This is a genomic window from Neorhizobium sp. 05N33, assembly GCF_056397445.1.
Window position 1 is genome coordinate 568,223 of the sequence record NZ_JBFTNK010000001.1, and the last position, 57,421, is coordinate 625,643.

Here is a 57,421-nt window from a genome sequence, read left to right on the forward strand (position 1 = left end):
GCAACACCATCGGTGCGAAGGTCGGGTTCAGCATGAAGTGGTAGCGAGACCGGTGCCTGTCGACCGGGACGCCGCGATATCTACTCCGTCTTTCCGGCGGAAAGCCCAAAAAACTCTTTTCTGTACCCCGCCGACAGCGGTCGCAGCTTCGTCAAATTTTTGAGAATCCGGACAGGTTGCCTGAGAACGTTCCTGTTCAGGAAATACATATGGATCAGGCTGGGCGCCTTGCTGTGTGATCCCTTGTGGCCGACACGATAAACTGCACCTCGGAATGGCAGGGCATTCAAGGGCGTTCCGCGTTCGGCCAAAACCGATTCTATGCGGACATGGCTGCCAAGCATGTCCTTGACCCATTGCAGTGAAACGTCTTCCGCCTTGGATGGCAGTCCGTAGAGGTCCGAGCGGATGATCAGCGAGGTTCCGCAATAGTGGTTGAACTGGTCGCGGCACAGCAGAATGCTGCCGCCGTCGTCCCAGATATAGCCCTTGTCGATCGTCCAGCCGTTCTCGTTCTGGTGCCGGGCGGCGTATTCGGTAATTCGGGCGCTGACGAAATCGTCGTCGTCGACGATCATGAAGAAGCGACAATCGCGGGCCGTGAGCATGCCCGCAAGCACGCGGCGGCCTTTGTCGGCGCGGAATGAATCGAGAAAATCCTCTTCCGTAGCATCGCCGCGCTCGTGGATGTCGTTCGGCGGAAAGTCCACCCATGCCACCGAGAACTTGTCCGGCAGGACCGGAAGATCGGCGCCCCTGTTGGCGACGATCACGCCCCGCCAGTCAGGATTGGTCTGGTTGGCGATGGATGCCACGGTCTGCGTCAGATTTCGCTTCAGGATGCTCCAGTCACGTGCGTTGTCCTGGTGCCTGACGGGAATGATGAAGGTGATAACACTCATGACAGCCTCCGGTCGTTGATCTCAGGCGCGATCATGCCGCGACACCTGCCTGTTCTCTTGCCCATCTGATGCCATCGTCGAGCGACGTCGCCTTGTAGGAAAGATCGGTACCTCCCGAAAAGGCATTCATGAATCGGCGGATTTTCCCGTAATTGTTGTCGAGCACCGCATGGCGGCGGCCGATGAGAAGCGAGCAGATATGCACATGCAGGCGGTCGGTCACGATGGCCCCGCCACGGGAAATCTGCCGTATGCCGCGCTGGAAGCGGTTGTTGGCCGCGGCGTCCAGCTTGCGCAGCCGCATTTCGGAAGGGGTGAAATGCAGCAATGCCGAGGCTGCTCCAAGCGCTTTCGCAACGCGCACCTTCGACCGGCTCTCGGTAATCCAATCCTCCTTGGGGATGTCCGGATAGGCGGAAAAGTCGACGGTTCCGACCTGCTCCTTGTCCTGGCGGAGCATCGCGAGCACGGGAAATTCCGGCGCGGCGGGCTCTATGCTGCCGATGCAGAAGGCCATGTCCGGGCACAGATAGACCTGGCAATCAAAATTTTCCTTGGCGAACTGAAACGATTCCTCGTCGCGCACCAGCAGCGCGAAGTTCTTGTGCTTGCCGATCGCGCGCTTGCTTTGCTCCAGCCGCTCCGGAGACTTGTAGTGAATCGACTGCGGAAACTGGACGATCTGGCGATCGGGAAACAGCTCCATCACGCGCTCCCGGAAATCCTGATGAAACACCCATATATCACCGAAATTGCCGCCCCCATGGATGAAGATCGGACCGTTCGGGGCAGAGCTTTTGAGCTCATCCGGTGAGAAATCGTCGGTCGTGCAGACGTAGGAAGGCCGCTTTGTGTAGCGCTGCTGCAAATAGGCCATTTCTCCCAGCCAGATCGCGGAATCTCCGCAATTCCTGATGTCGGGAAAGTCCAGTATCGCTATCGGTTCATCAGGGCGGATGAACTCTTTAAGGCAATCGTGGGTCCTGTCCTGAAGCTTGGTGATCAGTTCGGATTGCTGAACGGGTGACATTATGCCTCTCTTTCAAAAGTTAGAACAACAAGTCCCGCGATCAGGCGTGACTGACTTTGGACAACACCTTGGAAGCGATCTTTCTGACTTCAGTCTCCGGACCATTTGGACGATCCATAACCAGCCAGAGAAAGAGGCTGGAACCGCAATAGAGAACGCCTCCAAGGCAAATAAGGGCGGCAAGTTGTAGAACAAGTCCGGTATGCGTGGTCTCAATTCCCATGTAGCGATCAGCGAGCGACACGCCGGCAGCCATGACCGCCGAGCTGGCAAGCGCTCTGAAATTTGCCCATAGCTGGGCGGTGACCGAGACATTTATGAAGCGCTTCACGATCACCATGTTCACAAACGCGCTGAAGAGGCCGGTGAGCACCCGGCTGAAGATCAGTCCCGGAAGCCCCCAGAACACCAGGCCGATCGTGATCACCGGGATCCGGACAAGAAGCATCTGCGCGTCGCGGATGAACAGGTTCCGGGTTTGCCCCAGCGCCATGCCGAGAGGCTGATTGAGAGATCCCAGTGTCTGCAGCGCATAAACAGAGGCCAGCGCCTGAATGATGAAAATCACCGGAAGCCATTTTTCACCAAGCACCAGCCTGACCAGGGGATCTGCGATGACCGCCATCCCTATGCCGGCGGGTAACGCGACCGCCGTCAGCAAGGCCTGCGTTCGCTGATAGGCTGCGGCGAGACGGGCAGGATCATGGCGGACATTGGCAAAAGCGGGGTAGATGGTGGCGGTCAGAGGCGCCGTCGCTTCGCGCGTGGGCGTCATCGCGAGCTGCCCGCCAAGCGAATAATATCCAAGGGCCGAACCCGTCAGCAGCTTGCCGATCAGCAGGTAATCGAAACGCCAATTGAGGGTGTTGACGATCTGCCCGGCGGTAATCCAGATCGAGAACGAAAAGAATTCGCGCATATGGGAAAAGGTGACCCGGGGGCGGAACGGCAGGATAAAATAGGATGCCACAACGTTGGTGACCTGCATCACCAGCGTGCCGACCACAAGCGCCCAATAGGTCTGATAGATGACGGCGATGGCGACGGTCGCCACAAATCCGGCAATCTTCTGGGCAACGTTCAGCACGAATTCCTGCCAGAAAATCAGCTCCCGCTGGAGCATGATCCGTCGCGGATTGGCGAACCCGTTTATGAGGAGGCTAAGGCTCAAAACAAGAAGGACGCCGAAAAGGCGCGGTTCGTCGTAGATGAGGGAAGCCGGATAGGCGAAGGCGGCGAATAGGACGCACAATATCAGACCGCGCGTTGCAGCCAGTGTCCATGCGGCGCTGAAATGGGATTCCCCGGGAGCCTCGTGGCGGATGAGCGCCTCGTTCAAGGAAAGCTCGGTTATCGTCGTCACGATGGCGAGCATCGTCGTCGCAAGCGCAACCAAGCCGAAATCCGACGGCAAGAGATACCATGCCAGGACGATGGTGCTGAGGGTCGACAACCCGTTGACGATGATCCTCGAGAGGGAGACCCAGAGACTTCCCGTTACCAGGCGATCAGCAATGCTCATGGCCGACCTCTTCGCAACAAATACCGATCGTATGTGAGCGACATCATTCCATAGCTACCCTTTTTCGTGGAGTTTCGGCCCCTTTTCAAGCCGCGAGAAGGCTGTGCCGTCTTGCCGCAAGCGCGGGTTTCGCGCACATGATGCGTGAGATCTCCTTGCCGCATTCGAAGGGCGGGCTATCTGCTGGATACTTCGGTCATCGAGTTCTCCATGCAATTTTTCCCTTGTCGTTTACCTCGTTCAACGGCGCGATCCGGAAGCCCATTGCCAGGCTTAAGACCGCTGACGATCTAGTTGGCGGGAAATGATGTTGGTTTTGTGGTGCCCTTCGCAAGTGCGAAAGAACCTGCGCGCACGGCCGCCATCCAAGGCGGCATCACCTGCGATTTGTGCGCATCCGGGCTTTGAATCCAAGCTCAGGATATATTCGCTCCGCCGCCTTCATAACGAAGCGGCGGAGCAGAAAAGACAGTTTTCGATTCCGTCAGCTGACGACGACGGCGATGACGACCACACAGTCGCCGGCCTTGACCAATCCCGGAAAATGCCGGGCGCACAGGATGCCGCCCATCTTCGCGCGGATTTCACGGGGATCTGCACCGGTCCGTCCGGTTGGGTAGATGCGGGCCACAATGGCGCCTTCGCCAACCTCCTCTCCAAGATCGAAGACGGGCTCGATCAGTCCGTCTTCCTCGGCGAAGGAAAAGCAATTGCCGTCCGGCATGTCGAGCCAGGTCGTCGGCGTGACATCGGCGCTGCCCGCGACGATGCCCGCACGGCGCAGCACGTTGATGACGCCGCGCTTGGCGATCCCTGCGCTTTTCGCCGTCGCCGTGCCGCCGCCGCCAAGCTCCGTGGTGATGAAGACCTTGCCCATCTCCTCGGCGGCCGTGTCGTACATGCCGACCGCGTCGATCTCGAGCATCTTCATCGAATAGGGCGCCGAAAACGCCTTGACCAGCTCGAAGGCGCGGGCCTCCTGTTCCTTGTCGGGCAGGATATGGGCAGCACAGAAGGGCAGGAAATCGAGTGTCCTGCCGCCGGAGTGAAAGTCGAGGACGACGTCGGCGCGGGGCAGCAAATCTCGCTGGAAATAATCGGCGATCTTCTGCGTTACCGTGCCGTCCGGGCGACCGGGAAAGCTGCGGTTCAGGTTGCCCTTGTCGATCGGCGACGTTCGCGTTCCGGCCAGGAATGCCGGGTAGTTCATCGCCGGAACGATGATCACCGTGCCGCTGACATCCTCCGGTTTGAGGCTGCGGGCCAGATCGAAGAGCGCAATCGGCCCTTCGTATTCGTCGCCGTGATTGCCGCCGGTCAGGAGCGCCACGGGCCCTTTGCCGTTGCGGATAACCGTAAGCGGGATCATCACCGATCCCCAGGCGGAATCGTCGCGGCTATAGGGCAGCCGCAGGAAACCGTGCTGCACGCCATCGGCGTCGAAGTCCACCGTCGAGCTGATCGGCGACGGTCGCAAGGCGTTCTCGCTCATCGCAGTCTCAATCCTTGACCATCAGCTTGCGCGGTACGTTGGCGAAGCATTCGACCCCGGTATCGGTAATGAGGATACTCTCGGTTGTCTCGAACCCCATGTCCTCGAGCCAGAGGCCGGTCATGAAATGGAAGGTCATGCCAGGCTTCAGCTCGGTGCGGTCGCCGGGGCGCAGGCTCATGGTGCGCTCGCCCCAGTCCGGCGGATAGGACAGGCCGATCGGGTAGCCGGTGCGGTTGTCCTTGACGATCCCGTATTTCTTGAGCACGACGAAGAAGGCATTGGCGATGTCCTCGCAGGTATTGCCGGGCTTGGCCACCGCAAGGCCGGCCTCCATGCCCTCTAGCGTCGCCTTTTCCGCGTCGAGGAAGGCCTGCGTCGGCTTACCGAGGAAGACCGTGCGCGACAGCGGCACGTGATAGCGGTTATAGCAGCCCGCGATCTCGAAGAAGGTGCCCTCGCCCCTCTTCATCGGCCGGTCGTCCCAGGTCAGGTGCGGCGCGGAGGCTTCGACACCTGACGGCAAGAGCGGCACGATCGCCGGATAGTCGCCGCCGATGCCGTCGACGCCGCGGGTGCCTGCGTCGTAGATTTCGGCGACCAGATCGCATTTGCGCATGCCGACCTCGATCTTGTCGAAGATACGGGCATGCATTGCCTCGACGATCCGCGCGGCGTTGCGCATATATTTGATCTCGGTTTCGCTTTTCACCGCACGCTGCCAGTTCACCAGCGCGGTCGCATCCACGAAACGGGCGTTCGGCAGATGTTTCTGCAGCGAAGCGAAGGCGGCCGCGGAGAACCAGTAATTGTCCATCTCGACGCCGATCGTCAGCGTGCCGAAGCCGCGATCCGTCAGGATACCGGAGAGATAATCCATCGGGTGTCGCTCGGTCGACTGCACGTAATGATCGGGATAGCCGACGATATTTTCCTGGCTGAGATAGGAAGTCAGCTTGGCACCGTTGGCGTCCTGGCCGCGGCCGAACCAGACCGGTTCGCCGGACGGCGGCACGATGACGGCCTGATGCACATAAAACGACCAGCCGTCATAACCCGTCAGCCAGGCCATGTTTGATGGATCGCTGACGATCAGGAGGTCGACCCCCTTCGCATCCATGGCATGCCGGGTCTTTTCCAGCCGCGCGGCATATTCCCCACGCGAGAATTTGAGATTGGGCTGGGTCATGTTTCTTCCCTTCTTATCCGGCGCAAGGCCAGCTCAGCTTTCGAATGCGGTGCCCGCGCCGGCGGCATCTGCCCGCGCGAAGGCGAGCGTGGCGATGGCGGTATCCTGGATGCCGGTCCCGGTGAGGTCGGCGAGTGTGATCTGTCCTGCGTTTTCGCGTCCGGGGCGGATGCCGGCGATGACTTGCCCAAGCTCGGAAAATTCGGCATCCGGTGAAATGAGCCCGGCCTTGACGGCATGATGCAGTTCCCCGAGCCGGCGCGTCTGTTTCAGGCTGTCGGCGACGTAGACATCGACCTTGGCGATGGCTGCCGGGTCGATCTCGTTCTTGTGTTCGGCATCCGAACCCATGGCGGTCACATGCTGGCCGGGCTGGAGCCATTCCGCCTTCAGGATCGGGATTTCAGATGGGGTCGTCGTGACAACGATATCGGCACCGGCGACGGCGATCTCAGGATCGGCCTCGGCCCTTACTGTGATCCCAAGCCTGGCCGTCAATTCCGCGGCAACGGTTTTGGCTTTCCCGAGGTCGCGCGCCCAGATGTGCGCCTCACGAATCGGCCGGACCAGCGCCAAAGCCTCCAGTTGCAACCGCGCCTGCATGCCTGCGCCAAAAATCGCCGCAACGGCCGAGTCCGGACGCGAAAGATGTTTTGCCGCAACTGCGCCCGCCGCAGCCGTCCGGACATCAGTCAGATACCCGTTGTCGAGCAACAGCGCCTGCACGAGACCCGTGCGGCTGGACAGCAGGACCATCATGCCGTTCGTGCTCGGCAGGCCGATCTTCGGATTGTCGAAGAAGCCGGGGCTGATCTTGATGGCGAAACCTTCGAGACCCGGCACATAGGCCGTCTTCACATCCACTTCCCCACGATGTTCGGGAATATCGAGGCGCAGGATCGGCGGCATGGCGACCGGCTTGGTGGCGAGCGCATGGAAAGCGTCCTCGACGCAGCCGACTGCTTCGCCGTCGAGCGGAACAAGCTTGCGCAGATCCTTTTCGGTGAGAATGACGATCCGGCTCATGCGGCGTCCTTTCCATGGATGGCGTCACCGTTGATCACCCGCCGGTGCTGCTCCATGTCGATATTGCGGCCGGAAAGGAGTGCGACGATGGGCCCAAGGCATTTGACTTTTCCGGCAAGCAGCGCCCCGATGCCGACAGCGGCGGCGCCTTCGACCACCTCGCGCTCGAGCGAATAGGCATGTGCGATACCGGCGGCAATTTCCGCTTCGGAAAGCAGAACGACATCGTCGAGAAGATCCCGGCACATCGCAAAGGTCACGCGGTTATCAAGCCCGATGCCGCCCCCGAGCGAATCCGCAAGGCTCGGCACTTCCTCGACCAAAACCGGCCTGCCCGCATCCAGGCTCGCCTTCATTGCCGCGCCGCGCTCCATCGTCAGGCCGATGACCCGCGCCTGCGGCCTCAGTCCCTTCACCGCGGCTGCGATGCCGGCGGCAAGCCCGCCGCCGGACAGCGGCACGAGAACCGTCCCGATCTCCGGAACTTGTTCGACGATCTCAAGACCGAGAGTACCTTGCCCCGCCACGATGGCCGGATGATCGAAAGGCGGCACCATGACCAGCCCCTCTTCTGCCACCAGCCTGTCGACCTCTTCCTGCGCTTCGTCCTGCGAATGTCCGATGATGCGCACGCGCGCACCGAGGCGGCGGATTTCCGCGACTTTGTTTTCCGGGACGAGCGACGACATGCAGATGGTTGCGACGGCACCTTCCGCTCTCGCCGCAAAGGCGAGCGCCCGCCCATGATTGCCTGTGGAGGCCGCCACCACACCGCGCGTCCGCTCCTCGCGCGTCAGCGAAAGGATGGCGTTCGTCGCACCGCGCAGCTTGAAGCTGCCGGTGGTCTGATGGTGTTCGAGCTTCAGATGGACCGGTACGCCCGTCCGCTCGCTCAGGACGACCGATGCCGCCATCGGCGTCCGGCACACGCGGCCATCGATGCGGACTGCAGCGGCGCGGATATCGTCAAGTTGAACCGGCAAGGTCTTCCCGCTCATGGTCTCAGCCTTCCGGATAGGGCTTGGTCATCAGCGTGCCCAGTTCAGGACGCGATGCCATTTCCCCGCAAAGCCGCAGGCAGGCCCAGCTGGTGGCAAGGTTGCTGCTGACGACAGGCCTGCCAATCTCGGCTTCGATACGGGCCGCGACTTGTGCAGCCCGGACCGCGGTGCAGGAGATGAAAAGCGCCTGCGAAACCGGTGCGATTGCATCGCGGGCGAGCGAAACGATCTCGTCCGGTGCAATGCGCGCCATTTCGCGGTCGTCGTCGAAACCCAGGCAGGTAAACCTGTCGATCGTGAAGCCGAGGCCGGCGAAATAATCGGCCATCGGCCGGCTCGTCTCCACGGTATAGGGCGTCAGGATCGAAATTTGGCTTGCACCGATAGTCCGCAGGCCTTTTACGGCCGCAGCCGTCGGCGTCACCACGCGAACGCCGGGTTTGGCGGCGCGGATCGCCTCCTCGATGCGGGCATCGCCGATGACCACGGAGGCGGACGTGCAGGAATACATGACCGCATCCAGCGTCTCGCCCGGCAAGATCAACGAGGCGCCCTCGGTCAGCACCGGCTGCATCCTGAGGAGATTTTCAGGCGTCGTCGGATTGGCATACGGGATGCGGTTGACATAAACGCCGATGCGGTCGCTCGCGACCATGCGCTGGAAGTCGACCTCCGTCGTATGGTCGGTGGCCAGGATCACCAGACCGATGCGTTTCTGAAGCGGGCGATCGTCCAGTCGCGGCTTTCGGCCGGCGAGGCTTATCTCAACGGAAGTCATCTCAGTCGTCCATCCTGGCATAACGTTCCTCCAGCCAGCGCAGCCCCAGGACCGAGATCAGGCTGACCACGAGGAAGAAGACGCCGACGAGCGTCATCGGCTCGATATAGCGATAGTTGCTGTTGGCGATGCTCTTTGCCTGGTTCATCAGCTCCAGCACGGTGATGGCCGAAAGCAGCGGCGTTTCCTTGAACATCGCGATGAAATAGTTGGCGAGCGCCGGGATCATCGGCGGCACCGCCTGGGGCAGGATGACGTGGATCCAGGCCTGCCTTGTCGTGAGATTGGCCGCCTTTGCCGCTTCCCACTGTCCACGCGGCACGTTCTCGATGCCGGCGCGATAGACCTCGGCGGTATAGGTGGCATAGTGGACGCCGATGCCGATGACGCCGGCGACCAGCGGCGAGAGGCGGATGCCGATATCCGGCAGCACGTAGAAAATGAAATAGAGCTGCACGAGAAGCGGCGTGCCGCGGATGAATTCCGAAACGAAGCCGACCGTGCGCGAGACAGCGGTGATCGGCGAGCGGCGCACGATGGCGAGACCGAGACCGACCACCGCCGCCACGGCCGCACCGAGGACGGTCGCCAGGAGAGTGATCTTGAACCCTTCGAGAAGGGTCGGCATGATCTGCCAGACGAAATCCCAATCCCACTCCATGGTCAGGTCCTCACGCCGTCGAGGCTGCGCGTCACCCGCCGCTCCAGCCAGCGCATTACCGTGGAAATCGCCCAGGCCATGACGAAGTAGAGAAAGAGGATCGTCGCGAAGGGAATGAGCGTATTGCCGGTCTGGGCACGGACGACCTGCGCCTGGAAGGTGAGGTCCGTCAGCGAGATCAGCGAGACTACGGCCGTGCCCTTCAAAAGCTCGATGGCGTTGTTGCAGAAGGTGGGCAGCATCAGCGGCAGCGCCTGCGGCAGGATGACATGGCGCATCCGCTGAAAGCGGGAGAGATTGAGGGCGATGCAGGCCTCGGTCTGTTCTCGCCCGACCGCCTTCACGGCACCGCGCACAACTTCTGCCCCGTAAGCCCCGACATTCAGCCCCAAAGCCAGAACGCCCGCCTGAAGCGGCGTGAGGGTGAGGCCCGCGAAGGGAAGGACGAAATAGACCCAGAAGAGCTGGACGAAGATCGAGGTGCCCCGGAAGAACTCGATATAGGTCGTCGCAAGCGCCCGCACGGCAAAGAAGCGCGAAAGCCGCCCGAGGCCGGCCAGGAAAGCCATCACCAGCGCCAGAGCCGAACCCATAACGGTCAGCTGCAGCGTTACCAGCGCCCCCTCGAGGATCAGCGTCAAATAGCCGGACCAGACCGACATCAGCGGAAACTTCCCATTATCGCAGACAGTGCAGAGACGGCCCAAGGCCATCGCGATCGGTGGCGGAACGGCACATGAGCCGCTCCGTCCACCTCAGTTCGGCCGTTTACTGGGCGGCAGTGCATTGCTTGTCGCGAGTGGTCGACATGGCTGCCTTGGCGGAGAAACCATAGGGTTCGATAAGCTTGGCAAACTCACCCGATTCCTTCAGCTTCTTGAGCTCCCCATCAAACGCATCGCGGAGGGCGACGTCCTGCTTTCGGAAGGCCGCGCCATCGCAATACACCGGCGCGCCGACCACCGGTGCGACGACTTCGAGATTCGGATCCTTCGCTTTGTCCAGAAGATCGTGGATCGAAAGGACCGGAAGAGAATAGACGTCGATGCGGCCATCCTGGAGCATCTTGATGCCGCTCTGCCCATCCGGCACGACGATGACGCGCTCACGCGGCACGCCAGCCTGCAGGGCCAGCTTCTCCTCGGTGCCGCCACCCGGGGCGCCGATCTTGGCATTCGTATTGTTGGCAATGTCCTTGTAGCTCGTCAGCTTCAGCGGGTTGCCTTTCCTGAGGGCGAATGCTTCCGCATCGCAAAGGATCGGCTCGGAATAGGCCACCGCGTTGCAGCGTTCCGGCTTCATGAACAGGCCTGCGGTAATCGCATCGTGGCGGCCGGCCTGCAGGCCTGGGATCATCGCACCATATTCGGAGATCGAAGCCACCACCTCCTTGATGCCGAGACGCTCGAAGATGACGCGGGCAACGTCGGGAGCGGCACCCGAAACCTTGCCGTCGGCGCCGACCGCCGTATAGGGCGGCTCATTGGCGATGGCGATACGGGCAAAGCCCTGTTCCTTCAACTGCTTCAGGTCCGCTGCGGATGCAGAAATACCGCCCGCGATGGCGGTGAGGATTGAAATGCTGACGGCCGATGCTAAAATTCTCGTTTTCATTGTTCCCTACTCCTCTGGTTTTTTCCCGATGTCTTCGGGCTGTATCGCTGCCTTTGGCGGTCAGACGCGGTGCCCGGCCGCTATGATCTTGCGCAGGAAAGTCTGGGTGCGCTCCTGCTTCGGGTTCCGGAAAATCTCATCCGGTCCGCCCTCCTCGACGATCTTGCCGCGATCGAAAAACAACACGCGGTCCGCGAAATCATGCGCAAAGCCCATCTCGTGCGTCACCAGCAGCATGGTCATGTCGGTCTCGGCCGCGAGCCGCCTCATGACATTCAGCACCTCCTCGACGAGTTCCGGATCGAGTGCGGATGTCACTTCGTCGAACAGCATGATCTTCGGAGAGAGCGCGAGCGCCCGGGCGATTGCGACCCGCTGTTTCTGGCCGCCGGAAAGCTGTGCCGGCACCGCCTTCGCCTTGTCCGCCATGCCGACCATGTCCAGCAGATCCATGGCCCGTTTTTCGGCATCGGCACGTGTCGCACCCTGGGTGAGCATCGGCGCGAGCGTGACATTGTCGAGGACGCATTTGTGCGGAAACAGATTGAAGTGCTGGAAGACCATGCCGATCTTCTTGCGCATGCGATGCAGATGGCGCTCGTCTGCGGCAACCAGATCGGCGCCCGTCTTCATGTGATAAAGCTGCTCGCCGTCGACCTCGATATGGCCGCCGCTGATCGATTCCAGCGTCATCAGAATACGCAGGATCGTCGTCTTGCCCGAGCCGGAAGGGCCGATCAGCGCCAGCTTCTCGCCCGGCATCACATTCATCGACAAACCATCGAGAACGGTCAGTGGGCCGTATCTCTTGACGATGCTGTCGATGCGGATGATGGGCGATGGCATTCATGTCTCTCCCTGTTGAGACAAGCAATGCGTCAACGATGACCGCCTCACGAAATCATGTCAATTCGGAAAATAATATCATGACAATATTTCTCCGCCTGCACAAACGGCAGGCGCTTACATCAAATCGCAAGCAGCAGCTCTTCGGGGTTTCCCTGCGCCAGCGACGCGACGATTGCGAGCCCGGTGCGCAACTCGCTTTCCGTTGTCGACCCCAGCGAGATGCGCAGGGCCGGCGTCCATCCGTGATCCGTCGTATGGAACGACTTGCCCGGCGCAATGCCGACGCCGCGTAGCCGCGCCTGGGCCACGAAGGCATCTTCGGTGTGACTGCCGGAAAGCGGCAGCCAAACGTGCAGGCTCTGTGGATGCGCTCGATAGGACAGACCCGCCAGCGTCTCGGCGGCGATGGCATGACGGCTGACGAGGGCGCGACGCTGCCAGTTGACGAGTTCCATGGCGGTGCCGTCGCTGACCCAGCGGGTGGCGATCTCGGCCATTGCGGGCGTTGCCATCCAGTTGGAGACCAGATGCCGGTTGGCAACCGCCGCGACATAACGGTCCGGCGCGACGAGATAACCGATGCGCAGGCCCGGAACGGTGATTTTCGTGAAGCTTGTCACGTAGAGCGTCCGTTCCGGAGCGAAGGCGGCCATCGGCGGCGCACGGCCCTCCACCATGGGCCCGAGGACGTCGTTCTCGATGATCGCTATGTCATGCTTGGCGGCCACGGCTGCAAGCGCCTCGCGGCGACCGGCGCTCATCAGAGCCGCCATGGGATTGATGACGGATGGCTGCAGGAAGATCGCCCGGATCGGACCTTTGCGGCAGGCCTCGTCGAGCGCCTCGGGGATCATGCCCTCCTCGTCGATCGCCAGCCCTTCCAGATGCAGGCCGAGATAGGTGGAAAGCGGAACGAGGGTATGATGGCTGACCACTTCCGTGGCGATGGTCGAGCCGGGCGGTGCGACGCTCATCAGGGCCACCGTCATTCCCGATGTTGCGCCGTTGGTCACGCTGACATTCAGCGGCGAAACATCCAGGCCGCAGCGTGCCAGCCATTCGGTCGCGATAGCCCGGTGGCGGGGGAACACCATATTCGGCCGAAACGACAGGGCGGAACTCGCCGGCAGGTTTTCAGAAAGCCAGGCGAAGGCCTGCCGGAATTTTTCGACATGGATCTGCTCGCAGACCGGCTTCAGGATCGACAGGTCGATGACCTCACCCAGCCGTTCGGGCAGGTAAGGCGGTTCGGGCTCGCGCGCCTGCGTCTGCACGAAGCTGCCTCGCCCGATTTCGCCGGAAATCAGCCCCCGGCGGATAAGGTCGTCATAGGCGCGACTGACCGTCTGGACCGACAGGCCGAGATCGTCCGCCATGCGGCGGTGGGTCGGCAGCTTGGTCCCGTTGACGAGCTTTCCTTCCTGGACGGCGCGGGCAATCTGCTCGGCGAGCGAAAGATAGGCCGGTCGGCGGAGCTGGGAGGGATCGGGGCGCCAATTTGTCATGATTTTACTGTGCTTAAAATCAGTTCAATTGACAATGGCAAAACGAATTTTCATTGTCTTCCGCAACAACCGCACGACAGGAAACCAAATGAAACTCGACGCCATCGATCTGCGCATTCTCGAGGCGGTCCAAGGTGATGGCCGGATCACCAAGCTAGCCCTCGCCGAAAAGGTCGGCCTTTCGCCGACGCCCTGCTGGATGCGTCTTCGGAAGCTGGAAAAGGCGGGCATCATCGCCGGCTATCATGCCCGGCTCGTGCCAAGGAAGATCGCGCCGATCGCCAGCGTCATGGTGGAGATCACGCTCGCCAACCATCGCCAGGGCGATTTCGATCGTTTCGAACGGGTGATCGCTGCTATCCCTGAGATCACCGCCTGCTGGTCGGTCGGCGGCGGCGTCGATTATATCGCCAAGATCGTGGCCCTCGACATCGACGCCTATCAACGCCTGATCGACGACCTGCTCGATCGCGAACTCGGTATCGAACGTTATTTCACCTATATCGTCACCAAAACGGTGAAGGAGGAAACGGGCGTGCCCGTTACCGCCCTGTTCGAGCCGGATATCGACCAGCGGTCGTAGACAATCTCTCCGCAAGGCCCGGCCAGTTTAGACCATCTCTCTCTTTTTCCCCTCGCGAATGGACAATCTCTCGCATCGGCAAGGCGATACTTGCGCCACGACCGAACGAGGATCTGGCCATGACTGCAATTTTTGCACGCCCCGCCTATCACGAGGCCCTGACGCGGCTCGCCGACCGCCACCTGCTGCGCGACCTTGCCTATGTGGATGGGCGCTGGGTTGCCGGCGCCAACGGCCAAAGCTTCCAGGTCACCGACCCCGCTTCCTCCGCAACCCTCGCGTGGGTCGCGAGTCTTAGCGCTGAGGAAACCGATGCAGCGATCGATGCTGCCGCGACCGCCTTTCCCGTCTGGCGGGCCAAGTTGCCGCAGGAGCGGGCCGCAATCCTGAAGGAATGGCATCGGCTGATGCTCGAAGCCAGGGAGGATCTGGCTCTCTTGATGACGCTGGAGCAGGGCAAGCCGCTTGCCGAGTCCCGCGGGGAGATCGACTACGCCGCCTCCTTCATCGAATGGTATGCCGAGGAAGGCAAACGGGTTAACGCCGAGAGCGTCACCAGCCATCTTCCGGGCGCCGAAATGATCGTGCGGCGGGAGGCGCTCGGCGTTGCCGGCATCGTCACGCCCTGGAATTTTCCCTCCGCCATGGTCACCCGCAAGGCGGCTGCGGCACTTGCCGCCGGCTGTACGGTCGTCGCGCACCCCTCTTGCGAAACGCCGCTTTCGGCGCTGGCGCTGGCCGAGCTCGGCGAACGGGCGGGAATGCCAGCGGGCGTGTTCAACGTCGTGACCGGCAATGCCGCCAGCATCGTCGGCCGGCTCTGCCAAGATGCGCGGGTGCGGGCGATGAGCTTTACCGGCTCCACCGAGATCGGTCGCCTGATCGCCGCGCAATGTGCGCCGACGATGAAGCGGCTGGTGATGGAACTCGGCGGCCATGCGCCGCTGATCGTCTTCGACGACGCCGACATCGATCGCGCCGCCGATATCGCAGTCGCCGCCAAATTCGCGACCTCCGGCCAGGACTGCCTCGCAGCCAACCGGATTTTCGTCCAGCGGCCCATCCTCGAAGCTTTCAACGCGGCTTTTGCCAAACGGATTGCCGCCCTGACGGTCGGCAACGGATTGGCGGAGGGCGTGGACATCGGACCGCTGATGCACGAACGAGCCGTGATGAAGGTCGAGGCACAGGTGAAGGATGCGCTCGACAAGGGCGCCAGGCTACTTGCCGGCGGCAAGCGCTATAAGGCCGGTCCGCTTTTCTTCGAGCCGACACTCATCACCAACGTACCGGACGATGCGGTCATCATGCGCGAGGAGACCTTCGGCCCGATTGCCGCCGTCACCGTCTTCGACACGGAAGACGAGGTCGTCGCCCGCGCCAACGACACCGAATACGGGCTTGTCGCCTACGTGGTCACCGCAAACGGCGCCCGGCAGATGCGCCTCGGGCGGGCGCTCGAATATGGAATGGTGGCGATCAACCGCGTGAAGATCACCGGCGGGCCTGTTCCTTTCGGCGGCTGGAAACAATCCGGTCTCGGACGCGAGGGCTCCCGCCACGGCATCGAGGCTTTCACAGAGCTCAAATATCTTTGCATCGACACCGCCTGCTGACCGATCCCATAATCTTGAAGGAAAAGCCAATGCTCGAAAGAAACAACGAACTCACCGCCTGGGACCGTGATCATTTCTTCCATCCGTCGACCCATATGGGCATGCATGCGCGTGGCGAAACGCCGACGCGGGTGATCGGCAGCGGCGAAGGCGTCTACATCACTGACCGCGACGGCCGCACCAGCCTCGATGCCTTTGCTGGTCTCTATTGCGTCAATGTCGGCTACGGCCGACAGAAAATCGCCGATGCAATCGCCGAACAGGCCCGGAACCTGGCCTATTACCATGCCTATGTCGGGCACGGCACGGAAGCGTCGATCACGCTTTCGAAGATGATCATCGACCGGGCCCCGGAAGGCATGTCGAGGGTCTATTTCGGTCTTTCCGGCTCCGATGCCAACGAGACCAACATCAAGCTGATCTGGTACTACAACAACGTCCGCGGGCGGCCGGAAAAGAAGAAGATCATCTCGCGCTGGCGCGGCTATCACGGCTCCGGCGTCATGACCGGCAGTCTCACCGGCCTCGAACTCTTCCACAAGGCCTTCGACCTGCCGCGCGTGCCGATCCTGCATACCGAAGCGCCCTATTACTTCCGCCGCCCGGACCGCTCGATGAGCGAGGAACAGTTCTCGCAATATTGTGCCGACAAGCTGGAGGAGATGATCCTTTCGGAGGGCCCGGAGACAATCGCAGCCTTCATCGGAGAGCCCATCCTCGGTACCGGCGGCATCGTGCCGCCGCCCAGGGGCTATTGGGACAAGATCCAGGCCGTGCTTCAGAAATACGACATCCTGCTCGTCGCCGACGAGGTGGTGACCGGTTTCGGCCGCCTCGGCACGATGTTCGGCTCCGACCATTACGGCATGAAACCGGATCTCATCACCATCGCCAAAGGCCTGACCTCCGCCTATGCGCCGCTGTCCGGCACGATCGTCTCCGACCGTTTCTGGCAGGTCCTGGTGCAGGGTTCGGACCAGCTCGGCGCGATCGGCCACGGCTGGACCTATTCCTCGCACCCGATCTGCGCGGCGGCCGGCATCGCCAACCTCGAACTGATCGACGAGATGGGATTGGTGCAGAATGCTGCCGAGACCGGAGCCTATTTCCGCTCCGAACTGGCCAAGGCCGTTGCCGGCCACAAGCATGTCGGCGACGTCCGGGGCGATGGGCTCATGGCCGCGGTGGAATTCGTGGAGGACGAGGACGATCGCATGTTCTTCGATCCTTCCCAGAAGATCGGTCCACAAATCGCAGCAGCGCTTCTGGAGCGCGGCGTCATCGGCCGCGCCATGCCCCAGGGCGACATTCTCGGTTTTGCGCCACCGCTTTGCCTCACCCGCGAGGAAGCGGATATCGTCGTCAAGGTGACGGCCGAGGCGATCGACAGTGTATTCGCCAATCGCTGACGGGAGAAGACACATGGCCTCTATCCCCGAAACGATGGCAGCCGTCCTCCTGACCGGCCATGGTGGGCTCGACAAGCTCGTCTATAGCCGAGACGTCCCGGTGCCCAGACCTGCCGCCGGCGAGGTCCTCATCCGCGTGGCGGCCTGCGGCATGAACAATACCGATGTCTGGGTGCGCCAGGGCGCCTACGGTACGGAGGAGGATCCCGGCGCCGTTTCCACATGGAGACGGCAGGGCAACACGCTCACCTTTCCGCGCATCCAGGGCGCCGATACCGTCGGTCACGTGGTTGCCGTCGGAGAGGGTGTCGATCCGACACGGATCGGCAAGCGGGTGATGGTCGATTTCTCCATCTACAACCGCGAGGACGATAGCCTTGCCGACATCGACTACATGGGCCACGGACGCGACGGCGGTTATGCCGAATACATGGCGCTGCCGGCAGAAAACGCCCACGTGATCAACACCACCATGACCGACATCGAGCTTGCGACTTTCTGCTGCGCCTATCTGACCGGCGAGCGAATGCTGGAAAGAGCCAGGCTTTCCGTCGGGGAACGGGTACTCGTCACCGGCGCCTCGGGCGGCGTCGGCTCGGCAATCGTTCAGCTCGCGCGGGCGCGCGGCGCTATCCCGATCGCCGTCGCAGGCCCTAGCAAGGAAACCGCCATACTCGAGATCGGCGCCGAGGCCGTGGTGACGCGCGGGAAAGGCGACCTCGCCGAGGCGGTGACCGAAGCAACGGGCGGGGCGCCGATCGACGTGGTCGCGGATCTCGTGGCCGGCCCGATGTTCAACGATCTTCTGAAAATCCTGCGCCCCGAGGGCCGTTACACGACCGCGGGGGCAATCGCAGGTCCGGTCGTCCAGCTCGATCTCAGGACGATGTATCTGAAGCAGCTGGAGCTGCACGGTTCCAGCCAGGGAAGCCGCGCCGATTTTCGCCGCCTCGTCGGCTATATCGAAAGCGGAAAGGTCCGACCGCTCGTCGGCGGCGTCTATCCGTTGTCGAAATTCCACAACGCCCAAACGGACTTCATGGCCAAAAATTTCGTCGGCAAACTGGTCGTGGTTCCCGATTGACGGTAGTTCGGAACCTGTGTTGGCGATGTCGGGTTGGCTGGGTCCGACTTCTCAAGCCGACTATAAGCTGCCGAGCCGCTGAAGCATGTTCGTCAGGCGAGCATTCTCGGTCCGAAGTTTGTCGGCCAGCAGCTTTTTGAGCCGCCTGTTCTCGGCATCGAGCGCCGCCAGATCGTCATCCGAAACCACGTCCGGCAGATGGACACTCCGTCGCTGAGGATGGTCCTTTTCGGACGGCGTGACAATTTCGATGGTCTGAACGTTTACGTGCGGCTTCTCGGCGCTCGACAACGGTACGTGATCTCTTACTACCGCTACCATTTCGGGGGATGGCTGAGCATCAATTGCCGCCGGCAATTCGATTTGAGGCGGCGGCGATGAACCGGCTTCGCCGTCCAATGAAAGGAGTGTTCCTGGATCGTCGGCGCGATGGCCGTTTTCAATGCTCGGCTCCAGCTTCACTCGTTCGAACGCGACCGCAGCATTGTCGGAGGTTCGCGGGCGCTCCTCAATCGGCGGGATGCGATGTGGCAGCGACGTGTCGCTTTCCACCGCCCGGGCCAGGGCCCTCAGATCCGTATCACCCCAAATCGAGTTTGCTTGGGTCTTCGGCTGTCGTCGATTGGTTTTATACTCGACAACAAAGTTGCGCCGCGTGGTCTTCATCTGTCTCTCAGCGTGGATATGTCAATTGCCGAGTCCTGCGCTATCGAGCAGGTCCCACAAGCCTTTTGTCTTTATCGGCTAGCCAATGAATCCTGTAGTCAAATCGGGCACATGACGCGAGATTCCGGCGTCGGCTTCACTCAAGACCGAGTCGTCTGCGCAGTTCTGCATTCTCGGTGCGCAACTTTTCCGCCAACAGCTTGCGAAGCCGTTGGTTCTCCTCTTCGAGCTGGGTGAACTCGGCAAGATCGTCGGTAACGGGAACAGAAACAGGCGCTTTCCGAACGGCGCCCTCGGACTTTGCGGCCTTCTTCCATTGGTAATATGTTTGGTCCGAAATACCGACGGTCTTGACTGCGTCCTTGAGCGTTACCCCGTTTGCCAGCTGGGCGTCGATCTGTCCCAGCTTTTCAAGCTTGCCTTCGTCCGTATGCCTTTTAGACCTCGTTGATGAAGCCGCCTTCGATGTGGCGCGAACAGGTTCGACCGAAGCTTTTTTTCGTCGAGAGGCCGCCTTCTTGGCAACGGACGGCGCCGGCGCGGATTCAGCCGTCGCAGACACGGTAGAAAGCTCGATGTTTTCTTCGTCGGCCATGAATGTTCCCTCTCTTTATCGCCGTCTTTGTCAGCCGAGTTGATCAATTAGTCAACAGAGCTCCCTCAAGGAACAATGGCCCGCTGAAAGGACGAAAGTCCGTCTATCATTCGATCGCCCAAATGCTTTTGGCATTCCCGCAATGGAGCGTTTATATGTTTGCCAAAGCGAAGTCGTGGACCACCGAAGATCAGAAGGTTGGCGGCCTGAAAAATCCGCAAGACGAAATAAGATACATCAGGAAGACGCAATGAGTGGATGCTGTTCAGGATCAAGGCGGGAGACGGAGCAGGCAATATCTGTCGCACCGGCAAACACGGTCTCTGCCGGCATCCGAGGGGAAGCGATTGCCATCAAGGGGGGCGAGACATTCGTTGGAACCCATGACCCGGTAATCTCCGCCGATGGCGAGGGGCCGGAGCGCAGGATTTCGTTGCAGGATTTTCACCTCGAGGTCGAGACGGTCACCATCCGTCGGTTTGCCCAGTTCGTCGAGGCGACCGGCCATGTAACGGAATCGGAGCGGTTCGGCTCGTCGGCCGTGTTCGCATCGCTGCTCGGTGACAGCAGTCTTGCGACGGGTGGTGTCGTGGGAACCCCGTGGTGGACGCGCGTCGACGGGGCCACCTGGCGGCAACCGGAAGGCCGCGGCAGTTCGATCGACGATCGGCTTGACCATCCGGTCACCCACGTCTCCTGGAACGATGCGCTCGCATTCGCGCGATGGGTCGGCGGCCGTCTGCCGACAGAAGCGGAATGGGAGCATGCGGCGCGTGGCGGCAACCGCCGCCGGCGGTATCCCTGGGGCGAGGAAGAGCCGACCGACGAAGCGATCTTCTGCAATATCTGGCAGGGCCGCTTTCCCGACACCAACACGCTGCAGGACGGATATTTCGGCACCGCGCCGGCGCGCAGCTTCGCCCCGAATGAGGCCGGTTTCTACAATCTCGCCGGCAATGTCTGGGAATGGACCGCCGACCCTTTCAAGGTGCGCTCACTCTCGAAACAGGCGAAGACGCGAAACGAGCATGCCAAGCGCTTTTCCGACAAGGTGCTGAAGGGCGGCTCGTTCCTCTGCCACAAAAGCTACTGCTATCGGTACCGCATCGCGGCGCGGATGGGCCTCTCCCCGGATAGCGCCTCGAGCAATACAGGCTTTCGGGTTGCCTATGATGTCGTAGCTGGAAAGGACAATGGTCCTTGATCGCAGATGGCGCCTCGTCGATCGCTGAGCCCCACATCTCCTTCATCCGGCATGCATTCCGAGCCGATCAATATCGCGCGTCAAACGCCCCCGCAAAAGGGTCGATCGGGCTCCTCCGGTTCCAGGGCCTCCGCCCCATCAGCGCCTCCACCACAGCGGTCTGCATCGCCTCATGGGTGGAATAGGCATTGATATAGGTCGGCACCCGGGGTGCATCGTAGAGATAATAGGGAAAGCCGAAGGAGATCATCACCGTCGGCAGGCTCGTCCACGGCCGTTTCATGGCGGCCCTGAAGTCCCCATGAAGTGCCCGCCAATCCAGAAAAATACGCCCGCGCGTCAGAAGCGTCTCTTCGCCGAACAGATAGAGGACGAGGTCGTGCCCGTCTGCATCGAGCGGGGTGCCATAGGGATTGAGGGTCACCTCGAAGCCCTCGGCGGCCAGCATTTCCGGCAGCTTGAAATCCAGCCTCGCATTCTGCATCGGCTCGACGATCCCGCCGGAAACGACGAGGATGCGGCGGTGCTTTTCGGGATCGAGCGGCAGCGTACCGTTCCTGTCCTTCACCAATGTGGGCGCGCGAGCAAAAGCCTCGTTGGCCATTTCCTGGGCAGACGGTTCTCTCACATGGGCCGGCATCTCGACGCTGCGATGCAGGCCGAGCGACGCCTTGAGGGCGAGGACGCGTGTGACGGCATCGTAGAAACGCTCCGCTGGAATGCGCCCGGAATGGGCGGCGTCACGCACCGCAGCGATTTCCACCTCCGGTTTGGAGGAGAAAAGAACCATGTCGCAGCCGCTCGCGATGATCTCGATCTTTGCATCATGCGCCGGCATCACGCCCGAAAGGCCTGCCATCTCACTGGCGTCGGAGACGATCAGGCCGTTGAAGCCGAACTCGCCCCGCAGGAGCGCGGTATTGAGCGGCGCAGAGACCGAAGCCGGCAGATAGGCTTCTTCGCCCGCATCGGGATCGCGTTCCAGGACATAGGCCGGCAGCGCGATATGCGCCGACATGACCGACTTGACCCCCTGATCGATGGCCGCCCTGTAGAGCACACCGAAAGTGGCTCGCCATTCTTCCATCGACAGCGGATTGATCGTTGTGACCAGGTGCTGGTCGCGTTCGTCATACCCCTCGCCCGGCCAATGTTTCACGGTCGCAGCAAGGCCAAGGCGCTGGAAGACGCGCATCTGCGCCAGCGCATGACGTTCGATCAGCGCCGGATCCGAGCCGTATCCCCGGGTTGCGACGATCGGGCTGCGAAAGGCTGCGTTGATATCCAGCACCGGTGTGAAGGACCAGTTGATCCCGACGGAACGGGCTTCGCGCGCCATCAGGTCGGAGATCGCCTCGGTCAGTTCGACATCGTCGACGGCGGCCAGGGCCAGCGGGTTGGGAACGGCCGTACCGAAGGAGAGGCTCATGCGTGAGCCTTCGAGATCGGCGGAAACGAGCAGAGGAACCCTGGCCCCGGCCTGGACCGTTGCCATATGCTCGCGTTCCCTCGTACCATCCGCGCCGAAATAACGGGTGATGCCGCCAGGCTGCAGCTCGCCGAGGCGGACGATCTCCGCCTCGCGGTCGTCACCGCGCGAATTGAGATTAAAAAGCTGGGCTGCGCGGGCGGTGTCGTCCAGGGCCTGGAACGTCCGGGTTACCCAGTCGAGGGCTTCACGATCGAGGTTGAAGGGCGATTTCGTCAGATGATCCAGTGTCGATGGCATCGATCTCTCCGTTCAAACCTGTTCGGTGAGCGCGCGCTCAAGCGCCTCGAGCTTTTCCAGGTCCAGTTCCTGCCAAACCGTTGCTGCCTGCACCAGCGTCTTTGCGGCGAGTGGCGCGGGCAGCGGCTTGGACGCAAGACGAGGAACCTCCGCAATCAAGATGCGGCGCGTCGTTTCGTCGGCCATAAGCTTCGCGATGGGGATGTTCGCCACCCGAGCCCCTTGTGGAAAATCGCTTGCCCGCGCCACGCTGCGCTGGCCGGAAACGACCTGCTCCCATTGTTTTTCGATGAGCAGGTGTTCGCCGCGCACCGGTCCCGTCTCGGGAAGGCCGAGCCGTTCGAACTGATCGGAGGGTGCATCGGAGGCACGCATCAGATCGACGAGCAGCTCGGCCATCCGCAATTCAATTCTATCATCTCTGAGCGGATTTTTCTGCTCGGGATCCGTCTCAAGATCGTAGAGCAGGGTCCCGAAAACCCAGGGCCCCCGGATCGTCCATCCCGGCATGCGCAGGACGGGGGCTCCCTTGGTGAAAGAGAAAGGCGGCGCGAGCTCCGCCTTCGACAGTTCGTCCGGGGAGAAGCGGGCACGCATGTGGGTCGGCATCAGCGTATATTCATGGAGCGGCGCGTTGTCTTCGGTGGCGCAGCATCGCATGTAGACGTAACGGCCGTCGGTGACACACACGTGCCCCCCGAAATTCCCGAACAGTCCCGCCGTGCGGACCGGAGCATCGTTCCTGACCGTCTCGAGAAGCGGCTTTCCCTGCATATCGTGCGTCGGTCGGAGGCCGAACAGGTCGAGGAGCGTCGGCGCTATGTCTATGGTCTGAACGAGCGCGGAACGTCTTTCGCCGGCAACCCTGGCCCGCGGATCCCAGACGAAGAAGGGCGTGTGGATCGTCTCGTCGTACCACGGCATGACGGATTTGCCCCACCAGCCCCTTTCGCCGAGCATATAGCCATGGTCCGTGCAGACGATCAGCATCGTATCGTCCCACATGTTCTTCTCGTCCATCATGTCAAGCAGCCGGCCGAGATTTCGATCGCACATCGAAAGCAGCGCCAGATATCGATGCCGCGCCTGGAGAACCCGTTCTTCCGCCTCGGTCACGCGGTCATAGGGCGGCCAATCGAAATCCTCGCCGGTATCGGGGTAGAGGGCGTGATATTCGGCATAGCTGAAAAACGGCTCATGCGGATCGAAGGTCTCGATCTGCAGCATCCAGTCGTCCTGGCCGGCATTGGTTTCGATGAATTGCAGGCCGGCATCGAATGTCCGCGTTTGCGGGTGGTCTCGCTCGTCTGCGAGATAGGTCCTGTTAATGGGGTCCTGCCGCTTCATCTGGTAGAGGAAGTCGACGAGACGTGTGCGATCCACACCTTCGACAATGCCTTTCCAGAGGTCGCCTTCCTGGCCGCGAAAGAACTCGTGCGAAGAAAAGCGCGTGTGGTAGGTTGCACCCCCGTCCTCCCAATAATGCTGATGGTCGGTGACCAGGTGCGTGTAGACACCGGCGTTTCTCAGCAATTCCGGCACGCTGTCGTCGAACGGCTCGATCGGTGACCAGGACCGGTGGAGAAAGTTATACCTGCCGGTATGCATTTCGCGCCGGGCCGGCATGCAGGGCATGGAACCGGCATAACAGCGGTCGAACGTGGCCGTCTTTTCCGCAAGCCGCCCGAAATTCGGGGCATGGGCCGTCCTGTCGCCATAGGGCGGCAGAAGGCGGCGGTTGAGGCTGTCGAACATCAGGACGATGGCGCGCATGGTTTAAGCCGTCATTGCGAGGGCGCGGAACGCCGCGCGCCGTTCCGCCTGCCTTGCGGGATCGGCGACGGGCGCGGCGAGAAGCAGGCGCTTGGTGTAGTCGTGAGCGGGGCGCGCCGTCACCTGATCGCATTCTCCGAATTCGACGATCTCGCCGAAACGCATGACCGCAACACGATGCGAGATGTGACGCACCGCCGCCAGATCGTGGGAAACGAAAAGATAGGCGACGCCCGTCCGCTCCTGGATCTCGATGAACAGGTCCATGACCCGGGACTGAGTGGAAAGATCAAGCGCGGAGACCGGTTCATCGCAAACGATGAGGCGCGGAGACAGCGCCAGCGCCCGGGCAATGGCAATCCGCTGGCGCTGGCCGCCGGAAAACTCGCGGGCAAACCGGTCCGCCGCGTCGCTTGGCAGGGCGACCTGATCGAGCAGCTTGCGAACCTGTCGAGAGGCATCGGCGCGCGAGGCGAGCCGGCGCGCAACAATCGGTTCCGTCAGGATGTCCTCGATCGTCATCGACGGGTTGAGCGAACTGTAGGGATCCTGGAAGACCGCCTGGATGGCGGCCTGGCCTTTGCGGGCGCGGGGCGGAACTCCGGCGATATTCTCGCCGTCGAACACTATCTCGCCGGAGCTGACCGGGCCAATGCCGAGAATGGCGCGTCCGAGCGTCGTCTTGCCCGATCCGCTCTCGCCCACCAGCCCTACGGTTTCACCGGGGCGGATGGTCAGATTGACGTGCTTCAGGACATGGTGGGCGCCGAAATGGACGTTGACGTTGCGGCAATCGACAAGGATCTGATCGTTCATGCCCGCATTCCTTCCGACGTCGGTGGTCGATATGTGCGCGTCCTGCCATCTTCGAGGACGGATCCGAGAAGCATGCGGGTGTAGTCGTGCGCCGGCGCGGCGAAGAGGTCAGCAACGGTGTTGATTTCCACGATCCTGCCGTCCTTCATGACGGCTACCCGGTCACAACTATCCGCCACGACACCGAAATTGTGGGTCACCAGCATGACCGCCATGTTGAACTCCTTTTGCAGGTCGCGCAGAAGGTCGAGCACTTCCGCCTGCACGGTTACGTCGAGCGCGGTCGTCGGTTCGTCGGCGATCAGAAGGTCGGGACTGCAGGCGACAGCGCCGGCGATGAGGACGCGCTGGGCCATGCCGCCCGAGATTTCGTGCGGATAGGCCCGAAACACCCGTTCCGGGTCCGGCAGCTTCACGCGGGCAAGCAGTTTCAGCGCCCGCTGCGTCGCTTCCGCCCGCGAAATCCCGAGCACTGTCATCATCGGCTCGACGAGCTGGAATCCGATCCGGAAGGCTGGATCGAGATTGGCCATCGGCTCCTGGGGGACATAGGCGATGCGCTTGCCGCGAAGGGTACGCAGCTCATCTTCGGAAGACTTCCCCAGTTCGATACCGTCGAACTGGATGGAACCGGAAAGCACACGGCCCCCGGGCGACAAAAGTCCGAGGATGGAAAACGCCGTCTGGCTCTTGCCTGATCCGCTTTCGCCGACAAGTCCCAGAACTTCGCCGCGCCTGAGGCTGAGGCTCACGCCCTTGACGACTTCGCGCCAGCCGTCGTTCGCGGGATAGGCTACAACCAAATCCCTGACATCGAGGAGCACGTCGGGTGCGGCGCGTGGCAGCGGTTCGCTCACCGTCCGGGGAAGGACCTTCGGCGCTCTGACTTGAACACCGCCCTGCTGCATGCGGTCGCGGATGGCGTTCGCAAGCAGCACCAGCGAAGCGACCGTTGCCGTGATTGCAAGCCCCGGCCAGAGGATCGCCTGCGGGGAGACATAGATGTTGGAGAATGCATCCTGCAGCATTCCGCCCCAGGTCGGCGTGCTGGGGTCACCCAGCCCGAGGAATTCGAGACCGGACTGGACGACGATGGCAATCCCGGCGACGATTGAGGTCTGGATCACCACCGGTGCCCGTACCGAAAGCAGGATGTGCTTCGTGATGATCCTGAGATCGCTGAGGCCCGAGACGCGCGCGGCGTCGATATAGAGCTCGTGTTTGACCCCGTTGACGAGATTGCGCGTAAGCCGGAAGAAACCCGGTGACAGCATCACTCCGAAAACCGCCATCGACAGGTAGATCGAGGCCCCAAGCGCCTGATAGAAGGCGAGCAATACGATCAGCGCCGGCAGTGCCATGATTCCGTCGGAAATCCAGCGGGCGACGAGATCGAGTTTCCTGCCGTAAAAGCCGGCGAAGAGCCCCGCTGTCACCCCGATGGATGCGGCGATGACCACCGTGATCAGCGCGCCGAGGAATGTGTTGCGGCCACCATGGAGGAGACGGCTCCATATGTCGCGTCCCGAACCGTCTCCGCCGAGGAGATAACCGTCGCCGGCGACGGCATTGACCTTGAATATCTGGACGGCGGACGGATCGTTGGGGGCAAGCAGAGGCGCGAAGATCGCCGATGCGATGACGATCAGCAGCGCCAGCGCAGCGACAAGGCCTGTCGGATTGGTGAGCACCGAACGGACGAAATGACGGCGCTGCGAAGCGGCGGGGATTGGCGGCTGGGCGGTGTTGATATCGCTCATGACATCCTGACCTTCGGATTTGCCCATGCGTTGAGGAAGTCGACCAGAATGTTCACCAGAACGACCACGATGATGAGGGTCACGACCACTCCCATGAGCACGGGAACATCGCCGATCAGCGCAGCCGAAACCGTCAACGAGCCCATACCGGGAATAGCGAATACGCGCTCGATGACGGCGGCACCACCGAGAAGGGCGATGAACTGAACCGATAGGACGGTCAGCGCCGCCGGCATCGCATTGCGCAGCGCATGGCGGTAGAGCACCGAACGGGGGCTGACGCCGCGGGAGCGGAGTGTGCGCACGTAATCCTGCTTGAGCGCATCGATGACCGCGCCCCGGATCTGCTGGGAGGCCGAGGCTATCCCCGAAAGCACCAGCGCCGTTACGGGAAGCACCAGGGAAGCCGCCCACGCGGACGGCGAGGCACTGAACGAAACATAACCCGTCGCCGGCAGCCAGCCGAACTTGACCGAGAAGGTGAGGACCAGCAGCAGGCCGAGCCAGAAATTCGGCATGGCGAAACCTGCGACGCTGACGATCTGGATCGCCCGATCGGCCCAGCCGCCGCGAACAGCCGCGGCGATGCCGAGCATCGCCGAAAGGAGCGCCATCAGCGCCACGGCGATGGTCACCATTGACAGGGTGACGGGCAGCCGGCTCGCAAGTGCCGACGCCACGCTCTCGCTCATCGTCCATGACGGGCCGAGGTCGCCGCGAACGGCATGGCTCACCCAATCCCCGAATTGGACCATCAGCGGTCGGTCGAGCCCCAGCCGACTGTTCAGCGCTTTCAGCTGGTCGACCGTCGCGTTCTCACCGAGGATGTTGCGGGCGACGTTGCCCGTGGCGCCGAAAACCATCATGAAGGTTACGGTCGAGACCAGGCAAAGCAGCGCGATGCCGGAAGCCACCCGTCTCAGAAGATAACGTACCATCGGCGTCCGAGCTCACTTTGCGGGCGCATAATTGCGCGGCCAAGGCACGATGTTCTGCGCCTGCATCTGGACCTTCACCTCAGCGTTGGAAATGTAGATGCTGTCGATGCGGAACCACGGCGCAAAGAAGGCATTCTCGACCATATATCGATTGGCAGCCTGCATCGCGGCATTCTGCTCCTTGCCTGGAGGCGTATACTGGGCTGTCTTCAGGAGAGCCTCCAGTTTTTCGTCCTTTGCCTTGGAGGTGTTCCAGGGGGAGTTTGCGAAGGCGAATTTGTTGAAGTCGGCCCAAGGCGACTGGCTCCCCAGACGAAAAAGGAACATCGGGTATTTGCCCGACAGCAACTCGGCGATCGTGACGTTCGGCGGAACTTTCACCCAGCTGACGGTGACGCCGATATCCTTGAGCTGCTGGGTGATGATCGGCGTATAGGCAGCAAGCGTGCCGATATCCGGCATCGTGACGCTGAAGCCGTTGGGATAACCCGCTTCGGCAAGCAGGGCACGGGCCGCCTTCGGGTCATAGTGATAGGTCCCGTCGAGCGATGGATCAAAAGCTTCGCTTGGCGGAACGAAAGGTTGATCCGTGACTTCGCCATAACCCCTGGCGACGAACTTCAGGATCGCTTTTTCATCGAATGCCATATTGAGCGCGCGCCGGACGCGGACGTCGGACAGCGCCTTTACCATTTTGCCGTCGCGGTCGGAGAGAAACAGACCCAGCCAGTCCACCGGCAATCTGGAGACCGTCAGTTTGCTCGCCTCGGCCTCGGGGACGACCTGTCCTTCACCCGCGGCGGCATCCACCTGACCGGATTTCAGCGCATTCATCCGCGCGCTGAGATCGTTGATCGGCGTGATCGTCATGGTTTCGAACGGAAAGGCGCCGGCATTCCAATAATCCGGATTGCGCTTGTAGACGTATTGCCGCCCGGTCACCGAGCGCGCCGTGTCGTAGATGTAAGGCCCGGAGCCGATCGGGAGCATCTTGGAATCAGCCTTGCCGAGCGTCGCGGGGCTCGCCATCGCGCCGCCCACGGTCGCCAGGTTGAAGAGCATGCCCGGATCTGGTTCCTTGAGGTGCAGCTTCAGCTCTGCCGGGCCTACGATCTCGACATTCTGGACGGCGCCAGCCATCCAGGTGTTCTGCCCGACGCCATCGCGCAGATATTCGAGGTTTGCCTTCACCGCCTCGGCGTTGAAGGGTGTTCCGTCGGTGAATTTGACGCCTTCGCGCAGCTTGAGCGTCAGTTCCGTACCATCGCCGTTAAAGTGCCATTCCGTGGCCAGGTTTGGCATCGTCTTGCCGTCCGGTGCGGTATAGAGCAGCGTGTCGAAGACCGGCATCCAGTACTGGGCGCGATGGCCGATGGAAAGGCCGGCACGGTCGAAGGTGTCGTTATCCAGAATGCCGGCGAGCGCAAGCGTCTCGGGGTTGTTCCCGACTTCTGCTTTGGCGACTGGCGGCACGGATAAAAAAGCCGCCGTCAAGGCGGACAAAATCAATCGGTTTCGCATGCTCTCCTCCCCGAGAGCCTGACTTGCCCGCTCCCCGGCCAGACAGGCTGCATGTAGCGAATAAGATCCTGCCAAATACGCATTCTTGGCATTCCGAATGCCATAGCAGTTGAGGCAATGCAGGAAAAATGCAATTAACGGCGTGACCGATAAACGAAGCTTATCACTGCCATGCTGGATCAGATCACCCACCTCTTCCGTCTCCAGGCGATCGTGGAGGAAGGCAGTCTCCGTCGTGCCGCCGAACGGCTGAACCTCACGCAGCCCGCTTTGTCTCGATCTCTCGCCCAGTTGGAGGCCCATTTCGGACGGCCGCTTCTGGAGCGGCACGCACGCGGTGTCCGTCCGACGCTGTTCGGCGAGAGGGTCTTGTCGGAATCGCTGCGGATGATGCGTCACTGGGAAGTGGCCGAGCAGGAACTCATGTCCGACAGGGCAATAGGCAAGGCCTATCTGCGGATCGGCGCCGGACCGATGTGGCGCCCCGCAATCCTGCCGGAGTTGCTCGTCGACATGCAGCGACGGTTCCCCAAGATCGTGTTCGAGCTCAGGAACAGCCGTTATGCGACCTCGATCACCGATCTCCTGGAGGGGCGCCTCGATATGCTGTTCACGGGAATGACGGTCGATGATCCGCAAGACTTCCGCCTCGTTGCGCTTCCGCTGACGAAGGTGATCAACAATGTCATGGCGCGCGAGGATCATCCGATCTTCGCCGCCCGTGATGCGGCAGGAGCGGTTCCGCCGGAGCGCCTGCTCGATTATCCCTGGCTCGTTCATTCCGAGCTTCCGATCTATCAGGCCACTACGCAGCACGGCCTTTTCGAGCGGCTGGGGCGGGAGCCCGAGATCCGGTTGAGCTGCGAGAGCCTGCATTCGACATTGTCCATCCTTCAGCGGAGCGATTGCCTCTGCCTGCTGCCCGACGCGGCCGTTCTTGCGACCTCCTGCCCACGCATCGTCCCGGTGCCGGTCAACCTCAATTACAGGCATACGCGGACGGGGGTGATCTATCGCGAAGAACTCGGTGACTGGGCTCCGGTGCGCCAGCTGATCGCACTCTGCAAGGAGCGGTTTCATCTCGAGAAGTCACCGGAGACCGGGCGAAGCGGTCAGCAGTGATCAGTTTTTCGCATCGCTTGCTTCTGAAATTGCATTATTTGCGCATGACCTGACGCTGTATCCTTGACCAAGGCGGACGGGCTCGATGGTTGCGATCATACGTATTCCTGCCGCGTGCGAGGGAGGAATACTTGCGACCGAATATCCTTTTCATCATGTCGGATGACCATGCCGCGCGGGCAATCTCGGCCTATGGCGCAGGTCTCAACCACACCCCCAATATCGATCGGCTGGCGAAGGAGGGTGTGAGACATGACGCGACCTATGTCACGAACTCGATCTGCACGCCGTCGAGGGCCGCGATCCTGACCGGCACGCATAACCACGTCAATGGCGTCACGACGCTCGTGACGCACATGAACAATCGCATCCCCAACGTGGCCAAACTTTTGAAAGCGGCAGGATACCGTACCGGCATCTTCGGCAAATGGCATCTCGGCGAAGGGCCTCTCCACGAGCCGAAGGGGTTCGATGACTGGGCCGTCGTTCCAGGGCAGGGTGATTATTGGGACCCGGCCTTCATCGATCGTGATGGCCGGCGCCGAATTCCGGGCTATGTCACCGATATCATTACCGACAAATCGATCGATTTCATCGAACAAGGCGACGACCGGCCCTTCTTTCTGATGTGCCACCACAAGGCGCCCCATCGTAATTTCGTGCCCGACCACAAACACAATCATCTCTGGGCGGAAGAGGATCTTCCGCTGCCGTCGACGTTCAACGACGATTATTCCGGCCGTGCGGCAGCGGCCGCCGCCGCCCGCATGCGCGTTCGTTCCGATCTCAACTGGGAGGATCTCGGGCTCGTGCAGCCGGAGGGGCCTGCCACCGTCACGGGAGAACTGATGCTGGATCAGATCCCGATTCGCCGCGTGCCGGAACTTAAAAGTGGCGAAAGCATCACTGTGGTATGCGCTTCGACCGGCCGGAATTACACCTTCACCGATCCACAGGCTTTCGCAGAATTCAAATATCAACGCTACATGAAGCGCTACCTCCGGACGGTTCAATCGATCGACGACAATGTCGGCCGCCTGCTCGACTACCTCGACGAAAAAGGCCTGACTGAGAACACGCTGGTGATCTACACCTCCGACCAGGGCTTCTTCCTTGGTGAGCACGGCTGGTTCGACAAGCGTTTCATGTATGAGGAAAGTCTGCAGATGCCGTTTTTGGCGCGTTATCCGGCGGCGATTCCGGGTGGCACGACCAGTCGTGATCTCGCCTGCAACGTCGATTTTGCGCCCACCTTCCTGGACTATGCAAGGGTGCGGACGCCTTCCTTCATGCAAGGGCGGTCGATGCGACCTGTGCTGGAGGGGCGGACCCCGGGCGACTGGCAGCAATTGGTGTACCATCGCTATTGGATGCACAACGATGCCATCCACGGCGCCTGGGCGCATTACGGGGTGCGCGACGCCCGCTACAAGCTCATCTACTGGTACAACGATGATCTGGGACAGCCAGGCGCCAGACCGAATGGCGCCCCCCCGGAATGGGAATTATTCGATTGCGTGGAAGATCCGCACGAATTGAGAAACGTCGCGGACGATCCGGCCTATGCGGGAATTTTCCGCGAGATGCTCGACAAGCTCGACACTTATATGGCCGAGATCGGCGACATCGCCGAGCATCCCAGGGACCTGATTTAGGCAACCAGTTTAAGGATTGTCCCTTTTGAAGATCCAGTCGTGGTCCGGGTGGTTCTTGAACCGCCATTTGCGGATCGGGCCGGCCATGACGTTCAGATAATACATCTCGTAACCATAGGGCGCGCCGCAGGGATGATGGCCCTTCGGCACCAGCACGAGATCGTGGTCCGAAACGGCCATGGTCTCGTCAAGCGAGCCGTCCTCGGTGAAGACCCGCTGGAAGCCGAATCCCTGCGCCGGGTTCAGCCGGTGGTAATAGGTCTCTTCCAGATAGGTCATGTCGGGGAAATTATCCTCGTCATGCCGGTGCGGAGGATAGGAGGACCAATTGCCGGCTGGCGTGAACACCTCGGTGACCAGAAGGCTGTCGGCAACGTCCCTTTCCTCCATGGCGATCGGAAAGATGTAACGGGTATTGGCATCCCTGCCGCGGGTATTGAGGGAAAGCCCTTCCGGCCCGATCACTGCCGCTTCGCGTCCGGGCTTGGCCGGCGCGGTGCAGACAGCGAGCGTGCATTCGGTGGTCGCTTTGGCACTCCAGTCGGAACCAGCGGGCACATAGACGCAGTGCGGTGGCTTGCGCTCGAAGACATTCATCCGGTCGCCGAGCTCGCCGAAAGCCTTGCCGCCTCCGGAGATATCCGCCTTGCCCTCGACCAGCACGAGGATGACTTCCGTCTCGCCGGTCTTTTCGGCAGCGCTTTCGCCCGGCTTCAGGCGGTAGAGGCCAAAGCCGACATAACCCCAGCCGGCATCCTTCGGCGTGACGTCATGCACCTTGCCGGATGCGTCTTTCGGCTTGCGCAGCAGGTTCGTCATGCGTTGCCCCTCCCCTTGTCGAGGCCGGCTGCCTGCGCCATCGCCTTCAGCGAGGAAAGACCCATGCTCTGGTATTCGAAGGGATTGCGCACGTCCGGGTCCTGCTCGGCCTCGATCACCAGCCAGCCTTCATAACCATGGTCGGCGGCGACCTTCAGCACCGGGGGGAAACTCACGCCGCCTTCCTTGTCGCCCGGGACGGTGAAGACGCCACGGCGCACGCCTTCGAGAAAAGAAAGGCCTTCGTTCCGCACCTGCGCGGCGACGTCTGGGCGGACGTTCTTGGCATGGATATGGCCGACGCGGGCCATGTGATTGCTTGCGGCGCGCTCCGGGTTACCGCCGCCGAACAGGCAATGGCCGGTATCGAGCAGGAGTTTTGCATGCGGGCCGGTATTTGCCATCAGCCTGTCGATCTCGGCTTCGCTCTCGATGATCGTGCCCATGTGGTGGTGATAGACGAGGCTGATGCCCTGCTCGGCCGCAAACTCCGCCAGCGCCTCGACGCCGGCGCCGAAGGATTTCCACTCGCTGTCGGGGAGTTTCGGACGGTCGTTGACGGCCTTGCCGTCATCGCCATGGATGGCATTCGACGTCTCGCAGACGATGATGACTTTCGAACCCATCGCCTTGAGGAGATCGAGCGCCGGCTGCATCGCTCGTTTCTCGTCCTCGACGGAGTTGACGAGCAGGTTCAGCGAATGCCAGCCGGAAACATAGCGCAGCCCGCGCGGCTCCAGCACGGCCTTGAGCGCCGCCGGCTCCTGCGGAAACTTGTGGCCCTTCTCGATGCCGTCAAAACCGATCTTGGCGGTCTCGTCCAGGCACTGGTCGAGGCTGATATGGGCGCCAAGCGAACGGTCGTCGTCGTTCGACCAGGCGATGGGATTGGTACCGTAGAGGATCATGTCAGCGTCTTTCCTTAAGTGCGGCTTCGTAGGCGGCGCGAGCTTGCGTGACTTCAGCGCGGGTCGAGACCTCCGGCACCGCGACGTCCCACCAGTATCCCCCGCCTTCAGGCGTCGGATAAGGATCGGTGTCGATGACAATAACGGTTGCGACCTTCGCTTCCCGCGCACCGTTCAATGCCGCTTCCAGATCGGCGATCGAGGAGACCTTGCGGGCATCGGCGCCCATTGCGGCAGCATGGGCGGCGAAATCGATCTGCATCGGATTCGCCTGGTTGGTGTGCGCGTAGAGATTGTTGAACTGCTCACCGCCGGTCGCCATCTGCAGCCGGTTGATGCAGCCGTAACCGCGGTTGTCGGTGATCACGACGGTGATCTTGACGCCCATCGCAACGGCCGTCGCAAGCTCGGAGTTCATCATCATGTAGGAGCCGTCGCCGATCATGACGATCACGTCGCGATCCGGCTCCGCCATCTTGATGCCGAGCCCGCCGGCGATCTCGTAGCCCATGCAGGAGAAGCCGTATTCCATATGGTAGGAGAGCGGCTTGCCTGCCTTCCAGAGCTGATGAAGCTCGCCCGGCATGGTGCCGGCGGCGCACATGACGACCGTATTGTCGCGCGAGGCGCGCTGGACTGCGCCGATCACCTGCATGTCGGTCGGCAGCAGATTGCCATCCTCGGGGGCAGCGGTGATGGCATCCGCCTTGGCGAACCAGTCCTCCTTGAGGCCGGCATCCACTCCTCGGAAACGATGATCGCCGAGCGCCGCACTCACCAGCTCCAGCCCGACCTTCGCGTCCGAGACGAGCGGGATCGCTTCGTGCTTGGCGCTGTCATAGGGCTGGACATTGAGCGACAGGATACGGCGCGTCGGATTCTTGAAGAGCGCCCAGGAGCCGGTGGTGAAATCCTGGAACCGGGTGCCGACGCCAATCACCAGATCGGCATTTTCGCAAACGGCATTGGCGCTCGAAGCACCCGTCACGCCGACCGGGCCGAAATTCGAAACATGGTCCCAGGGCAGCGCCGACTTACCCGCCTGCGTCTCAACGACCGGGATATTGTGCCGGCTCGCAAATGCCGCGAGCGTCCCGGTCGCGCCGGAAAAATGCACGCCGCCGCCGGCGACGATGACTGGATTTTTTGCGCCCCGGATCGCCTCGATGGCACGCTCAAGCTCGTTCTCATCCGGCCGCGGCCGGCGCCAATGCCAGGTCTTCGACTCGAAGAAACTTTCCGGATAATCATAGGCCTCGGCCTGGGTGTCCTGGCAGAAAGCCAATGTCACTGGGCCGCAATCGGCAGTATCCGTCAGGGTTCGCATGGCGCGCGGCAGCGCGGTCAGAAGGTGTTCCGGCCGACTGATGCGGTCGAAATAACGGCTGACCGGCCGGAAGCAGTCGTTGACGCTTGCAAGGCCGTCGCCGAAATTCTCGATCTGCTGCAGGACGGGATCGGGCCCGCGATTGGCGAAGACATCGCCTGGGATGAAGAGCACCGGCAGGCGGTTCACATGCGCAAGTGCTGCCGCCGTGACCATGTTGAGCGCGCCCGGTCCGATCGAAGAGGTCACCGCCATCGCTCGGCTGCGGCGAAGCTGTTTAGAATAGGCGATCGCCGCATGGGCCATCGACTGCTCGTTCTGGCCGCGATAGGTGGGCAGGTCCGGCCGGATGCCCGCCAACGCCTCGCCCATGCCGGCGACATTGCCGTGCCCGAAGATCGCCCAGACACCGGCGATGAAGGGCACCCCCTCCTCCGTCATCTGGTTTGCGAGATAGCGCACCATCGCCTGCGCGGCGGTCAGTCTCACTGTTGTCATTGGCCGTTTCCTCCTCCGCTGCCGGCTCTTGCGCGTGCCGTGTCCCAGGCCGTGCAGAGTTCGCGGTATTTTCGCACCATGTCGGCCACCGCCTCGTCATCACCGATCGCGCCGGCAAACCACCGCCGCGCCGCATCGCCGAAAATCGTCCGGCCAACGGCAAAACCCTTCACAAGGTCGAAGCCTGCCGCGGTGGCAAAACTTTCCTCCAGCTCCGCCATCGGCGCATCGAGCCCGAGCACGACGATACCGCGCACATAGGGATCGTGCTTCTCGATCGCGGCGCAAGCATTCGCCCAGGCGGCCTCGCTCGTCATCGGTTCGAGCTTCCACCAGTCGGGGTAAACGCCGATCTCGTAGAAACGCTCGATGATATCGGCAACGGTTCGATCGTTGACCGGTCCGACCTTGGAGGGGATCACCTCCAGCAGCATTTCCAGCCGGTTGCGGCGGGTGGCGGCAAACAGGCGCTGGATCACCTCTTCCTGTTTCTCCCGCATCTCTGCCGGGTCATCGGGATGGTAGAAGCAAAGAACCTTGGCAACATTCTCGACCGGCCATTCTGTGATGCCACCGAGATCGGGACCAAGCTCTGGCTCCAGGGTCAGCGGGCGCGAGCCTGGCCATTCCACCGGCCGGCCGATCCACAATCCCGTGCCCGTCGCCTTGTAAAGCGTCTCGCGTCCGAGCCGCCCGTCGCAAAGAATGCCGTAGCCCTGCCTGCCATCCGAGACGTCGAGCGCGGCCTTCAGGCACAGTGCCTTGAACTCGTCGATCCGCTCCGAACTTTGTCCCGCCTCATCGGCGATCGCTTCGAGTTGCATGCGGTGATCGAAGGCGAAGACCCGCAATTGCGGCCACTCGCCGGTCCGGTTGGTCGACCAGTGCACCTGCTCCAGCGCGCCGTCCTTGCGCAGCGCCTTGTCCCGGATGCCGGTGCGGAAGAAATATTGCAGCTCTTCCCAGCTCGGATAGGCCGGCGTGCAGCCGTGGCGCGAGACGGCGAAGGCGCCGCAGGCGTTGGCGTATTTCAGCGCGGTCGGCCAGTCCTCGCCGGTGAGCCAGCCCTTCAGCAGGCCTGCCATGAAGCCGTCGCCGGCGCCGAGCACGTTGAAGACCTCGATGGGAAAACCCTGCCCCGTCTGGCCCTCGTCGAGACTGTCGGGAATCTCGCCTTCAAAGACGACGGCGCCCATCGGGCCGCGCTTGCAGACCAGAGTCGCCTTGGAAACGGCGCGAACCGCTCTCAGCGCCTCGAGCGTGTCGGTCGAACCGCCGGCGATATGAAATTCCTCTTCCGTCCCGACCAGCAGGTCGAACAGATGCAGACTGGACTGCAGCTTGGCAGTCACCTTGCCGGACTCGATAAAGCGGCTTTCGCCCGCCTCGTGGCCCGCAAGGCCCCACAGGTTCGGACGATAGTCGATATCGAGGGCCGTGCGGGCGCCATTCTCGCGGGCGAGCCGCAGCGCCTTCAAGACGGCAGCCTCGGTGTTCGGATGGGAAAGATGGGTGCCCGTGACGCAGACGCAGCCCGCTTCTGCAATAAAGCCGGGATCGATATCGTCCTCGCAAAGCGCCATATCGGCGCAGTTCTCGCGATAAAAGATCAGCGGAAACTGATGCTGGTCGCGGATGCCGAGCAAAACGAGTGCCGTCAGCCGCTCCGGATCGGTCTTGACGCCGCGCACGTCGACCTTCTCGCGGACGAGCTGCTCGCGGATGAACCGGCCCATATGCTCGGCGCCGACGCGGGTGATCAGCGCCGATTTCAGCCCGAGCCTTGCCGCACCCGCGGCGATGTTCGTCGGCGAGCCGCCGATATATTTGTTGAAGGAGGCCATATCCTCCAGACGCCCGCCAACCTGCACGCCGTAGAGATCAACGGACGAGCGGCCGATCGTGATGAGATCCAGTGACGCCAAGATTTCCTCCCTCTCAAGATAGCGCCACCCTCCGCGGCATTTTATCGAGACTTAAAATGGATCATAAATTCCATTTTAAGAGAGCACAACATAAAAATTCAAGCCCTCTGCGATTTTGCCGTACCGACGATGACGGCGAGCGCAGTTGCCAGACAGAGCGTTGCGGCGGGCGATCGGAAAGCCCCAAAATCAATCTCGGAAACCAGAAGCGTCGTTGGGCGAAATTTCGCAAGCGGGCCAATCGCAGAGTCAGTTACGGCTACAATTGGAATCTTGCGTGCAGCCACGTCTTCGACAAGTTCAAGTGTCGGCGCCGAATAAGGCGCAAAGGTGAACGCCAACAGCGCATCGCCTTCTCGAATCGCATGCCGATTGTCCAGTTTACCTAGCGAAGTATGCAGAACCGCAGGAACTTCCATTTTCTCAAAGAGATAGGCAACGTATGTCGCCACCGAGAACGAACGTCCGAGACCAATGATATGGATCATTCCCGCAGCCACAAGCAGATTGGCGCCTTCGTTGAGAGCGACCGGGTCCACCGTGCTCAGCAGACTTTCAATCGATGCCCTGCCGGCCTCGACAAATTCGCCCAGCAGAGCGGACGGGCTTCCTTCTGGTTTTTCCCTCAGATGCAGTAGCCGGGTGGAATAGTCCGGCCACCCACCCACATAGGTTTCGCGAAACAGCCGCTGCATTTCGGAAAAGCCGGAGAACCCTAAAATTTGGCAAAAGCGCATGAAAGCTGAAGGCTGCACCCCTGCACCTTCGGCCATTTCGGCAACGGTTGAGACGGCGATCCTATCCTTGTTTGCCGCGACGTAGTCGGCACATTGGCGTAAGCGTTTCGGCAGGTTTTCCGAAACCTCGAGAAGCCGCTCCTCGAAAGCCTTTACATTGGCCGGTGGTGAGAAATTCGCCACGCTTTCCTCCTTGATCCCGCTTGACATAAACACAATGACGATCTAGCAAAATAGAATATATGTTCCAAATCTGCTTTGGACAAGCGATAATGATCTTCGCAGCGACCAAGGAAAAGGCCGAAATGACTCGGGCCGGACGCTTGCGATGGGATCCGTCGAGCTACAATGGGAGGACATCATGGTCACGAAACTGGCGCTTGTCGGCGCAGGCCGTATCGGCAAAGTGCATGCGCGTGCCATCACGCAAGACAAGCGTGCGAACCTAGTCGCGGTCGTCGACGCCATGGCGGATGCGGCAAAGGCGATCGCCGATAGCGCCGGCTGCGCCGTTAGCACGATCGAAGCCGTCGAGACGGACAAGGATATCGACGCGGTCATTATCTGCACGCCGACCAATACTCATGCCGACCTGATCGAGCGCTTCGCCAAGGCTGGCAAGGCGATTTTCTGCGAAAAGCCGATCGATCTCGACGTGGACCGCGCCAAAGCCTGCCTGGAAACGGTGCGCAAGACCGGCGCCAAGGTGATGCTCGGCTTCAACCGCCGCTTCGATCCACATTTCCTTGCAGTTCGTAAGGCGATCGACGACGGCAGGATCGGCAAGGTGGAAATGGTGACTATCACCAGCCGCGATCCAGGCCCGCCGCCGGCCGAATATATCAAGGTTTCAGGTGGCATTTTCCGCGACATGACGATCCACGACTTCGACATGGCGCGTTTCCTGCTCGGTGAGGAAATCCACAGCGTCATGGCGTCCGGCGCCGTCCTGGTCGACCCAAAAATCGGCGAGCTCGGCGATTATGACAGCGCAAGCCTCATCCTGACCACGAAAAGCGGCAGGCAGGCCATCATCTCCAACTCCCGCCGGGCGAGCTACGGTTATGACCAGCGCATTGAGGTGCACGGATCGCTCGGGTCCGTGGCCGCCGAAAACCAGCGGCCGGTCTCGATTGAGGTCGCCAACAAGGACGGCTATATCCGCCCGCCGCTGCATGATTTCTTCATGACCCGTTATACCGAGGCTTATGCGGCGGAGATCTCCGCCTTCATCGACAGCCTCGAAAGCGGCTCGGGGCCCTCGCCTTCGGCTGAGGACGGCTTGATTGCACTGGCGCTTGCCGACGCGGCATTGCGCGCAGTCAAGGAAAGCAAGACCATCGTAATCGGCGGATAGTCCGCTCAATGTCGGCCTCGGCAAAACGCTCGAGGCCGATGAAATCATTTTCCGGCCTCCGTCCGCTCACGAGTGACGGTAATTCTAACCTTGCGTGTAAATGCACACGTGTGCACCAAGTGGACAACCCAATTGCCAGCCAAATCCTCCTATTCAAATGATCTGTCGGGTCGCGCCTTGTTGTGCAAGGACGTGATCAAGGCTGCCGGCGCGCTCGTGTTGAAGGGCTTTCAGGATAATACCGGGCGCGCCACTTCCATGAAGGGTCCGCAGGACTTTCTTACCGAAACAGATGCGGCCTCCGAAGCACTGATCCGGAGCACGATTTCCGAGCATTTTCCGGTGGATGGCTTTCTCGGAGAAGAAGGAGGCGGGAAGGTTACCGATCGGCTTTGGGTCGTCGACCCGATCGACGGTACTGCCAATTTTGCCAGAGGCATTCCGCATTTTTGCATTTCGATTGCCTATGTGGAGAACTACGACTGGAAAATCGGTGCGATCTACAATCCGGCCCAAGACGAGCTCTATTTCGCTTGCCGTGGCGCCGGCGCGACGCTGAATGAGAAGCAAATCAGCGTTTCGGCCACCAGAAGCTTCGATTCGGCTTCGGTCGAATTGGGTTGGTCCGGCCGCGTGCCGAACGAAATCTACATCCGGACCATTGGCGAACTTCTCGCACTTGGCACGAACGTCCGGCGAACCGGATCCGGCGCTATGGCACTCGCCTATGTGGCCGATGGACGTTCCGATGCCTATGTCGAGTTGCACATGAACTCCTGGGACTGTGCTGCCGGGCTTTTGCTGGTTGAAGAAGCCGGCGGTGCCGTTTGCCCGTTCATGGAAATTGGCACTCTCGCCGAGGGCGGTCCGGTACTCGCCTCGACCAGGGCTATTGCCGTTGGCGTAAGCCAGGCAAGCCGAATTCCGCTCGCCGCGCCGCATCTCCTCACCACTGACCTGCATCGCGCCAGAGGATAACAATAAAGCGTCGGGAGGCTTGAAGCTGCCGGCGGAAAGGAAACGATATGGATGCCCCAATCTATACTCGCCCGGATATCAGCCTAATCGGCCGTGGTCTCGGGCCACACGGCGCCGATCTTTACATCGGCGGCAGGGAAGGCGCCAGCAATCGCGAATTGCTGAACCGCCATGGCATCACGGTCGTCGTCAACTGCGCCGTCAATCTCGACATCAATCTTGTCACGGCACCGGACGAGCCCGCATCCGACGAGATTTACGGGAGCGGCTACGCAGGTATCCGCTACTACAAGCTCGGACTGATTGATGGCCAGGGCAGCCCGGACACGATGATGCTGGGCGCCTATTATATTCTCGACGGCGCCCTGCGCCAGAGCATGCCGAAGCGGCACACCTATCCGTTTCCCGACGGCGGCAATATTCTCGTCAATTGCCGCAGCGGTCGCAGTCGCTCTGTTTCGCTTGTGGCACTGTTCCTTCACAAACAGCAGCCGCACCTTTATCCGACATTGGACGCGGCGGTTGCCCATATTCGTGAGCATCGCCAACTGCGTCCCGACGAGTGGTTCGAAACGCCAAAGCCTATGCTTTACGAGGCTGCTCGTCTTGCATCGAAATGGATTGACCTGATCACGACGGCTCCATCGGACAATGCGATCTCCAATGCCTAAATTGCCTTCCATCGCCATCATCGCCGATGCGCACTTTCATGATGTCAAAGCCGGGTTTGATTTTCCCGGCATCACGATCGAAGGCGATCGGATGGCTCTTCGCACCTGGGTCGACACACGCCAGTCCACGCGCGTATTCAATGAAAGTACGCAGGCCCTCTTCGCCGCATTGGATGAGGTGAAACGGCGCGAGATAAGACATGTCGTATTGCTCGGAGACTATTCGGACGATGGCCAGCGTGAAACGCTCGCAAGCCTTCGAAAGATCTTGACCAGGCATGTTCGCGAAAACGGGACGAACTTCTACGCCCTACCCGGCAATCATGATATTTTCGGCCCCGCCGGCCGCCATCACACCAAGGAATTTGTCGGGCAAAATGCCGACGCCGTGCAGGTGACCAGTGATAGCCAAAATATGGCACCTGGCACCATTTTCAGCGCTGGCATGTTTTGCGAAGGTTATCCCGCTGGGCTGGACGCGATGGCTGAGTTCGGCTACTTTCGCCAACTGCATTATCTGCATTGGGAAACGCCCTTCGGCGCGTCCGATGCGATCGAGGCTCGGCGATATGATGCCGTTTCGCCTGATGGCCGCAACCATTATCACCTCATGGATGCCTCCTATCTCGTCGAGCCGGAGGACGGACTCTGGCTTTTGATGATAGACGCAAACGTTTTCGAGCCGCGTGACGGATCCTACGTTGCAGGGGAAGAAGCGGCCTTCGTCGATAGTACCGCAGCGGGGTGGAACGCGCTTCTGCGCTGCAAGCCTTTCATCATCGATTGGATCGCTGACGTCTCTTCGCGAGCAAAAGCCCTGGGCAAGACGCTCCTTGCGTTTTCACATTATCCTGCGCTCGATCCGTTCGATGGTGCGACCGCCGCGGAACGGGTGCTTTTCGGAGAAACAAACGTGGCTCGCAGAACACCGCGCGCCGCCGTAGCCGACGGACTTCTGGACGCTGGACTGGTCGTGCATTTCAGCGGACACCTGCATGTCGAGGGCATTACCCGCCGGAGCCGCGGCGAGCGTGAGATCGTCAACATTGCCGTTCCCTCGATAGTCGCCTATCCGGCCGCTTTCAAGGTTGCGCGGCTCAGCCCCGACAGCATCGAAGTCGAAACCGTGGAACTCTCTGGCCTGACGCTTGATCAAAACATCTTCGCCGCATATCGGCAGGAAAGCAATCGATCGGGCACATCACAGGATGCGGCTTTCGACACGAAGAACTACGGCGCCTACTTACGGGCACATAAGGAGGCCCTCATCCATCACCGTTACTTTCCCAAGGAATGGCCGGAGGATGTCGTCGACGCGGTATCGGACCTGAATCTGCTAGAGGTTTGCCGGATCATTGATGGCAAAGCGCCTGCGGATGACGGTCTGGCAGCAATCGGCATAATCGACGCGATCGTCGATTGGTATTGCCTGAGGCAGGCGGCCGTGCTGGCCTTGGGCGACGTCACGGCGCAAAGGCGTGATGTTTACCGTAAGCTGGCGCAATCCTATGGTCGTGACCCCGCTCAAGGCAGCGACGGAACGGTCGAAACATTTCTGGCTATTTTCCTCGGTGCATTTGCCGATTTTCTGGATCGTGCCGAGCGCGGTGCCAAGTCTTTCGAGATTTCTCTGAAGCAGGAATTCGAGACGACGTGTTAACCTGAATCCGCTCTGCAGCATGACCGAATGGTGCCAATCGCCAGGCATTACCGCACTGTCTTGCGCTCAACCATTGCGACCGGCACGACCTGAAGACGTGTTTCCTGATCGTCGGATTCGAGCGCCGCAACCACGCTCTCGGTAAGGACCGAGAACGATTGCGCCACAGTCGTCAATTCATAGCTCTTCCATGCGGCCTGTGGAATGTCATCGAAACCGATGACTGACAGGTCCTCGGGCACCTTGCGTCCCGCTTCCTTGCGGGCCGCGTCCATAAATCCGAGCGCCAGAAGATCAGTTACGCAGAATGCGCCATTAATCGAGCGATCTTCGAGAAGCGCGCAGCCGGCCCGGTAACCGCTGTCATAGCTCGTCGGTCCTTCCGACCACGGGATGACCTCGGCGCCTGAGGCTTTCATCCGCTGGCTGAATGCCGTCGCGCGGCGGACCTGAGCGGGCGTGTTGCTACCGCTTGTCACCAGCGCGACTTTCGTACATTTCGCCTGCAGCAGGCGTTGCGCCGCGAGATCCGCGCCGCGAGAATCATCCGTCAGCACCAGGCTCGTGTCAGTGCGTTCGAGCATCTGGTTGATAAGAACGAGCCTGACGCCGTTTGCCGTGCATTGATCAATGATGGTTGAGGGTGGCTCGCCGGAGAGAACGACAATTGCCCTGGCCCGAAATTCGAACAGAAGCTCGATCAGCGGCGCAATGTCCCTGCGGGCATCGGCTGCATTGAGAAGAAGACATTGCATGCCCTTTCGCAAAAGCGCGATGCTCAGGAGATCCAGCTGTTTCGCGATAAAGGGCGAAGATAGATTGGCACCGACGACGCCGATCAAGTTCGACCGGTCATTGTTCAGGCCCTGCGCCAACCGGTTCACCCGATAACCGAGTTCCCGAGCTGCCTTAAGGACCTTGCGCTTGACCGCGGGCGAAACACTTCCGCCTTCGGTGAACGTCCGCGAGACTGCGGAACGGGAGACCCCGGCCCGCCTTGCCACTTCTTCAGCCGTCACGAACGCTCGCGCCATACACCCTCCTGTCGCCGAACTTCCGGTTTCGTTCATCCTGCGCCACCTGCGTGGCGGCGCTTACATAAGTGTCCGGAAATCAAGATGTCTGCAAGCGCTCACAACAAGCCTGCTTATCGGCACTCGGCATACGAAAGCCCATCGCAGCAAATTTGTCTGCGTCAGGACGGACGCGTACAAAAATCTTGTCAGACATTAAAAAAAATCAATAAAAACCAGTGGCTTAACTCGATGATCACGTGTGCATTTTTTTATTGACAAAAATTCCACGCGAGCAGATTATGCATTCCATGAGCGGGACTTAAATAGAATTTTTGTTCTGCGCAGGTTCGCGATGGTCGGCCTTCGCTTGGGGAGTTTGCGAAGATCGATATCCAGGTGGGCAGCGATGCCGACGATGGATGTGAGCAGGGAGGATTGGTATAGATCAACGCGACTTCTGTCCTGCAGATGCCGGTCCTGCCCGGTATATGGGACGACAGTCTCGCGCCACTTCCCTGCACGCAATGTCGCCGCTCGCTACCCGATCGTCGCATTCCGAATTCCAAAGGGGAAGAGAATGGCCTTATTCAGTGAAGCAGCGAAGGCGTCGCCCGCCAGTGGCGGCACGCGCCAGCCTACCGCCTGGCAGGGGTGGCGTTACCGGGCGAAGGTCGCATCACGCGAACCCACAACGCTGATCGGCGTGCTGACCGCACTTCTATTCACCTACCTTATCGCCGTACCGATCGTCTCGATCGTACTGGACGCCGTTCGCGTACAGTTCGGGCATGAACGGCGGCTCGGCAAGGATATCGGTGATCTAACGAGCTATTATCTCGACCGCGTCTTCATGTCGCCTGTTTCGGTGGATCTCTTCTGGCGGCCGTTGTTCAATACATTGACGGTGGCGGTCGGCGCCATATTGCTGTCTCTCGTCATTGGCGGGATTCTCGCCTGGCTGATCAGCCGGACGGATATGTTTGGCCGACGCTGGTTCGCAACCGCCCTGATCGTTCCCTACATGCTGCCTGCGTGGACGTTTGCGCTTGCTTGGACGACCCTTTTCAAGAACCGTACCGTCGGCGGCCAGCCGGGATGGTTCGAGGCCACGGGCTTCACGCCGCCGGATTGGGTCGCTTATGGCCGCTTCCCGATCACCATTATCCTGGCCCTCCACTATACGCCGTTCGTCCTTCTGCTATTTGGCTCGGCTCTTCGTCGCTTCGATTCGCAGCTCGAGGACTCCGCTCGAATTCTGGGCGCCCGGCGATATCAGGTCGCTCTCAAGATCATCCTGCCGCTGATGCGCCCGGCACTCCTCTCGTCGATGGTTCTGATTTTTGCAAAATGCCTCGGCGAATTCGGTGTGCCTTACGTACTCGGCCTGCCGGTAAAATTCGAAGTCCTTTCCACATCGCTGTTCCGCAGCATTGCCTCCCGTCAGACGGGTGTCGCTGGCGTCGTCGCCGCATCGATCATGATCATCGGCATCATAACGTTGATAATCGATGCGCGGCTTGTGCGGGAAGCGCGCCGCTTCGTCACAGTCGGCTCCAAGGGGTCGATGAACCGGCAGAACCGCCTTGGCAAGATGCGACTTCCTGCGACGGTATTCGCGGCGGCTATTTTTGTTCTGAGTGTCGGCTTGCCGCTCGTGACCCTGTTTCTGTCGACGGTCATGAAGATGCCGGCGCGCTTCACGCTCGACAATTTCACACTCGACTACTGGATTGGCACCAACCTCAATACCGTCGCGCTGCAGACAGGCGTGCTCCTGAGCCCGGACCTCTGGTCTGCCGCCAAGAACACCCTGACGATCGTCGGTCTTGCATCGCTCACCTCCGGTATTCTCGGCCTGCTGGTGGGATATGTCGTCATCCGCACGCCGGTCCGCGCGTTGTCGATATATCTGCGGCAGGTCACCTTTTTGCCCTATCTTGTTCCCGGCATCGCATTTGCTGCTGCTTATCTGTCGCTATTTGCCGTCCCGCGCGGTCCCATGCCGGCTCTCTACGGCACGGTGACCATCCTGGTGCTGGCGCTGATCGCCGACCAGATGCCTTACGCCTCCCGTGCGGGCATCTCCGCCATGACTCAGCTTGGCAAGGAGCCTGAAGAGGCTGCGCAGATCGCTGGCGCAGGGTGGCTCCGCCGCATGATTTTGATTGTCATCCCGATCCAGAAGGGGTCGCTCGTCACCGGCGTTCTGCTGCCGTTCATCTCCGGCATCAAGGGGTTGAGCCTGTTCGTCATCCTCGCCGTGCCAAGCACCGACGTTTTGACGACCTATTCGCTGCGCCTCGTCGACTACCACTACACGCAGGCGGCCAATGCTGTCGTGCTCATGATCGCGACGATCGCCTATCTCGGAACGCTGGCGGCCCAAAAACTCACCAAAACCAATCTCGCAGAAGGACTCGGAAGCTGATGCCGACTATCAATCTCAACGGCGCACAGAAAAATTACGGCGTCAATTCAGCCAATGCAGTCTCCGATCTGGATCTCGAAATCGGCGATGGCGAGTTCATGTGCCTTCTGGGACCATCGGGCTGCGGAAAGACAACGACGCTGCGGATGATCGCCGGATTGGAGAACCTATCCGGTGGCGAAATCAGGATCGGCGAGAGGGTTGTGGACTCAGTTCAGGAGGGTGTCTTCGTACCGCCGGAAAAGCGTGAAATGGGCCTCGTCTTCCAGAGCTATGCACTCTGGCCGCACATGACGATCGAACGCAATACGGATTTCGGCCTGCGTCTGCGCAAGCTGCCGAAGGCCGAGCGCGAAGCGCGGGTTGAACAGGTCATGCAGGCGCTCGACATCGCCAAATATCGGGACCGCTATCCGTCCCAGCTTTCGGGGGGCCAGCAGCAGCGCGTGGCTCTCGCCCGAATGCTCGCGGTCAATCCCGGTGTTCTCTTGCTCGACGAGCCGCTTTCCAACCTTGATGCCCGCTTGCGCCTTGAAATGCGCGCGGAGCTCAAACGTATTCACAAGGAATTCAAGACGACGATCGTCTTCGTCACCCATGATCAATGGGAGGCAATGACGCTCGCGACCACGATCGCCGTCATGAACAATGGCACTCTTCAGCAGATGGGCACTCCGAACGAGATCTACGATCGCCCGGCCAATCGTTTCGTTGCGGAATTTGTCGGCAGTCCCCCGATCAACATCCTCGATCTGGACACCGCCGACATGACCGACGTCGCCCGGGAGGCGGCCGTATTCCTCTCCGCGCGACATCCGTCGCTGAAGGGAATCGGTGCGATCGGTCTCCGCCCAGAGGCAATCGGCTATACTGCCGACAAGGTGCAGATCCCGTCCGGCAGTTTCAGCGGCGAGATGATCGTGACGGGCGTGCTGCCGACAGGCGGAAGCTGGATCCTCGAGCTCAGAAGCGACAACAACACGCTCTTTCTGACGACGTCGGTACTGCCTCGGGTAGAGCTTGGCACAAAAACACATTTCTATGCGGAAACGGGCGCGCTGCACGTTTTTGACAAGGCCGGCAGGAGGATCGCCGAAGCGGACAGCCTCCTTAGAGACGCAGCCATTAACTGAATCACTGCAAGGAAAACGACGACTCAAGGGAGGAAAGGTCGATGATTTCTCGCATGAACAACACATTTTACCGAAGGGCGCAGGCGATGCTTCTCTCGGCGGCATTTCTGACTGGAACGGCTGGAGGATCGATCGCAGCAGACGCCTTTGATCTGCAGGCCCTGGTCGAAGCGGCCAAAAAGGAGGCCCCGATCACTGTCTACGACAGCACCGGCAAGATCGTAGACATGGCGAAAGCCTTTTCGGCCAAATACGGGCTTCGCGCAGAGGGAGCGAAGGTCAAGGCAGCGGCCCAGCTAGAAATGATGATCCGTGAGGCCCAGGCGAAGAACGTTCAGGGCGACGTCTCGATCGTAAGCGACGCTCCAGCGGCCATGGCTCAACTTCTGCCGCAGGGTTTCGCGGAAAGCTGGCTGCCGCCGGACATGGCTTCCAAAATCCCGGCGGAATATCAGGCCCCTCTGACAGTCGTCACGAGCGCCAACGTCTGGGCTTACAACACCGCTCTTTTTGACAAGTGCCCCGTGACCAACATTTGGCAGCTTACCGAGCCCAAGTGGAAGGGCAAAGTGGCGATGCAGGATCCGCTGGGAAAGTCATCCTACATCGATTGGTTTAACCAGATGTCGAAGCACGGCGACGATAAGATCGCCGCTGCCTACAAGGAGCTTTACGGCAAAGATCTGGCTCCGGACGAAAGCAGTGCCACCGCTGCATGGGTCAAAGCACTCGCCGCCAACAGTCCGCTTCTCACCGACGCCGACGCCGGCGCGGCCGATGCCGTCGCCGCACCGGGACAGACCCAGCCTTTCATGGGAATGATCAGTTCGGCGAAGTTTCGTGACAACAAGGACAAGGGCATGAAGCTCGGTCTTTGCAAGGATCTGAAGCCGTGGCTGGGATGGATGTATCCAGGGATCGGCCTGATCGCCAAGGGCACCAAGAGCCCTAATGCCGCAAGGCTGTTCATCCACTACATCATGACTGCCGAAGGCATCGCACCCCAGGCAGAAGACGGTAAGATATCCACCAACCGTGACGTCTCCCTGCCTGCGGGCGAACCGTCAGGGGTCGGTGCCCTGCTTAGCCAGGTTCTTCCTTACCAGATGGCGACAAGCCTTAACGACTGGGATGAACGGGACGCATGGCAGGATTTCTGGCGCTTGAACTATCGAAAGTAACGGGAGGGACAAATGAAGACGTGGAGAAAGCATAGGACTCCCGGTGTGGCGGGTTGGGCATTGGCTGCCTTGCTGCCTGCCGGCATCGCGGCGGCGCAAGACGATAGATTCAATCTCGATACCCTCATTGAGGCGGCACGCAAGGAACAGCCCATCACGGTCTATGCCGTAACCGGAAAGATCGTCGAGACGGCGAAGGCATTTTCCGAGAAATATGGAGTGAAGGCGACCGGCAAGAAGGTCAATGAGGCCACGCAGATCGAACTTATGATCCGCGAGCATCAGGCGGGGAACGTCGTTGGCGACATCAGCGTCGCGACCGATGTCGCCTCGGCCATGGGGCAGCTCTTGCCGGAGGGCATCGCCACAAGCTGGACGCCGCCCGATATTGCCGCCGACATCCCGGAAAAATACCGCAACCCGCTCGTGGTCGTCTCTGACCCGCATGTCTGGACCTACAACACCCAGAGATATGCCAAATGCCCCATCGACAACGTCTGGCAATTGACCGAACCGGAGTGGAAGAGCAAGGTTGCCATGCTCGACCTGTTCGACAAGCCGCTCTATGCCGACTGGTTCAACCAGATGGAAAAGCATCATGACGGAGACATGGCGCGTGCCTATGAACTCCGCTACGGCAAGAAGCTCGATACAGGCAAGGAAAGCGCAACCGCTACCTGGGTAAAAGCCTTTGCCAAGAACGGCCCTTTGCTGTCGGACTCCGCCACGGTTGCCAATGCCGCCGGTGCGCCCAATCAGCCGAACCCCTTCTTCGTTATCACCTCCACGGCCAAATACCGTGACAATATCACGAGCGGTCTCAAGCTCGGTATGTGTACCGATATCAAGCCGTTTGCAGGTTTTCTTTATCCGGGCTTCGGCCTGATTGCTGCAAAGACGAAGAGCCCCAACGCAGCCAAGCTGTTCATCCGCTATCTGATGACGGAGGAAGGCGTCGCGCCACAGACAGTGGACGGAAAGCTCTCCGGCAATTCCAAGATCAGCCTGTCTGCGGATGAGCCGTCAGGGGTCTCGGCATATCTCGGCCGGCTGATGACTTTCGAATCCACAACGTCAGACGACGATCTCGACAGGCGCGAAAGCTGGCAGGACCTCTGGCGCGTCAACTACAGGAAATGAACAAGCGCGAACCCCTGTTCGCGCCATTCCTTGGGAGGGGAAGGTGAACGAAGTGATTGCAAAAAAACGCATGAAAATTTCGGTCTTTGCTCTTGCAGTGGGGCTCGGTGTTCCGCACGCACGCGCTGCAGACGATCTCAACGCGTTGATCGAAGCCGCGAAGACGGAAAAGCCGATCAACGTCTATGACAGCACCGGCAAGATTGTCGAAATGGCGGAAGGCTTTACCAAAAAATACGGGCTCAAGGCGACTGGGGTGAAAGTTTCGGCAAACAACCAGCTCGAAATGATCATCCGCGAAAGCCAGGCCGGCAATGTTCAGGGCGACGTCGCGCTAATCACCGACACTCCGGCAGCGCTCGCGCAGTTGCTGCCGCAGGGCTTCGCGCAGAGCTACCTGCCGGATGACATGAAGGCGAAGATTCCCACGGAGTTCCAGAATCCGCTGGCGATCTCCACCAATGCCAACGTCTGGGCTTACAATACGGAGGTCTATGATAAATGCCCGGTCGAAAACATCTGGGAGATTACTGGTCCGAAATGGAAGGGCAAGGTCGTGCTTGTCGATCCGCTGACCAAGAGCACCTACACGGACTGGTTCAGCCAGATGGAGAAGCATGCCGACGGCAAGGTCTCAGACGCCTATAAGATGCTTTATGGTAAGCCGTTCGAGACCAAGGAAAAAAGCGCATCCGCAGCCTGGATCAAGGCGGTCGCGGCAAATGCGCCATTGCTGGTCGATGGTGACGATCCTGCTTCGGAAGCGATCGGTGCGCCGGGGCAGAGGACACCATTCTTCGGGCTCCTGAGTTCCGCCAAGTTCAGGGACAACAAGGACAAAGGCTACAAGCTCGGTCTTTGCAAGGATCTGCAGCCTTGGGTGGGTTGGACCTATACCAAACTCGGTCTGATCGCCTCCAAGACGAAGAGCCCCAATATGGCGAAGCTCTTCATTCGTTACGCTCTGACGGAAGAGGGCATCGCCCCACAGATGAAGGATGGCAAGCTGCCTACCAATATCGATGTAAAAATGCTTGCCAACGAGCCGTCGGGATTGGCGGCTGTCTCCAACCGTCTCTTTGCCTATGAAGCATCGACCGGCTTGACGGATTTCGAACGCCGTGAGGAATGGCAGGACTTCTGGCGCTTGAACTACAGCAAATGACCCATGCCGGCACGCGGTCGACCCTGTCCGCGTGTCGGGACCTTGATGATGGAAAGATGACATGACCAGTTTGCAGAAAGCTTCGGACGATTTTCCAGAAACTCGAGAACAGCGCGTGGCGGAGGCAAAGCGCCTCATGGCTGTGGCGATGATGGCTGCCAGCGCGGTGCAGGCGCCGCTCATGGCTGCTTTCAGATCGGATATGGAGATAGGCTACAAACGCGACCTGCACGATGTCGTCACCGTGCACGACAAGAACGCTGAAACTACCATCCGCAACATCATTCTCGACAACGAGCCAAATTCGGCCATCCTTGGGGAAGAAGGCGGACAGATCGGCGATGGCGACATCCAATGGTATGTCGATCCCATCGATGGCACGGCGAACTTCGCCAGCGGTTTTGCTTTCTGGTGCGTATCTATTGCGGCGGTTCGGGATGGCACCCTCATGGCCGGAGTGGTGTTCGATCCGGTTGCGAACGCACTGTTCTCAGCCGATCTCGAGCATTCCTACCTGAACGGCCGGCTCATACAATCAAAAGCCGCAGACGACGAGCGGCGTGCGACGCTGATCACCGGCTATCCCGTGTCGCGCGATTTTCATCTCGACGGACGAGACATTGCTCTGGCCCATCTTGGCGATCTCGTTGACACATTCTCAACCGTGCGCCGGCCGGGTAGCGCGGCACTTAGCATCGCACATGTGGCGGCCGGTTTTATCGACGCGGCGGCAGGTTTCGGCGTCAACGCCTGGGATGTGGCGGCCGCAATCCTGATCCTGAAGAACGCGGGTGGTCGTTACGAGCCCATGACGTTAGGAAAGGTGCCGCCAGGCAGCGCTGACTTCATGTGCCCAGGTTATGTCGCTACCGGCAATGGAGGAGACTACCCCACCCTCAATCGGATCGCGCGGGAAATCTCTAACGCTCGCAACGGCAAGGTTTCGGGGAGCAACGGGGCGGCGTGACGGACATGTTGAGCACAAAGAACGAATTCATTGCCGAAAAAGATGAAGCGCAATCGCTCGAAAAGCTGAGCCTCATCTATGAAAAGCATCCGGCCTATGGTGTGGACCTCTACATCTCCGGCAAGGAAGGTGCGAGCGATCTACCCATGCTGCGCGAGCACGGCATCACCACTGTCGTCAACTGCGCAGTCAATCTTGACTTCAACTACGTGCAGCCAGCGACACTGGTTGCGGACCATGAGGGTAGTGTCTACGGGCCGGGGGAAATCCGTTACTACAAAATCGGCCTCATTGACGGCAGCGGAAATCCCGACACACAGATGCTCGCCGCCTATTACATTCTGAAAGCGGCGCTCGAGCAAGTTTTGCCCGAAAAGCCATCCTATCCGCGCCGCGAACAAGGCGGCGTGCTTATCAATTGCCGAGGGGGGAGATCCCGCTCCGTCGTCGTCGTCTCGCTTTTCCTGCACGCGACTTTGCCGCAGGAATTCCCCACGCTCGAAAGTGCCATCGCGTTTGTCCGGACACAGCGAAGGCTTCCCGAAAAAGAGTGGTACAAGGCGCCGAAGCCGGTGCTCATTGAGGCCGCCAGGCATGCGGCTACGTGGATTCTGGATATCGAGGGAAATTCGTGGCCGGTGCCTCCAAAATGACCTTCATCATCGCCATCCTCGCACTTGCAGGACACATCGCCCTTCTTCTCTGGGGCACGAGAATGGTCCAGACCGGGATCCAGCGAGCCTTTGGTCCCAGCCTGAGGTCGTTCTTGGGTCATGCCCTGAGCAACCGCTTCAAAGCATTTCTGGCCGGACTGGGTGTGACCGCGATCTTGCAAAGCAGCACGGCCACAGGCTTGATGGCATCGGGCTTTGCTGCTGGCGGGCTAGTCGATCTCGTGCCGGCGCTCGCTGTTATGCTTGGCGCGAACGTTGGAACGACCTTGATCGTTCAGGCCCTGTCCTTCGACGTCGCCGCTATGTCGCCCGCGCTCATTCTCCTGGGTGCGCTGATGTTTCGCCGTGGTCAAAACCCGCAAATCCACGACCTGGGGCGTGTTTTTGTCGGTCTCGGCTTTATGCTGCTTGCGCTACACCAATTGCTTGCGGTGCTGACTGAATACGCGGACACGCCGGCTTTCGAAGCCGTGCTTTCGGCAATTTCCAAGACGCCCGCATCAAGCGTGATACTCGCCGCCATTCTGACCTGGGCAGCACATTCGAGCGTTGCCGTAGTCTTGCTCGTCATGTCTTTATGCAGCAAAGGATTGATCGATCCTTATCAGGCCTTCGCACTCACTCTCGGGGCCAATCTCGGCACAGCGATAAATCCGGTTGTGGAAGGCAATACCACGGGTGATTATTCCGCCAAACGGCTGCCTTTGGGAAACCTCGCAACGCGTCTTGCAGGGATTGGTATCGTCTTCGCAGCACTCTCACCTGTCGTCAGTTGGATGACGGCAATCGATACCGACGGCGCTCGGATAGTCGCGAATTTTCATACTGCATTCAATCTCATCGTCGCCGTCGCAGTCATGCCATTCCTTACGCCTTTCGCCAACCTTTTGGTCAGACTATTGCCGCAGAAGATCGACGCGACCGATCCTGGCCGTCCCCGTTATCTCGACGCATCTGCCAAAGAGACGCCGGTCGTCGCGTTGCAAGCTGCCGCTAGAGAAGTGCTGCGGCTTGTGGACATACTCGGCGACATGTTGGCGGGAACGAAAGCAGCTCTGACAAGCAACGATCGACGTGCACTTTCTTCCTTGCGAAAGATGGACACGATCCTGGACCGACTTAACAGGGCAGTGAAACAATATCTAACCTCGATTGATCGAGATGAACTCAGTGAGTCCGATCAACATCGGCTCGATGAAATTTTGATTTTTTCTACCGGCCTCGAAAACGCGGGCGATGTGCTTGACCAGAACGTCCTTCCCCATTTGGCCAAAAGGCTGCGCCGCGGCCTTAAGTTTTCGAAAGAGGGGCAGCGCGAACTGTCAGATCTGATTGACCGCCTCTCCACAAATCTCAGGACCGCCTCCGCATTGTTTATGTCTCAGGACGAACGTGTGGCCAGAATGCTTGCGGATGAAAAGATCGTCTTCCGCAAGGCGGAACGCGAAGGGATGAGCGACCATTTCAGGCGCATGCGAACGGGCGATCTAGATACCACCGAAACAAGCTCGCTCCACCTCGACCTGCTCCGCGACTTCAAGCAGATCAACTCACATCTTGTGGCAGCGACCGCCTATCCGATCCTCGAACGGCAGGGCGAATTGCTGCAGAGCAGAGCCATCCGCCAGGCGTCACCTGAATCCTCGTTTACGTGATGCGATTTCCTCTGATTGGCAGCAAACGATGCTCGTGCAATCGCTTCTCAACCTGACCGACGATCAACTGGAGGACGTGATGGGAGCTGTTGAAAACTGGTGCCGGAAGAACGAGAAGACGCTTGACAGCGAAATCGGACAGAAGGCGCTCGGCTTGGCTGCGAATATCAGGCGAAGCCGCGGCCTCACCCAAACCCAACTCGAGCAGATCCTCACTCATGACATGAGCGGGGACAATCAAGGATTCTAGAGGCGATGTCCACGGTATCGCGGGCTCAATGGTTGCGGGATAAAGTTACAAGTCAATTGCTGCGGAGCCAGGCCAGTGCTGAACCGATACCTCGACACTCCACTACGCAAGATCGCCGCCCTTGTGGCGCTCTTGAATCTGGGATACTTCGGGATCGAGTTCGCTGTAGCGCTCAAAATCGGCTCCGTGTCGCTGTTTGCGGACAGCGTTGATTTCCTTGAAGATGCTTCAGTCAACCTGCTGATCCTACTCGCGCTTGGATGGTCGCTCAAGAACCGGGCTCGCGTTGGGATCGCGCTATCGCTGACACTAATGGTTCCCGGCATTGCAACGCTGTTGGCCGCCTACCAGAGCTTCGTCGATCCAGCCCCTCCACAGCCCTTCCTTTTGACCATTACCGGTGCAGGAGCACTCGCGATCAACCTGTCCTGTGCCCTCATGCTGGCAGCGTTCCGTCACGAGAGCGGCAGTCTCACAAAGGCGGCTTTCCTTTCCGCACGCAATGATGCCCTCGCCAACATTGCCATCATGGGGGCGGGCTTCGTCATAAACTTTGTCTGGAACTCGGGATGGCCCGACCTAATCGTCGGCCTGGGCATCGCTGCAGTGAACATGGATGCAGCGAGGGAAGTCTGGGAGGCCGCCCAGAATGAATACCGCACTGCAGCTTAGGAAGGGTGGCGGAGCAACAAGACGCTCGTGAACGGGCTTGCTACCCTCGCTGAGGAGATCGCGGCCAAGGGCAGTACCATGCCGCCGAACTTCCGCCACGACCGACTGAGGTCGCTAATCGTTGAGCGCCTTGTCCGTGTCCAGGACGGAACACAAGCGTTCACGATACTGCCACTGGGGATCTTAGTTGGCCGCTACAGCATACTGGATGAATTGCAATCGCAGGGCGCCAAGTAGCTCCTATCGGATGATCGCAAGCGAAAAACCATTCAACAAACGCTGGAGATCCGGTCGATTGAAGAATTTACATTGCCTTGGTTTAGCGGACACACAGATCTCCCCGGTCTGGATTTACAAGCTTAGACTGGCACGGCGGTCGGATTGGAATTAGTACGGAAAGGTGGATCCGGTGACATATTCAGCGGTCGAACCGTTCCAGCATCCTCTTCAGTTGTGCATTCTGCAGCTGAAGCTTGCGCGTCAGCTGGTCGCGCAGCAGCCTGATCTCCTCATCAAGGCGGATTGCGTCACCAGAAACGGTGGGAAGGCCAGGAGAGGCTGGCGGAACGGCTTCACCCCCTGCCGCTGTCTTGCCCCGGCTTTTGCGCTTTCGCGTTGCACCTTCGCCAGTCTGCGAGGGTTTCGGTGCGTCGCGTGCGGCCGGGTTGGCGTTATCGGATAAGGCCGGATCAGCCGCCTCCACGGGCTTGGCGCCTTCGATATCTGCCGTGCCGTGAACACCGCCTGCCGTTTCTTTGGAATGATCCGGGTCCGCCGACACCGCCTCCGATCGACCGTAAGCGACCGGCTCTTCGTTGATCGGAGGATCCGCTGTGTTCAATCCGTTTTCAGCAGCGGTTTCTGTCGGTTTGGCGATAGCCAAGACGTTCGGCTTCACGTCATCGGCCGGCCCCTGTTCTTGCCTCTGCTGACGTCGCGGCGACACCAGCCGGGCAAGAAGTTTCCATGGAGACGCCATTTTATTCGACCTCGTATTCTACCCCACAGCCAGGCTGCGGCCAAAAGCCTTGGCGGCAGAACGAACCGCCGCCAAAATGTTCATTTCGATAAACATGAGAATGCGGCCGGCGCTTGACCGACGGCTGTCGATCAACCGAGGTTGAGCCGCTTTCGCAGATCGGCATTTTCAGCACGCAGCTTCTCGGCCAGCTGCTTGCGCAGTCTCTGGTTTTCCTCTTCCAGCTGCAGGAGATCCGCAAACTCGTCAACGACCGCCGTCGAAGGAGTAGCCGCCACCTGCACAACCTTCGGAGCACGTTTGACAGGCGCACGTTTGGCGCTTGGCGCACCTTCGTCGGACTTTGCCTTGCGTCCTCTCTTCGGCTTTGCAGCTACGGCATTCGAAGCCGCTGCCGGTTGCGCCGAAACTGCAGCTGAGGCCGTCTCAAGCGCCGCCTTTTTGGCGCGAGGTTTGCGCTCTTTCTTCGGCGCGGGCGCCGCTACGGCCGGCGTGTCAGCATCGCTTATCGTGTCAATATCGTCGGCCATTATGGTCTCCTGTAAAGCCGATGCATTTGTCTCCTGCTCGTTCGGCAGTGTCAACAACACTGCCGCCTGTTGTTCTGCGGGTACAAGCATTTCGCTGCTTCTGGTCTGAGGAGTTGAAGACATAAATGGCATTGCCTCGTCCCGCAGATCCTGCGCCACGGATTTGAGGTCCATGTCTCCCCAGATCGAGTTCGGATTGGAATTGAGTTTTCGCCGACCCGATCTGTACTCGACGGCAAAGCTGCGCTGGACTTTTTTCACTTTGAGAGGCCTCGGGTGTCTGCGGTGATGTGTTCGGCGACGCGTTCGGTATCGCAGCAAGGCTTGCAAATAGCCACTTTCGCGCCGGCAATCTATAGCCTTGGCGCAGCAGGCGACCCCTGCCCTCGCGACAAGACCGCTAACAAGCGTGGATCCCGCCATAAATGACGATGGCTCCAATGAAGAGCCCTGCTATCGCCAATGCGACGCAGCATCCGATCAGATCATCGTACCAGCTCCGAACTATGCTTTCGAACGGTCACTGCCACGACTCGTTTTCCGCGTTTCCATGCCGTTTCCAATGCTGTGATCACTGAAGACGCCGAACTACGCCACCGCTGTGGGAGTTCCAATGTGGACGCCCCAACTCCCGAACCGAGATGTAGACAGTGTCCTGGTGGGGCCTGCCTGGCTTCCAAATCCTTGATGACATTGCTGAACATCCGAACC

The 57,421-nt window shown here is 60.4% G+C and carries 51 protein-coding genes (1 of these 51 only partly in view); 22 read left to right on the forward strand and 29 right to left on the reverse strand.

The genetic code is table 11. The features are described 5' to 3' along the window. Positions 1-44 carry the end of an autotransporter family protein gene (locus AC1DLT_RS02680; RefSeq protein ID WP_477485797.1) on the forward strand. Its footprint begins 2,314 nt before the window's first position, so only the last 44 of its 2,358 coding nucleotides appear in the window; its start codon lies off the left edge, out of view; its stop codon occupies positions 42-44. Positions 45-80: 36 nt separating this feature from the next. Here the strand turns inward: AC1DLT_RS02680 and AC1DLT_RS02685 are convergent, their stop codons facing one another. The 13 genes from AC1DLT_RS02685 to ehuR all read right to left on the reverse strand — a co-directional run bounded on the left by AC1DLT_RS02685 (position 81) and on the right by ehuR (position 13,569). Continuing rightward, the gene (locus AC1DLT_RS02685; protein WP_477485798.1) at positions 81-902 is read right to left on the reverse strand and encodes a galactosyl transferase; all 822 of its coding nucleotides are present in this window, start codon (positions 900-902) and stop codon (positions 81-83) included. 31 nt (positions 903-933) lie between these two features. After that, the gene (locus tag AC1DLT_RS02690) at positions 934-1,932 is read right to left on the reverse strand and encodes a polysaccharide pyruvyl transferase family protein (RefSeq protein WP_477485799.1); all 999 of its coding nucleotides are present in this window, start codon (positions 1,930-1,932) and stop codon (positions 934-936) included. A gap of 40 nt (positions 1,933-1,972) precedes the next feature. Further along, complete coding sequence (locus tag AC1DLT_RS02695) at positions 1,973-3,454, reverse strand: lipopolysaccharide biosynthesis protein (protein ID WP_247035803.1); 1,482 nt, start codon at positions 3,452-3,454, stop codon at positions 1,973-1,975. Positions 3,455-3,938: 484 nt separating this feature from the next. Beyond that, positions 3,939-4,946, reverse strand: a complete 1,008-nt coding sequence (doeB, locus tag AC1DLT_RS02700; RefSeq protein WP_477485800.1) for a N(2)-acetyl-L-2,4-diaminobutanoate deacetylase DoeB — start codon at positions 4,944-4,946, stop codon at positions 3,939-3,941. A 7-nt stretch (positions 4,947-4,953) separates the two neighbouring features. Next, positions 4,954-6,135 (reverse strand): ectoine hydrolase DoeA, encoded by a 1,182-nt coding sequence (doeA, locus tag AC1DLT_RS02705; RefSeq protein ID WP_477485801.1) that lies wholly within the window; start codon positions 6,133-6,135, stop codon positions 4,954-4,956. A 33-nt stretch (positions 6,136-6,168) separates the two neighbouring features. Further along, positions 6,169-7,161, reverse strand: coding sequence for an ectoine utilization protein EutC (gene eutC, locus AC1DLT_RS02710; RefSeq protein WP_477485802.1), 993 nt, complete (start codon positions 7,159-7,161; stop codon positions 6,169-6,171). Beyond that, entirely contained in the window at positions 7,158-8,159 is a 1,002-nt protein-coding gene (gene eutB, locus AC1DLT_RS02715; protein WP_477485803.1) for a hydroxyectoine utilization dehydratase EutB, read from the reverse strand. Before eutB ends, eutC begins: the two co-directional genes overlap by 4 nt. A 4-nt stretch (positions 8,160-8,163) precedes the next feature. After that, positions 8,164-8,940, reverse strand: a complete 777-nt coding sequence (eutA, locus tag AC1DLT_RS02720) for an ectoine utilization protein EutA (protein WP_477485804.1) — start codon at positions 8,938-8,940, stop codon at positions 8,164-8,166. 1 nt (position 8,941) lies between these two features. Continuing rightward, a complete protein-coding gene (gene ehuD / locus AC1DLT_RS02725; protein ID WP_477485805.1) occupies positions 8,942-9,601 on the reverse strand; it encodes an ectoine/hydroxyectoine ABC transporter permease subunit EhuD in 660 nt (219 codons plus the stop codon). A gap of 2 nt (positions 9,602-9,603) precedes the next feature. Next, complete coding sequence (gene ehuC, locus AC1DLT_RS02730; RefSeq protein WP_041365856.1) at positions 9,604-10,263, reverse strand: ectoine/hydroxyectoine ABC transporter permease subunit EhuC; 660 nt, start codon at positions 10,261-10,263, stop codon at positions 9,604-9,606. A 106-nt stretch (positions 10,264-10,369) separates the two neighbouring features. Continuing rightward, positions 10,370-11,215 carry an ectoine/hydroxyectoine ABC transporter substrate-binding protein EhuB gene (gene ehuB, locus AC1DLT_RS02735; RefSeq protein ID WP_477485806.1) on the reverse strand — a complete coding sequence of 282 codons (846 nt, stop codon included), beginning with the start codon at positions 11,213-11,215 and terminating at the stop codon, positions 10,370-10,372. 60 nt (positions 11,216-11,275) lie between these two features. Continuing rightward, positions 11,276-12,061 carry an ectoine/hydroxyectoine ABC transporter ATP-binding protein EhuA gene (ehuA, locus tag AC1DLT_RS02740; RefSeq protein WP_477485807.1) on the reverse strand — a complete coding sequence of 262 codons (786 nt, stop codon included), beginning with the start codon at positions 12,059-12,061 and terminating at the stop codon, positions 11,276-11,278. A 122-nt stretch (positions 12,062-12,183) separates the two neighbouring features. After that, the gene (gene ehuR / locus AC1DLT_RS02745; RefSeq protein WP_477485808.1) at positions 12,184-13,569 is read right to left on the reverse strand and encodes a MocR-like ectoine utilization transcription factor EhuR; all 1,386 of its coding nucleotides are present in this window, start codon (positions 13,567-13,569) and stop codon (positions 12,184-12,186) included. An 88-nt stretch (positions 13,570-13,657) separates the two neighbouring features. Here ehuR and AC1DLT_RS02750 point away from each other — a divergent pair, with 88 nt between their 5' ends. The 4 genes from AC1DLT_RS02750 (at position 13,658) to AC1DLT_RS02765 (ending at position 18,261) form a co-directional block, all read left to right on the forward strand. After that, positions 13,658-14,152 carry an Lrp/AsnC family transcriptional regulator gene (locus AC1DLT_RS02750; protein WP_477485809.1) on the forward strand — a complete coding sequence of 165 codons (495 nt, stop codon included), beginning with the start codon at positions 13,658-13,660 and terminating at the stop codon, positions 14,150-14,152. A gap of 119 nt (positions 14,153-14,271) precedes the next feature. After that, complete coding sequence (locus AC1DLT_RS02755) at positions 14,272-15,768, forward strand: NAD-dependent succinate-semialdehyde dehydrogenase (RefSeq protein ID WP_477485810.1); 1,497 nt, start codon at positions 14,272-14,274, stop codon at positions 15,766-15,768. Positions 15,769-15,797: 29 nt separating this feature from the next. After that, positions 15,798-17,177, forward strand: a complete 1,380-nt coding sequence (locus AC1DLT_RS02760; RefSeq protein WP_477485811.1) for an aminotransferase — start codon at positions 15,798-15,800, stop codon at positions 17,175-17,177. A 13-nt stretch (positions 17,178-17,190) separates the two neighbouring features. Next, positions 17,191-18,261: an alcohol dehydrogenase family protein gene (locus AC1DLT_RS02765; RefSeq protein ID WP_477485812.1), complete on the forward strand. Its 1,071-nt coding sequence runs from the start codon at positions 17,191-17,193 to the stop codon at positions 18,259-18,261. Positions 18,262-18,321: 60 nt separating this feature from the next. On the opposite strand, the gene AC1DLT_RS02770 is transcribed toward AC1DLT_RS02765, so the two are convergent. Both AC1DLT_RS02770 and AC1DLT_RS02775 read right to left on the reverse strand, forming a co-directional pair. Then, positions 18,322-18,927, reverse strand: coding sequence for a hypothetical protein (locus AC1DLT_RS02770; protein ID WP_477485813.1), 606 nt, complete (start codon positions 18,925-18,927; stop codon positions 18,322-18,324). Positions 18,928-19,063: 136 nt separating this feature from the next. Next, positions 19,064-19,522, reverse strand: coding sequence for a transposase (locus AC1DLT_RS02775; RefSeq protein ID WP_477485814.1), 459 nt, complete (start codon positions 19,520-19,522; stop codon positions 19,064-19,066). A gap of 250 nt (positions 19,523-19,772) precedes the next feature. Here AC1DLT_RS02775 and AC1DLT_RS02780 point away from each other — a divergent pair, with 250 nt between their 5' ends. Continuing rightward, entirely contained in the window at positions 19,773-20,726 is a 954-nt protein-coding gene (locus AC1DLT_RS02780; protein ID WP_477485815.1) for a formylglycine-generating enzyme family protein, read from the forward strand. 67 nt (positions 20,727-20,793) lie between these two features. Here the strand turns inward: AC1DLT_RS02780 and AC1DLT_RS02785 are convergent, their stop codons facing one another. The 6 genes from AC1DLT_RS02785 to AC1DLT_RS02810 are packed head-to-tail and all read right to left on the reverse strand — an operon-like array spanning position 20,794 to position 29,263. Then, positions 20,794-22,455 carry a glycoside hydrolase family 3 protein gene (locus tag AC1DLT_RS02785; RefSeq protein WP_477485816.1) on the reverse strand — a complete coding sequence of 554 codons (1,662 nt, stop codon included), beginning with the start codon at positions 22,453-22,455 and terminating at the stop codon, positions 20,794-20,796. 12 nt (positions 22,456-22,467) lie between these two features. Further along, entirely contained in the window at positions 22,468-24,228 is a 1,761-nt protein-coding gene (locus AC1DLT_RS02790) for a sulfatase family protein (RefSeq protein ID WP_477485817.1), read from the reverse strand. A 3-nt stretch (positions 24,229-24,231) separates the two neighbouring features. Then, a complete protein-coding gene (locus tag AC1DLT_RS02795; RefSeq protein WP_477485818.1) occupies positions 24,232-25,044 on the reverse strand; it encodes an ATP-binding cassette domain-containing protein in 813 nt (270 codons plus the stop codon). Beyond that, on the reverse strand, positions 25,041-26,804 hold the full coding sequence (locus AC1DLT_RS02800) for a dipeptide/oligopeptide/nickel ABC transporter permease/ATP-binding protein (RefSeq protein WP_477485819.1): 1,764 nt from the start codon (positions 26,802-26,804) through the stop codon (positions 25,041-25,043). Before AC1DLT_RS02800 ends, AC1DLT_RS02795 begins: the two co-directional genes overlap by 4 nt. Next, on the reverse strand, positions 26,801-27,742 hold the full coding sequence (locus AC1DLT_RS02805) for an ABC transporter permease (RefSeq protein WP_247035888.1): 942 nt from the start codon (positions 27,740-27,742) through the stop codon (positions 26,801-26,803). Before AC1DLT_RS02805 ends, AC1DLT_RS02800 begins: the two co-directional genes overlap by 4 nt. A gap of 12 nt (positions 27,743-27,754) precedes the next feature. Then, positions 27,755-29,263, reverse strand: a complete 1,509-nt coding sequence (locus tag AC1DLT_RS02810; RefSeq protein WP_477485820.1) for an ABC transporter substrate-binding protein — start codon at positions 29,261-29,263, stop codon at positions 27,755-27,757. A 171-nt stretch (positions 29,264-29,434) separates the two neighbouring features. Between AC1DLT_RS02810 and AC1DLT_RS02815 the strand changes: the two genes are divergently transcribed. Beyond that, the gene (locus tag AC1DLT_RS02815) at positions 29,435-30,385 is read left to right on the forward strand and encodes a LysR family transcriptional regulator (protein WP_477485821.1); all 951 of its coding nucleotides are present in this window, start codon (positions 29,435-29,437) and stop codon (positions 30,383-30,385) included. 131 nt (positions 30,386-30,516) lie between these two features. Continuing rightward, positions 30,517-32,040, forward strand: coding sequence for a sulfatase family protein (locus AC1DLT_RS02820; protein ID WP_477485822.1), 1,524 nt, complete (start codon positions 30,517-30,519; stop codon positions 32,038-32,040). A 9-nt stretch (positions 32,041-32,049) separates the two neighbouring features. On the opposite strand, the gene iolB is transcribed toward AC1DLT_RS02820, so the two are convergent. The 5 genes from iolB to AC1DLT_RS02845 all read right to left on the reverse strand — a co-directional run bounded on the left by iolB (position 32,050) and on the right by AC1DLT_RS02845 (position 38,464). Then, positions 32,050-32,859, reverse strand: a complete 810-nt coding sequence (iolB, locus tag AC1DLT_RS02825; RefSeq protein ID WP_477485823.1) for a 5-deoxy-glucuronate isomerase — start codon at positions 32,857-32,859, stop codon at positions 32,050-32,052. After that, positions 32,856-33,767: a myo-inosose-2 dehydratase gene (iolE, locus tag AC1DLT_RS02830; protein ID WP_477481551.1), complete on the reverse strand. Its 912-nt coding sequence runs from the start codon at positions 33,765-33,767 to the stop codon at positions 32,856-32,858. Before iolE ends, iolB begins: the two co-directional genes overlap by 4 nt. Before the next feature lies 1 nt (position 33,768). Next, complete coding sequence (gene iolD, locus AC1DLT_RS02835) at positions 33,769-35,592, reverse strand: 3D-(3,5/4)-trihydroxycyclohexane-1,2-dione acylhydrolase (decyclizing) (RefSeq protein WP_040125489.1); 1,824 nt, start codon at positions 35,590-35,592, stop codon at positions 33,769-33,771. Continuing rightward, positions 35,589-37,517 carry a bifunctional 5-dehydro-2-deoxygluconokinase/5-dehydro-2-deoxyphosphogluconate aldolase gene (locus AC1DLT_RS02840; protein ID WP_040125490.1) on the reverse strand — a complete coding sequence of 643 codons (1,929 nt, stop codon included), beginning with the start codon at positions 37,515-37,517 and terminating at the stop codon, positions 35,589-35,591. Before AC1DLT_RS02840 ends, iolD begins: the two co-directional genes overlap by 4 nt. A 98-nt stretch (positions 37,518-37,615) precedes the next feature. Beyond that, positions 37,616-38,464: a MurR/RpiR family transcriptional regulator gene (locus tag AC1DLT_RS02845; protein ID WP_051900623.1), complete on the reverse strand. Its 849-nt coding sequence runs from the start codon at positions 38,462-38,464 to the stop codon at positions 37,616-37,618. A gap of 151 nt (positions 38,465-38,615) precedes the next feature. On the opposite strand from AC1DLT_RS02845, the gene iolG reads away from it, so the two are divergent. The 4 genes from iolG to AC1DLT_RS02865 all read left to right on the forward strand — a co-directional run bounded on the left by iolG (position 38,616) and on the right by AC1DLT_RS02865 (position 42,920). Beyond that, positions 38,616-39,611: an inositol 2-dehydrogenase gene (gene iolG, locus AC1DLT_RS02850; RefSeq protein ID WP_040125491.1), complete on the forward strand. Its 996-nt coding sequence runs from the start codon at positions 38,616-38,618 to the stop codon at positions 39,609-39,611. Between the two features lie 132 nt (positions 39,612-39,743). Next, positions 39,744-40,589: an inositol monophosphatase family protein gene (locus AC1DLT_RS02855; RefSeq protein WP_040125492.1), complete on the forward strand. Its 846-nt coding sequence runs from the start codon at positions 39,744-39,746 to the stop codon at positions 40,587-40,589. 47 nt (positions 40,590-40,636) lie between these two features. Next, the gene (locus tag AC1DLT_RS02860) at positions 40,637-41,260 is read left to right on the forward strand and encodes a dual specificity protein phosphatase family protein (protein ID WP_051900625.1); all 624 of its coding nucleotides are present in this window, start codon (positions 40,637-40,639) and stop codon (positions 41,258-41,260) included. Continuing rightward, entirely contained in the window at positions 41,253-42,920 is a 1,668-nt protein-coding gene (locus AC1DLT_RS02865; protein WP_040125493.1) for a metallophosphoesterase family protein, read from the forward strand. Before AC1DLT_RS02860 ends, AC1DLT_RS02865 begins: the two co-directional genes overlap by 8 nt. A 47-nt stretch (positions 42,921-42,967) precedes the next feature. On the opposite strand, the gene AC1DLT_RS02870 is transcribed toward AC1DLT_RS02865, so the two are convergent. Beyond that, positions 42,968-43,954, reverse strand: a complete 987-nt coding sequence (locus tag AC1DLT_RS02870; protein WP_040125494.1) for a LacI family DNA-binding transcriptional regulator — start codon at positions 43,952-43,954, stop codon at positions 42,968-42,970. A 559-nt stretch (positions 43,955-44,513) separates the two neighbouring features. Here AC1DLT_RS02870 and AC1DLT_RS02875 point away from each other — a divergent pair. The 10 genes from AC1DLT_RS02875 (at position 44,514) to AC1DLT_RS02920 (ending at position 55,201) form a co-directional block, all read left to right on the forward strand. Beyond that, positions 44,514-46,364, forward strand: a complete 1,851-nt coding sequence (locus tag AC1DLT_RS02875) for an ABC transporter permease (protein ID WP_040125495.1) — start codon at positions 44,514-44,516, stop codon at positions 46,362-46,364. After that, complete coding sequence (locus tag AC1DLT_RS02880) at positions 46,364-47,497, forward strand: ABC transporter ATP-binding protein (protein WP_040125496.1); 1,134 nt, start codon at positions 46,364-46,366, stop codon at positions 47,495-47,497. The genes AC1DLT_RS02875 and AC1DLT_RS02880 overlap by 1 nt, the downstream gene beginning before the upstream one ends. A gap of 86 nt (positions 47,498-47,583) precedes the next feature. After that, positions 47,584-48,678 carry an ABC transporter substrate-binding protein gene (locus AC1DLT_RS02885; RefSeq protein WP_040125905.1) on the forward strand — a complete coding sequence of 365 codons (1,095 nt, stop codon included), beginning with the start codon at positions 47,584-47,586 and terminating at the stop codon, positions 48,676-48,678. 12 nt (positions 48,679-48,690) lie between these two features. Next, positions 48,691-49,818, forward strand: coding sequence for an ABC transporter substrate-binding protein (locus AC1DLT_RS02890; protein WP_080719384.1), 1,128 nt, complete (start codon positions 48,691-48,693; stop codon positions 49,816-49,818). Between the two features lie 70 nt (positions 49,819-49,888). Continuing rightward, complete coding sequence (locus AC1DLT_RS02895) at positions 49,889-50,983, forward strand: ABC transporter substrate-binding protein (RefSeq protein ID WP_051900627.1); 1,095 nt, start codon at positions 49,889-49,891, stop codon at positions 50,981-50,983. Positions 50,984-51,044: 61 nt separating this feature from the next. Continuing rightward, positions 51,045-51,950, forward strand: a complete 906-nt coding sequence (locus AC1DLT_RS02900; protein ID WP_051900628.1) for an inositol monophosphatase family protein — start codon at positions 51,045-51,047, stop codon at positions 51,948-51,950. A gap of 5 nt (positions 51,951-51,955) precedes the next feature. Then, on the forward strand, positions 51,956-52,603 hold the full coding sequence (locus AC1DLT_RS02905) for a dual specificity protein phosphatase family protein (RefSeq protein WP_051900634.1): 648 nt from the start codon (positions 51,956-51,958) through the stop codon (positions 52,601-52,603). Continuing rightward, positions 52,600-54,279 carry a Na/Pi cotransporter family protein gene (locus AC1DLT_RS02910; RefSeq protein WP_040125498.1) on the forward strand — a complete coding sequence of 560 codons (1,680 nt, stop codon included), beginning with the start codon at positions 52,600-52,602 and terminating at the stop codon, positions 54,277-54,279. Before AC1DLT_RS02905 ends, AC1DLT_RS02910 begins: the two co-directional genes overlap by 4 nt. A 28-nt stretch (positions 54,280-54,307) precedes the next feature. Further along, positions 54,308-54,529: a hypothetical protein gene (locus AC1DLT_RS02915; protein WP_040125499.1), complete on the forward strand. Its 222-nt coding sequence runs from the start codon at positions 54,308-54,310 to the stop codon at positions 54,527-54,529. Positions 54,530-54,604: 75 nt separating this feature from the next. Continuing rightward, positions 54,605-55,201 (forward strand): cation efflux transmembrane domain-containing protein, encoded by a 597-nt coding sequence (locus tag AC1DLT_RS02920; protein ID WP_040125500.1) that lies wholly within the window; start codon positions 54,605-54,607, stop codon positions 55,199-55,201. Positions 55,202-55,619: 418 nt separating this feature from the next. On the opposite strand, the gene AC1DLT_RS02925 is transcribed toward AC1DLT_RS02920, so the two are convergent. Further along, positions 55,620-56,180, reverse strand: a complete 561-nt coding sequence (locus AC1DLT_RS02925) for a hypothetical protein (protein WP_040125502.1) — start codon at positions 56,178-56,180, stop codon at positions 55,620-55,622. A 131-nt stretch (positions 56,181-56,311) separates the two neighbouring features. Beyond that, complete coding sequence (locus tag AC1DLT_RS02930; RefSeq protein WP_040125503.1) at positions 56,312-56,971, reverse strand: transcriptional regulator; 660 nt, start codon at positions 56,969-56,971, stop codon at positions 56,312-56,314. Positions 56,972-57,421 lie beyond the last annotated feature (450 nt).

Bases quoted from the DNA above. Each gene is read 5' to 3' on its own strand.
- iolB (WP_477485823.1), bottom strand. From the start codon at position 32,859: ATGACGAACCTGCTGCGCAAGCCGAAAGACGCATCCGGCAAGGTGCAT.
- AC1DLT_RS02895 (WP_051900627.1), top strand. From the start codon at position 49,889: ATGAAAATTTCGGTCTTTGCTCTTGCAGTGGGGCTCGGTGTTCCGCAC.
- AC1DLT_RS02760 (WP_477485811.1), top strand. From the start codon at position 15,798: ATGCTCGAAAGAAACAACGAACTCACCGCCTGGGACCGTGATCATTTC.
- eutA (WP_477485804.1), bottom strand. From the start codon at position 8,940: ATGACTTCCGTTGAGATAAGCCTCGCCGGCCGAAAGCCGCGACTGGAC.
- AC1DLT_RS02805 (WP_247035888.1), bottom strand. From the start codon at position 27,742: ATGGTACGTTATCTTCTGAGACGGGTGGCTTCCGGCATCGCGCTGCTT.
- AC1DLT_RS02925 (WP_040125502.1), bottom strand. From the start codon at position 56,180: ATGGCGTCTCCATGGAAACTTCTTGCCCGGCTGGTGTCGCCGCGACGT.
- AC1DLT_RS02875 (WP_040125495.1), top strand. From the start codon at position 44,514: ATGGCCTTATTCAGTGAAGCAGCGAAGGCGTCGCCCGCCAGTGGCGGC.
- AC1DLT_RS02905 (WP_051900634.1), top strand. From the start codon at position 51,956: ATGTTGAGCACAAAGAACGAATTCATTGCCGAAAAAGATGAAGCGCAA.
- AC1DLT_RS02815 (WP_477485821.1), top strand. From the start codon at position 29,435: ATGCTGGATCAGATCACCCACCTCTTCCGTCTCCAGGCGATCGTGGAG.
- AC1DLT_RS02865 (WP_040125493.1), top strand. From the start codon at position 41,253: ATGCCTAAATTGCCTTCCATCGCCATCATCGCCGATGCGCACTTTCAT.
- AC1DLT_RS02910 (WP_040125498.1), top strand. From the start codon at position 52,600: ATGACCTTCATCATCGCCATCCTCGCACTTGCAGGACACATCGCCCTT.
- AC1DLT_RS02785 (WP_477485816.1), bottom strand. From the start codon at position 22,455: ATGCCATCGACACTGGATCATCTGACGAAATCGCCCTTCAACCTCGAT.
- iolE (WP_477481551.1), bottom strand. From the start codon at position 33,767: ATGATCCTCTACGGTACCAATCCCATCGCCTGGTCGAACGACGACGAC.
- AC1DLT_RS02915 (WP_040125499.1), top strand. From the start codon at position 54,308: ATGCTCGTGCAATCGCTTCTCAACCTGACCGACGATCAACTGGAGGAC.
- AC1DLT_RS02765 (WP_477485812.1), top strand. From the start codon at position 17,191: ATGGCCTCTATCCCCGAAACGATGGCAGCCGTCCTCCTGACCGGCCAT.
- AC1DLT_RS02880 (WP_040125496.1), top strand. From the start codon at position 46,364: ATGCCGACTATCAATCTCAACGGCGCACAGAAAAATTACGGCGTCAAT.
- AC1DLT_RS02775 (WP_477485814.1), bottom strand. From the start codon at position 19,522: ATGGCCGACGAAGAAAACATCGAGCTTTCTACCGTGTCTGCGACGGCT.
- ehuD (WP_477485805.1), bottom strand. From the start codon at position 9,601: ATGGAGTGGGATTGGGATTTCGTCTGGCAGATCATGCCGACCCTTCTC.
- AC1DLT_RS02845 (WP_051900623.1), bottom strand. From the start codon at position 38,464: ATGTCAAGCGGGATCAAGGAGGAAAGCGTGGCGAATTTCTCACCACCG.
- AC1DLT_RS02870 (WP_040125494.1), bottom strand. From the start codon at position 43,954: ATGGCGCGAGCGTTCGTGACGGCTGAAGAAGTGGCAAGGCGGGCCGGG.
- ehuA (WP_477485807.1), bottom strand. From the start codon at position 12,061: ATGCCATCGCCCATCATCCGCATCGACAGCATCGTCAAGAGATACGGC.
- AC1DLT_RS02890 (WP_080719384.1), top strand. From the start codon at position 48,691: ATGAAGACGTGGAGAAAGCATAGGACTCCCGGTGTGGCGGGTTGGGCA.
- doeA (WP_477485801.1), bottom strand. From the start codon at position 6,135: ATGACCCAGCCCAATCTCAAATTCTCGCGTGGGGAATATGCCGCGCGG.
- AC1DLT_RS02790 (WP_477485817.1), bottom strand. From the start codon at position 24,228: ATGCGCGCCATCGTCCTGATGTTCGACAGCCTCAACCGCCGCCTTCTG.
- AC1DLT_RS02810 (WP_477485820.1), bottom strand. From the start codon at position 29,263: ATGCGAAACCGATTGATTTTGTCCGCCTTGACGGCGGCTTTTTTATCC.
- AC1DLT_RS02770 (WP_477485813.1), bottom strand. From the start codon at position 18,927: ATGAAGACCACGCGGCGCAACTTTGTTGTCGAGTATAAAACCAATCGA.
- AC1DLT_RS02860 (WP_051900625.1), top strand. From the start codon at position 40,637: ATGGATGCCCCAATCTATACTCGCCCGGATATCAGCCTAATCGGCCGT.
- iolG (WP_040125491.1), top strand. From the start codon at position 38,616: ATGGTCACGAAACTGGCGCTTGTCGGCGCAGGCCGTATCGGCAAAGTG.
- ehuC (WP_041365856.1), bottom strand. From the start codon at position 10,263: ATGTCGGTCTGGTCCGGCTATTTGACGCTGATCCTCGAGGGGGCGCTG.
- AC1DLT_RS02750 (WP_477485809.1), top strand. From the start codon at position 13,658: ATGAAACTCGACGCCATCGATCTGCGCATTCTCGAGGCGGTCCAAGGT.
- AC1DLT_RS02690 (WP_477485799.1), bottom strand. From the start codon at position 1,932: ATGTCACCCGTTCAGCAATCCGAACTGATCACCAAGCTTCAGGACAGG.
- ehuB (WP_477485806.1), bottom strand. From the start codon at position 11,215: ATGAAAACGAGAATTTTAGCATCGGCCGTCAGCATTTCAATCCTCACC.
- AC1DLT_RS02685 (WP_477485798.1), bottom strand. From the start codon at position 902: ATGAGTGTTATCACCTTCATCATTCCCGTCAGGCACCAGGACAACGCA.
- AC1DLT_RS02780 (WP_477485815.1), top strand. From the start codon at position 19,773: ATGAGTGGATGCTGTTCAGGATCAAGGCGGGAGACGGAGCAGGCAATA.
- AC1DLT_RS02885 (WP_040125905.1), top strand. From the start codon at position 47,584: ATGCTTCTCTCGGCGGCATTTCTGACTGGAACGGCTGGAGGATCGATC.
- AC1DLT_RS02755 (WP_477485810.1), top strand. From the start codon at position 14,272: ATGACTGCAATTTTTGCACGCCCCGCCTATCACGAGGCCCTGACGCGG.
- iolD (WP_040125489.1), bottom strand. From the start codon at position 35,592: ATGACAACAGTGAGACTGACCGCCGCGCAGGCGATGGTGCGCTATCTC.
- AC1DLT_RS02800 (WP_477485819.1), bottom strand. From the start codon at position 26,804: ATGAGCGATATCAACACCGCCCAGCCGCCAATCCCCGCCGCTTCGCAG.
- doeB (WP_477485800.1), bottom strand. From the start codon at position 4,946: ATGAGCGAGAACGCCTTGCGACCGTCGCCGATCAGCTCGACGGTGGAC.
- eutC (WP_477485802.1), bottom strand. From the start codon at position 7,161: ATGAGCCGGATCGTCATTCTCACCGAAAAGGATCTGCGCAAGCTTGTT.
- AC1DLT_RS02795 (WP_477485818.1), bottom strand. From the start codon at position 25,044: ATGAACGATCAGATCCTTGTCGATTGCCGCAACGTCAACGTCCATTTC.
- ehuR (WP_477485808.1), bottom strand. From the start codon at position 13,569: ATGACAAATTGGCGCCCCGATCCCTCCCAGCTCCGCCGACCGGCCTAT.
- eutB (WP_477485803.1), bottom strand. From the start codon at position 8,159: ATGAGCGGGAAGACCTTGCCGGTTCAACTTGACGATATCCGCGCCGCT.
- AC1DLT_RS02900 (WP_051900628.1), top strand. From the start codon at position 51,045: ATGACCAGTTTGCAGAAAGCTTCGGACGATTTTCCAGAAACTCGAGAA.
- AC1DLT_RS02695 (WP_247035803.1), bottom strand. From the start codon at position 3,454: ATGAGCATTGCTGATCGCCTGGTAACGGGAAGTCTCTGGGTCTCCCTC.